52 protein-coding genes, 1 tRNA gene and 1 riboswitch (1 of these 54 cut by a window edge) are annotated in these 57,671 nt (G+C 38.5%); of the genes, 23 read left to right on the plus strand and 30 right to left on the minus strand.

Features of this window, described 5'->3' with window-relative positions:
* Nucleotides 1-3: 3 nt before the first annotated feature.
* From HUV91_RS09825 to HUV91_RS09840, 4 genes are all read right to left on the minus strand, one after another.
* Complete coding sequence (locus tag HUV91_RS09825; protein ID WP_174493273.1) at nucleotides 4-738, minus strand: CPBP family intramembrane glutamic endopeptidase; 735 nt, start codon at nucleotides 736-738, stop codon at nucleotides 4-6.
* 154 nt (nucleotides 739-892) lie between these two features.
* Nucleotides 893-2,134 carry a tryptophan synthase subunit beta gene (gene trpB, locus HUV91_RS09830; protein ID WP_130074214.1) on the minus strand — a complete coding sequence of 414 codons (1,242 nt, stop codon included), beginning with the start codon at nucleotides 2,132-2,134 and terminating at the stop codon, nucleotides 893-895.
* A complete protein-coding gene (locus tag HUV91_RS09835; RefSeq protein WP_174493274.1) occupies nucleotides 2,118-2,759 on the minus strand; it encodes a phosphoribosylanthranilate isomerase in 642 nt (213 codons plus the stop codon). The genes trpB and HUV91_RS09835 overlap by 17 nt, the downstream gene beginning before the upstream one ends.
* 84 nt (nucleotides 2,760-2,843) lie before the next feature.
* Nucleotides 2,844-3,299, minus strand: coding sequence for a GNAT family N-acetyltransferase (locus HUV91_RS09840; RefSeq protein WP_174493275.1), 456 nt, complete (start codon nucleotides 3,297-3,299; stop codon nucleotides 2,844-2,846).
* 54 nt (nucleotides 3,300-3,353) lie between these two features.
* Nucleotides 3,354-3,561: riboswitch (cobalamin riboswitch) on the plus strand.
* 35 nt (nucleotides 3,562-3,596) lie between these two features.
* On the opposite strand from HUV91_RS09840, the gene HUV91_RS09845 reads away from it, so the two are divergent.
* From HUV91_RS09845 to HUV91_RS09860, 4 genes are all read left to right on the plus strand, one after another.
* On the plus strand, nucleotides 3,597-5,441 hold the full coding sequence (locus tag HUV91_RS09845; RefSeq protein WP_174493276.1) for a TonB-dependent receptor plug domain-containing protein: 1,845 nt from the start codon (nucleotides 3,597-3,599) through the stop codon (nucleotides 5,439-5,441).
* Between the two features lie 99 nt (nucleotides 5,442-5,540).
* Nucleotides 5,541-6,119, plus strand: coding sequence for a cob(I)yrinic acid a,c-diamide adenosyltransferase (locus tag HUV91_RS09850; protein WP_174493277.1), 579 nt, complete (start codon nucleotides 5,541-5,543; stop codon nucleotides 6,117-6,119).
* A gap of 200 nt (nucleotides 6,120-6,319) precedes the next feature.
* On the plus strand, nucleotides 6,320-7,042 hold the full coding sequence (locus HUV91_RS09855) for a glycerophosphodiester phosphodiesterase (protein WP_174493278.1): 723 nt from the start codon (nucleotides 6,320-6,322) through the stop codon (nucleotides 7,040-7,042).
* 340 nt (nucleotides 7,043-7,382) lie between these two features.
* A complete protein-coding gene (locus HUV91_RS09860) occupies nucleotides 7,383-8,546 on the plus strand; it encodes an acyl-CoA desaturase (protein WP_130074208.1) in 1,164 nt (387 codons plus the stop codon).
* 93 nt (nucleotides 8,547-8,639) lie between these two features.
* Here the strand turns inward: HUV91_RS09860 and HUV91_RS09865 are convergent, their stop codons facing one another.
* A complete protein-coding gene (locus HUV91_RS09865) occupies nucleotides 8,640-9,017 on the minus strand; it encodes a hypothetical protein (protein WP_174493279.1) in 378 nt (125 codons plus the stop codon).
* A 78-nt stretch (nucleotides 9,018-9,095) separates the two neighbouring features.
* Here HUV91_RS09865 and HUV91_RS09870 point away from each other — a divergent pair, with 78 nt between their 5' ends.
* The 3 genes from HUV91_RS09870 (at nucleotide 9,096) to HUV91_RS09880 (ending at nucleotide 11,679) form a co-directional block, all read left to right on the plus strand.
* Nucleotides 9,096-10,538: a protein adenylyltransferase SelO gene (locus HUV91_RS09870; RefSeq protein ID WP_174493280.1), complete on the plus strand. Its 1,443-nt coding sequence runs from the start codon at nucleotides 9,096-9,098 to the stop codon at nucleotides 10,536-10,538.
* Nucleotides 10,539-10,670: 132 nt separating this feature from the next.
* Nucleotides 10,671-11,267, plus strand: coding sequence for a L,D-transpeptidase family protein (locus HUV91_RS09875; RefSeq protein ID WP_174493281.1), 597 nt, complete (start codon nucleotides 10,671-10,673; stop codon nucleotides 11,265-11,267).
* 31 nt (nucleotides 11,268-11,298) lie between these two features.
* A complete protein-coding gene (locus HUV91_RS09880; RefSeq protein WP_174493282.1) occupies nucleotides 11,299-11,679 on the plus strand; it encodes an MmcQ/YjbR family DNA-binding protein in 381 nt (126 codons plus the stop codon).
* Nucleotides 11,680-11,683: 4 nt separating this feature from the next.
* Here the strand turns inward: HUV91_RS09880 and HUV91_RS09885 are convergent, their stop codons facing one another.
* The 3 genes from HUV91_RS09885 to baeS all read right to left on the minus strand — a co-directional run bounded on the left by HUV91_RS09885 (nucleotide 11,684) and on the right by baeS (nucleotide 14,584).
* Nucleotides 11,684-11,989 (minus strand): hypothetical protein, encoded by a 306-nt coding sequence (locus HUV91_RS09885; RefSeq protein WP_174493283.1) that lies wholly within the window; start codon nucleotides 11,987-11,989, stop codon nucleotides 11,684-11,686.
* A 233-nt stretch (nucleotides 11,990-12,222) separates the two neighbouring features.
* Entirely contained in the window at nucleotides 12,223-12,909 is a 687-nt protein-coding gene (locus HUV91_RS09890) for a response regulator (protein WP_111861215.1), read from the minus strand.
* A gap of 28 nt (nucleotides 12,910-12,937) precedes the next feature.
* Nucleotides 12,938-14,584, minus strand: coding sequence for a sensor histidine kinase efflux regulator BaeS (gene baeS, locus HUV91_RS09895; protein ID WP_174493626.1), 1,647 nt, complete (start codon nucleotides 14,582-14,584; stop codon nucleotides 12,938-12,940).
* A gap of 136 nt (nucleotides 14,585-14,720) precedes the next feature.
* Here baeS and HUV91_RS09900 point away from each other — a divergent pair, with 136 nt between their 5' ends.
* The 3 genes from HUV91_RS09900 to HUV91_RS09910 all read left to right on the plus strand — a co-directional run bounded on the left by HUV91_RS09900 (nucleotide 14,721) and on the right by HUV91_RS09910 (nucleotide 19,554).
* Nucleotides 14,721-15,308 (plus strand): hypothetical protein, encoded by a 588-nt coding sequence (locus HUV91_RS09900; protein ID WP_174493284.1) that lies wholly within the window; start codon nucleotides 14,721-14,723, stop codon nucleotides 15,306-15,308.
* Nucleotides 15,309-15,795: 487 nt separating this feature from the next.
* The gene (locus HUV91_RS09905) at nucleotides 15,796-17,598 is read left to right on the plus strand and encodes an acyl-CoA dehydrogenase C-terminal domain-containing protein (RefSeq protein WP_174493285.1); all 1,803 of its coding nucleotides are present in this window, start codon (nucleotides 15,796-15,798) and stop codon (nucleotides 17,596-17,598) included.
* A gap of 174 nt (nucleotides 17,599-17,772) precedes the next feature.
* Nucleotides 17,773-19,554 carry an acyl-CoA dehydrogenase C-terminal domain-containing protein gene (locus tag HUV91_RS09910; RefSeq protein WP_174493286.1) on the plus strand — a complete coding sequence of 594 codons (1,782 nt, stop codon included), beginning with the start codon at nucleotides 17,773-17,775 and terminating at the stop codon, nucleotides 19,552-19,554.
* Nucleotides 19,555-19,667: 113 nt separating this feature from the next.
* On the opposite strand, the gene HUV91_RS09915 is transcribed toward HUV91_RS09910, so the two are convergent.
* The 3 genes from HUV91_RS09915 to HUV91_RS09925 are packed head-to-tail and all read right to left on the minus strand — an operon-like array spanning nucleotide 19,668 to nucleotide 21,180.
* Complete coding sequence (locus HUV91_RS09915; protein ID WP_174493287.1) at nucleotides 19,668-20,096, minus strand: hypothetical protein; 429 nt, start codon at nucleotides 20,094-20,096, stop codon at nucleotides 19,668-19,670.
* 19 nt (nucleotides 20,097-20,115) lie between these two features.
* A complete protein-coding gene (locus HUV91_RS09920; RefSeq protein ID WP_174493288.1) occupies nucleotides 20,116-20,760 on the minus strand; it encodes an FMN-binding negative transcriptional regulator in 645 nt (214 codons plus the stop codon).
* A gap of 6 nt (nucleotides 20,761-20,766) precedes the next feature.
* Nucleotides 20,767-21,180 carry an ADP-ribosylation/crystallin J1 gene (locus HUV91_RS09925; RefSeq protein ID WP_107008065.1) on the minus strand — a complete coding sequence of 138 codons (414 nt, stop codon included), beginning with the start codon at nucleotides 21,178-21,180 and terminating at the stop codon, nucleotides 20,767-20,769.
* Nucleotides 21,181-21,332: 152 nt separating this feature from the next.
* Here HUV91_RS09925 and HUV91_RS09930 point away from each other — a divergent pair, with 152 nt between their 5' ends.
* On the plus strand, nucleotides 21,333-21,827 hold the full coding sequence (locus HUV91_RS09930; protein ID WP_130074195.1) for a phosphate-starvation-inducible protein PsiE: 495 nt from the start codon (nucleotides 21,333-21,335) through the stop codon (nucleotides 21,825-21,827).
* Between the two features lie 61 nt (nucleotides 21,828-21,888).
* On the opposite strand, the gene HUV91_RS09935 is transcribed toward HUV91_RS09930, so the two are convergent.
* On the minus strand, nucleotides 21,889-22,395 hold the full coding sequence (locus HUV91_RS09935; RefSeq protein WP_174493289.1) for an RcnB family protein: 507 nt from the start codon (nucleotides 22,393-22,395) through the stop codon (nucleotides 21,889-21,891).
* Between the two features lie 173 nt (nucleotides 22,396-22,568).
* Here HUV91_RS09935 and HUV91_RS09940 point away from each other — a divergent pair, with 173 nt between their 5' ends.
* The gene (locus HUV91_RS09940) at nucleotides 22,569-23,021 is read left to right on the plus strand and encodes a hypothetical protein (protein ID WP_130074193.1); all 453 of its coding nucleotides are present in this window, start codon (nucleotides 22,569-22,571) and stop codon (nucleotides 23,019-23,021) included.
* 51 nt (nucleotides 23,022-23,072) lie between these two features.
* On the opposite strand, the gene HUV91_RS09945 is transcribed toward HUV91_RS09940, so the two are convergent.
* The 3 genes from HUV91_RS09945 to znuD all read right to left on the minus strand — a co-directional run bounded on the left by HUV91_RS09945 (nucleotide 23,073) and on the right by znuD (nucleotide 28,233).
* Nucleotides 23,073-24,455 (minus strand): tetratricopeptide repeat protein, encoded by a 1,383-nt coding sequence (locus HUV91_RS09945; protein ID WP_174493290.1) that lies wholly within the window; start codon nucleotides 24,453-24,455, stop codon nucleotides 23,073-23,075.
* 108 nt (nucleotides 24,456-24,563) lie between these two features.
* Nucleotides 24,564-26,027 (minus strand): phospholipase D family protein, encoded by a 1,464-nt coding sequence (locus HUV91_RS09950; RefSeq protein WP_174493291.1) that lies wholly within the window; start codon nucleotides 26,025-26,027, stop codon nucleotides 24,564-24,566.
* Between the two features lie 82 nt (nucleotides 26,028-26,109).
* Nucleotides 26,110-28,233, minus strand: coding sequence for a zinc piracy TonB-dependent receptor ZnuD (znuD, locus tag HUV91_RS09955; RefSeq protein ID WP_174493292.1), 2,124 nt, complete (start codon nucleotides 28,231-28,233; stop codon nucleotides 26,110-26,112).
* A gap of 131 nt (nucleotides 28,234-28,364) precedes the next feature.
* Here znuD and HUV91_RS09960 point away from each other — a divergent pair, with 131 nt between their 5' ends.
* The 5 genes from HUV91_RS09960 to HUV91_RS09980 all read left to right on the plus strand — a co-directional run bounded on the left by HUV91_RS09960 (nucleotide 28,365) and on the right by HUV91_RS09980 (nucleotide 33,764).
* Entirely contained in the window at nucleotides 28,365-29,138 is a 774-nt protein-coding gene (locus HUV91_RS09960; RefSeq protein WP_174493293.1) for a DUF4184 family protein, read from the plus strand.
* A 165-nt stretch (nucleotides 29,139-29,303) separates the two neighbouring features.
* Nucleotides 29,304-31,091, plus strand: a complete 1,788-nt coding sequence (aspS, locus tag HUV91_RS09965; protein WP_174493294.1) for an aspartate--tRNA ligase — start codon at nucleotides 29,304-29,306, stop codon at nucleotides 31,089-31,091.
* 323 nt (nucleotides 31,092-31,414) lie between these two features.
* Nucleotides 31,415-32,284: a lysophospholipid acyltransferase family protein gene (locus tag HUV91_RS09970; protein ID WP_174493295.1), complete on the plus strand. Its 870-nt coding sequence runs from the start codon at nucleotides 31,415-31,417 to the stop codon at nucleotides 32,282-32,284.
* 144 nt (nucleotides 32,285-32,428) lie between these two features.
* Nucleotides 32,429-32,647 (plus strand): hypothetical protein, encoded by a 219-nt coding sequence (locus HUV91_RS09975; protein WP_174493296.1) that lies wholly within the window; start codon nucleotides 32,429-32,431, stop codon nucleotides 32,645-32,647.
* Nucleotides 32,637-33,764, plus strand: coding sequence for a glycosyltransferase (locus HUV91_RS09980; RefSeq protein ID WP_174493297.1), 1,128 nt, complete (start codon nucleotides 32,637-32,639; stop codon nucleotides 33,762-33,764). The genes HUV91_RS09975 and HUV91_RS09980 overlap by 11 nt, the downstream gene beginning before the upstream one ends.
* A 14-nt stretch (nucleotides 33,765-33,778) precedes the next feature.
* On the opposite strand, the gene HUV91_RS09985 is transcribed toward HUV91_RS09980, so the two are convergent.
* The 8 genes from HUV91_RS09985 to HUV91_RS10020 all read right to left on the minus strand — a co-directional run bounded on the left by HUV91_RS09985 (nucleotide 33,779) and on the right by HUV91_RS10020 (nucleotide 43,881).
* Nucleotides 33,779-34,837 carry a glycosyltransferase family 4 protein gene (locus HUV91_RS09985; RefSeq protein ID WP_174493298.1) on the minus strand — a complete coding sequence of 353 codons (1,059 nt, stop codon included), beginning with the start codon at nucleotides 34,835-34,837 and terminating at the stop codon, nucleotides 33,779-33,781.
* Between the two features lie 53 nt (nucleotides 34,838-34,890).
* Nucleotides 34,891-35,937, minus strand: coding sequence for an ELM1/GtrOC1 family putative glycosyltransferase (locus HUV91_RS09990; RefSeq protein ID WP_174493299.1), 1,047 nt, complete (start codon nucleotides 35,935-35,937; stop codon nucleotides 34,891-34,893).
* A 15-nt stretch (nucleotides 35,938-35,952) separates the two neighbouring features.
* Nucleotides 35,953-36,942 carry a glycosyltransferase gene (locus HUV91_RS09995; RefSeq protein ID WP_174493300.1) on the minus strand — a complete coding sequence of 330 codons (990 nt, stop codon included), beginning with the start codon at nucleotides 36,940-36,942 and terminating at the stop codon, nucleotides 35,953-35,955.
* A gap of 2 nt (nucleotides 36,943-36,944) precedes the next feature.
* Complete coding sequence (locus HUV91_RS10000) at nucleotides 36,945-37,754, minus strand: polysaccharide deacetylase family protein (protein WP_174493627.1); 810 nt, start codon at nucleotides 37,752-37,754, stop codon at nucleotides 36,945-36,947.
* 12 nt (nucleotides 37,755-37,766) lie between these two features.
* A complete protein-coding gene (locus tag HUV91_RS10005) occupies nucleotides 37,767-38,657 on the minus strand; it encodes an ELM1/GtrOC1 family putative glycosyltransferase (RefSeq protein WP_174493301.1) in 891 nt (296 codons plus the stop codon).
* A gap of 80 nt (nucleotides 38,658-38,737) precedes the next feature.
* Entirely contained in the window at nucleotides 38,738-39,664 is a 927-nt protein-coding gene (locus HUV91_RS10010) for a branched-chain amino acid transaminase (protein WP_130074175.1), read from the minus strand.
* Between the two features lie 26 nt (nucleotides 39,665-39,690).
* Complete coding sequence (gene glnE / locus HUV91_RS10015) at nucleotides 39,691-42,441, minus strand: bifunctional [glutamate--ammonia ligase]-adenylyl-L-tyrosine phosphorylase/[glutamate--ammonia-ligase] adenylyltransferase (protein ID WP_174493302.1); 2,751 nt, start codon at nucleotides 42,439-42,441, stop codon at nucleotides 39,691-39,693.
* Between the two features lie 153 nt (nucleotides 42,442-42,594).
* Nucleotides 42,595-43,881, minus strand: coding sequence for a sensor histidine kinase (locus tag HUV91_RS10020; protein WP_130074173.1), 1,287 nt, complete (start codon nucleotides 43,879-43,881; stop codon nucleotides 42,595-42,597).
* 915 nt (nucleotides 43,882-44,796) lie between these two features.
* Here HUV91_RS10020 and HUV91_RS10025 point away from each other — a divergent pair.
* Nucleotides 44,797-47,031 (plus strand): NADP-dependent isocitrate dehydrogenase, encoded by a 2,235-nt coding sequence (locus tag HUV91_RS10025; protein WP_130074172.1) that lies wholly within the window; start codon nucleotides 44,797-44,799, stop codon nucleotides 47,029-47,031.
* Between the two features lie 77 nt (nucleotides 47,032-47,108).
* Here the strand turns inward: HUV91_RS10025 and queA are convergent, their stop codons facing one another.
* Nucleotides 47,109-48,146 carry a tRNA preQ1(34) S-adenosylmethionine ribosyltransferase-isomerase QueA gene (queA, locus tag HUV91_RS10030; RefSeq protein ID WP_174493303.1) on the minus strand — a complete coding sequence of 346 codons (1,038 nt, stop codon included), beginning with the start codon at nucleotides 48,144-48,146 and terminating at the stop codon, nucleotides 47,109-47,111.
* Between the two features lie 172 nt (nucleotides 48,147-48,318).
* Between queA and HUV91_RS10035 the strand changes: the two genes are divergently transcribed.
* The 5 genes from HUV91_RS10035 (at nucleotide 48,319) to secF (ending at nucleotide 53,267) form a co-directional block, all read left to right on the plus strand.
* Nucleotides 48,319-48,405, plus strand: a tRNA-Leu gene (locus HUV91_RS10035).
* Between the two features lie 329 nt (nucleotides 48,406-48,734).
* Nucleotides 48,735-49,868, plus strand: coding sequence for a tRNA guanosine(34) transglycosylase Tgt (gene tgt, locus HUV91_RS10040; RefSeq protein ID WP_130074127.1), 1,134 nt, complete (start codon nucleotides 48,735-48,737; stop codon nucleotides 49,866-49,868).
* 126 nt (nucleotides 49,869-49,994) lie between these two features.
* A complete protein-coding gene (gene yajC, locus HUV91_RS10045) occupies nucleotides 49,995-50,324 on the plus strand; it encodes a preprotein translocase subunit YajC (protein WP_111858849.1) in 330 nt (109 codons plus the stop codon).
* 53 nt (nucleotides 50,325-50,377) lie between these two features.
* Nucleotides 50,378-52,276 (plus strand): protein translocase subunit SecD, encoded by a 1,899-nt coding sequence (gene secD, locus HUV91_RS10050; RefSeq protein ID WP_174493304.1) that lies wholly within the window; start codon nucleotides 50,378-50,380, stop codon nucleotides 52,274-52,276.
* Between the two features lie 7 nt (nucleotides 52,277-52,283).
* On the plus strand, nucleotides 52,284-53,267 hold the full coding sequence (gene secF, locus HUV91_RS10055; protein WP_130074125.1) for a protein translocase subunit SecF: 984 nt from the start codon (nucleotides 52,284-52,286) through the stop codon (nucleotides 53,265-53,267).
* Between the two features lie 68 nt (nucleotides 53,268-53,335).
* Here secF and HUV91_RS10060 read toward each other — a convergent pair whose 3' ends face one another.
* The 6 genes in view from HUV91_RS10060 to HUV91_RS10085 are tightly spaced (at most 42 nt apart) and all read right to left on the minus strand, a layout consistent with a single transcriptional unit that may run on beyond the window.
* Nucleotides 53,336-54,001 (minus strand): 4'-phosphopantetheinyl transferase family protein, encoded by a 666-nt coding sequence (locus HUV91_RS10060; protein WP_174493305.1) that lies wholly within the window; start codon nucleotides 53,999-54,001, stop codon nucleotides 53,336-53,338.
* A gap of 12 nt (nucleotides 54,002-54,013) precedes the next feature.
* The gene (locus HUV91_RS10065; protein WP_174493306.1) at nucleotides 54,014-54,448 is read right to left on the minus strand and encodes an excinuclease; all 435 of its coding nucleotides are present in this window, start codon (nucleotides 54,446-54,448) and stop codon (nucleotides 54,014-54,016) included.
* Between the two features lie 10 nt (nucleotides 54,449-54,458).
* Nucleotides 54,459-55,688 carry a beta-ketoacyl-ACP synthase gene (locus HUV91_RS10070; RefSeq protein WP_174493307.1) on the minus strand — a complete coding sequence of 410 codons (1,230 nt, stop codon included), beginning with the start codon at nucleotides 55,686-55,688 and terminating at the stop codon, nucleotides 54,459-54,461.
* Nucleotides 55,688-56,413, minus strand: coding sequence for a 3-ketoacyl-ACP reductase FabG2 (locus HUV91_RS10075; protein ID WP_174493308.1), 726 nt, complete (start codon nucleotides 56,411-56,413; stop codon nucleotides 55,688-55,690). Before HUV91_RS10075 ends, HUV91_RS10070 begins: the two co-directional genes overlap by 1 nt.
* A gap of 42 nt (nucleotides 56,414-56,455) precedes the next feature.
* Nucleotides 56,456-56,878: a 3-hydroxylacyl-ACP dehydratase gene (locus HUV91_RS10080; RefSeq protein ID WP_130074120.1), complete on the minus strand. Its 423-nt coding sequence runs from the start codon at nucleotides 56,876-56,878 to the stop codon at nucleotides 56,456-56,458.
* Nucleotides 56,875-57,671, minus strand: the 3' portion of a protein-coding gene (locus tag HUV91_RS10085; RefSeq protein WP_174493309.1) for a beta-ketoacyl-[acyl-carrier-protein] synthase family protein. It continues 403 nt past the right edge of the window; the window shows 797 of its 1,200 coding nt (coding positions 404-1,200); its start codon lies off the right edge, out of view; the stop codon is at nucleotides 56,875-56,877. Before HUV91_RS10085 ends, HUV91_RS10080 begins: the two co-directional genes overlap by 4 nt.

Genomic DNA, 57,671 nt, shown 5'->3' on the forward strand with positions numbered 1-57,671 from the left:
CCTTTATACAGCACCAGCCACATGTAAAAATTTGAGTAAAATTAAAGCACCTAATGATAATACGGCATTATTGAAAAAATGAATCAATAACACATGCCAAATATTGCGCGTCCACAAATAAATAAGATTTAAAAACAAACCTGCTGTCATAAAACTGATGGTCGCAATCACATTGCCATCAAAGTTATGATAATGAATCAAACCGAATAAAATAGAGTTGAACAACACTAAAAGCACACGCCACAGCCACGGCGTGATAAAAAGCTTTTGCAATAAAGTATAGCGAAACACAATATCTTCGAGTAAAGCTGTAAATAAAGGTCCAAGGCTAATCATCAATAAACTAAAAAATGGAATAGTTTTAGGATCAATCAGCGCGGTCTGTTCAGTGTTTGTATCTGTAATTATCGGTAAAAATTGTCGAGTGATGGAGACCACCACTTGCAACAAAACAGCCCCAACAATAACCAACACACTCGAACGCCAAAACGCGCGTTTATATTTCTGCCAATGCGCATAGAGCATGTCTTTATATAAATAACATACGATGGCGAACAAAATGCCACGAAAAATTGAATCACCTAACGCAACATTGGCACTCATCCCCCAAAGACGCTCTAAAAAAGCCCCATTTAAGAAAATGAGTGGGATAATCAATAAAGCAAAACTATCGCGCCATTGCCATGTAATTTTTTCGGGAAATTCTTCTGCACGTATCAATTGAACAAAATTTGACATTTTAATTTTTAAACATAATGATCTATCGTCGCTATTATCCCGAATTGAACAAGCGTAGGTCTGTGCATCTTCTGTGAATTTTTAGACAAAAAAATCCCCCTTAAATTAGGAGGATTTTTGTTCAAAAGCTATGCAAAAGCATCTTGCTAGATATTTACATATCGACCATTTCTACACCATCAATGCGGGCAACCGTCATCAAGTCTTTATCACCACGACCAGAAACAGTTGCAATGATGATTTGATCTTTATCCATCGTCGGTGCAAGTTTGGTCACGTATGCCATCGCATGTGAGCTTTCTAGTGCAGGAATAATCCCTTCAATTTGAGTTAAATCACGGAAACCTTGCAGTGCTTCAGTGTCATTGATCGGAACATAATCAACACGGTGCATATCTTTTAAGAAACTATGCTCAGGACCTACACCTGGATAATCTAGACCCGCAGAGATTGAATGTGTTTCAATGATTTGACCTTGTTCATCTGACATCAGGTAAGTACGGTTACCATGTAATACCCCCACATGACCTGCATTGAGTGGTGCTGAATGTTTCCCTGTTTCAATGCCATAGCCTGCTGCTTCGACACCATAGATTTTTACATCTTGATCGTTTAAAAATGGATAAAATAAGCCCATCGCATTTGAACCACCACCAACACATGCCACTAAAGCATCAGGTAAACGACCTGCTTGTTCTAGAATTTGCTTACGTGCTTCACGACCAATGATCGATTGGAAATCACGCACCAATTGTGGATATGGATGTGGGCCTGCCACAGTACCAATCACATAATAAGTAGAATCAACATTGGTCACCCAATCACGCATCGCTTCATTTAATGCATCTTTTAATGTTTTAGAACCACTTTCTACAGGCACAACTTTTGCACCTAACAAACGCATACGGTACACATTCATGGCTTGACGTTTAACATCTTCTGCGCCCATGTAAACCACACATTCCATCCCTAAACGTGCTGCAATTGTCGCGGTTGCTACACCATGCTGACCTGCACCCGTTTCAGCGATAATACGTCTTTTGCCTGAAAGTTTAGCCAGTAAAGCTTGTCCAATGGTGTTATTCACTTTATGAGAACCTGTGTGATTAAGGTCTTCACGTTTTAAATAAATTTGTGCACCACCCAACTCTCTCGACCAACGTTCAGCATGATATAAAGGGCTTGGACGACCCACATAATAGGCCAAATCACGGTCAAATTCTGCCAAGAACTTTTCATCTGTTTTCATGCGGTTATAAAGATTTTCTAGATCTTCTAACGCCGCCATCAAAGTTTCTGATACAAAACGTCCACCATGGATCCCAAAATGCCCTTTTGCATCAGGAAATTGGGTATAGTCAATCACTTGATCTTGTTGATTACTGTGCTGATCCACGTTGGACTCCTTGCATAAACTGTTGAATAAGTTGTTGGTCTTTTATACCTTTTGCGGACTCTACACCGCCACTGACATCGACTGCATAAGCAGCTGTTGTCTTGATCGCATCTTCAATATTTTCAGGTTTTAAACCACCCGCCAAAATTAAAGGCAGATCAAGTTTTGGGAATTTCTCCCAATCAAAACTGTGTCCTGTTCCACCTTTCAGTTCAGGATGCCATGCATCAAGAAGCATAGCACTTGCACCTGCCTGTTGATATTGCTCAATCTCTGCAATCACATCTAAATCTGCTTTGACTTGGATGGCTTTATACCAACGACGTTGATTGTCTTGTGCAATTTTTTGGCACTGTGCAGCTGTTTCATCGCCATGAAATTGCAAAATATCCAATGGAACTTCTGCCAACACCTGTGCGATCTCCTCGCTGCTTGCATTGACAAATAAGCCAACAATACTGACATAAGCAGGAATATGTTGTGCTAGAACTTTCGCTTGTTGAATACTGACAGCACGTGGACTTGGTGCATAAAAGACCAAACCAATCGCATCCACACCTGCATTGACTGCAGCATGAATATCTTCTGTACGGGTGAGTCCACAAATTTTGGCACGTGTTCGCATCGTTCTAACTCTAATTCCATTTTATAAAATAGAGGTTGTTTCTATTTTAACACCGTCATTGTAATGCAATTTAAATAAAAGTGCTTAAGCATGTTTATGTAAATAAATAAATTCTAAATCATTGTGAATTCTTTGGCTTTTGAATATTTGATAACCTAGTTTCTTATACAATTTTAAATTATCAATACTCTTATGTCCTGTATATAATTCATAGCGTTTACAATTAGTTAGTTTTTCTATTGTCGATAATAGTCGGCTACCAATGCCCATCTTTTGAAATTTAGGATGAACAATTAATCTGCCTATGTATGTAGTTTCTTGATCAACATAAGCTCGAACTGAACCTATAATTTCTTGTTCAAGAATAGCAACTAATATGACATGGCTTGTAAATTCTGCTTCTAATTCTAAAAGAGTTTGAGTTAATGGAGGAATAGTCCAATCTTGATAGAGTTTTGCCTCACTTTGATAAGCAACTTTTTGTAATTCCAAAATATATTGGGCATCAATAATTTCTGCCTCACAAATTTCAATATTCATCACAGTTCCTAAAATTTATTTTTTACATTGTTTAAACAAACATCTAACTTTATACTTCGCACAAATATAACAAGCCTATAGCTTTGGCTTTGGGAAGTTGGTGCAAATCCAACACTGCCCCCGCAACGGTAATAAAGAATCTTATTTCATTTAAATGTTTAAATTTAAGCCACTGTACTTCAGTATGGGAAGGTAGAAATAAGAGGAATGTCAAACATTCTATATTTAAGTCCGGATACCAGCTTGTTGTGCCTTTCAACTCAATCATTCACGTGGGGTGAATGTATGGAGCATATCATGTCTACTTTTTTTAAACCTACTGCGCTTGTAGGTGCTGTCGCTGCTGCGATGGGGATTTCTACTACTGTTTTTGCGGCAACACCAACAACTCAAGACATTATTACCTTAGACCCTGTCGTCATTACAGCAACACGTGCTGAAGCAAAAGTGAATGAAGTCCCTGTACGTATTAGTGTCATTGACCAAAAAACGATTCAACAGTCTCCAATTGCAGATTTAGGTCAATTATTGCAACGTGAAGCGGCTCTAAATATTGTACAAAGCGGTGGTATTGGTCAACAAACATCTGCGTTCATTCGTGGTACAAACTCAACACATGTGTTGTTTTTAAAAGATGGTGCAAGTCTAAATACCGCATTAGATGGTGGTGCAAGTATTCCCTATATTGATTTAAGTGATGCAGGTCAAATTGAAGTCTTAAAAGGCCCTGCTTCTGTTCAATATGGTACAGATGCCATCGGTGGGGTGATTAATGTCCGTTCAGCAATTCCAACCAAACCCCAGTTTTTCGTCACAGGCGAAATGGCTGAAAATAAGACTTATAAAACTGTAGTTGGTGCAGACTTCGCTCAAGATGGTATCTATGCGCAAGTTCGCAGCCAACGTCTTGAGAGTGATGGAACAACCGTCACCAATAAAGATAAAAATCGTGCATCTTATGACCAAAAAGGCTACAGCGCTAAAGTGGGCTATGAACAAGAACAATATGGTGCTGCTGTCAGCTTAAGTGAGAATAAAGGGACCAATGTTTACTATGGTGGTGCTCAAGATTTCTTTAACCGTTTAATTAATGTCAATGGTCGCTTTAATTTCACGCCTGATTTAATTTTAAATGCACGTTATTCTAATTTTAAAGATGAGTTAACAGGGAAATCATACCTGAGTTATTTCAACACAGAACGTAACGAAGCTGATCTCAATTTACGTTGGAAATTTAGCGAACATCAAAATGTATTGATCGGTGCTTCATTAAATAATGCAGATATAGAAAGCTTATCAATCATTGGAAAATCTAAAAGTCTAGACTCAGTCGGCTATTATGTTCAGCATCAATATGATCATGCAGGTGTTCATACCCAAGCTGGGGTGCGTGTAGAAGACAATGATCAATTTGGAACACATACTGTGGGGCAACTTGCTGGGCGGATCCAAATTGCACCATTAACCAGTATTTATGCAAACATTGGCAGTGCATTTAAAGCACCTACAGGGAACCAACTGTATTACATTTACGAAGATACGCAATGGGGCAATACCTATGGCAACCCAGACTTGAAACCTGAAAAAAGTCTTTCTTATGAAATAGGACTTGATCAAAAGCTTGCTTATGGCTTATCAGCTTATACGTCTATTTATCAAACTAAAGTAAAAAACTTGATCGAATACACATATGGATATCCTGATTCAACCTATCAGAATGTCAGCAAAGCCAAAATGACAGGTGGTGAAGTCGGTTTGAAATGGAATCAAGATGATTTATTTTTAACCACTGAATATGCTTATGTGAAAACAGAAAATGAAGACACAGGTTACGAATTAATTCGTCGTCCTCGCCAATCTTTCACGGTAACAGCAGGTTTAGAAAATCAAACCTATGGAATCAGTACATCGGTGATTGCGAAGTCGACATCGAAAATTTCAAATTCAGCCAATTCAGCAACACTACCTGGGCATGCAACTGTAGATTTAAATGCCTATTGGAATATCAGTCCTTACGCTAAACTGTTCACAAATATTAAAAACATGGGTGATGTGAAATATAAAACTGCAAACTATTATGCAGATGAATATTACATTAACTCAGGACGCCAAGCGTCTGTTGGTGTGACATTTAAATACTAAGATGCTTTAAGCTTAGACAAAAACTTTTGAGGATAATGCCATGATGAAGGCATTATCCTTTTTAATGTCATTGAGTTTTAAAACTTTCAAGGAAAAATTATGGGACACCGTTTAAGTAAAATCTATACGCGTACAGGTGATGCAGGCACCACAGGTTTAGGTGATGGCTCTCGTGTTGCAAAAGATGACTTACGCATTGCAGCTTTGGGCGATGTCGATGAACTCAACTCCATTGTGGGTGTTTTACGTTCCCAAATTGCACTCAGCACAATTGAGAAAAAAGCAGATTGGGACAAATCTTTAAGCCTGATTCAACATTGGCTATTTGATTTAGGCGGTGAAGTATGTATTCCAAATTACAACTTACTACAACCGATTTGTGTGGAATTTCTTGAACAAGACATTGACCGTATGAACGAAGACCTGCCAATGTTAAAGGATTTTATTTTACCAGCAGGCACAATTGTATGTAGTTATGCCCATCAAGCACGTGCTGTATGTCGCCGCGCAGAACGCAGTTTGATGACCGTGCATACACGTGATCAAAATATTCAAGCAACCGCTTTACAATTACTGAATCGTTTATCGGACTGGTTCTTTGTCGCATCACGCACTTTACAACGAGCGGAAGGCGGTAGCGAAGTACTATGGCAAAAAAATATTAATGAGACGATTTGATCAAAAATTGATATAAATGAGATGGAATTATTTATAGCAATCCTCTCCCTAGCCCTCTCCTTTTAAAAGGAGAGGGAACCTCCATTATAAATTCAATATAAATGACAACCCGACATACAAGAAATTTAATCATCTCTATTGAATATTTTGGGCAGAACAACAATCATCTTTCTTGTTAGATTGACCAAACAGGGCTCATTATGAAAATTATCGGACATCGTGGCGCACGTGGCGAAGCACCAGAAAATACCTTGGGGGGATTTCAATACATCCATGACTTAGGTATTCGTGCGGTTGAGTTTGATGTACGCCAACTCAAAGACGACGAACTCATCATTATGCATGATGATAATTTTTTGAGGACTACAGGCGTTGAACAAGCACTATATCCCCTAAAAAGTACCGAGTTGGACACCTACAACCAAGCACATATTTGGATGGATTGGGCAAAACAAGTCACGCCTACACTGAAACAATCACTCCAGATCATGCAAGACTTTGAACATATTGAAGTGGAAGTGAAAGCAGTTGAAACAGAAGCACAAGCTGAAAAATTAACTTTAGAATTACAACGCCAATTACAAGGTTTCGAACACAACGCGGTGATCACCAGTTTTGATCTGAAAATTCATCACGCTTTAAAACAACAAGGTACCCAATTTAAACAAGGTTTACTCATTGAAAAGGACATCGGTGAACGTGCAATTGAACAAGCGCTTGATCTTAACTGTGTTCAAATCGGTTGGATGGATCAACTTGCTCATGATGACATCATTAAAAAAACGCAAGCGGCACAACTCAACATCAGTGTATGGACAGTCAATGACATTGAGCGTGCCAAACATTTACGTGAACTAGGCGTTCAAGGTTTAATTACCGATTTTCCTAAAATGATGCAAATAGCCCTACAGCAAAAGCAATAATGCCGCATTAAAATTGTGGATTTTTGTTTTTATTTTATTTAAACCCCACAAATGAAATGTAACTTTATATATAAAATCAAAAAATAAGCGAAGTTTCATGCACATTTCCCACACATAAATTAACTTAAATTTGCACAAACTTCGCTGTTTCTTTTTTCCGATTAATCCCATCAAAATGATGTTTTATTCTGTTACTGTTTCGTACAATACAGTTGTACAATAATGCTAGTGAATAGCTGTTATAGCATGTTAAAATTCACCCATTACAGCCCTATAAAAAGTCGTTGGCTGTATCATATTTTTACCTCATACTTTAAGGTTCTTAGGAGTGCTGTTGGAGATGAATGCTCCCCTACCCAAAGCCCCAATTAACTGGATCGGTGTATTTGCGTTAGTTTTTTTACCTATCGTCGCACTGATCGCCATTCCTTTATATGCTTGGCATCATGATTTCAGTACTGCGGCGTGGATCAGCTTATTCGTACTACTTGGTTTAAGTAGTTTAGGTATTACTGCCGGTTACCATCGTTTATGGGCACATCGTGCTTATGAAGCGACTGTGCCGCTTAAAATTATTTTAATGATCATGGGGACTTTTGCCGTTCAGAACAGTATTTTGTTTTGGGCTTCAGGTCACCGTACTCACCATCGTCATGTCGATGATGTTGACCAAGATCCATATTCGATTAATAACGGTTTTTGGTATGCACATATCGGTTGGATGTTACGTAACTATCCTGCCTCAGAAGCCAATTATAAAAATGCACCAGATTTACTGAATGACAAAATTGTCATGTTCCAAGACAAATATTACATCCCATTGGTCATCATCGTTCATGCTGCGATTTTATTGCCAATTGGTTGGGCTGTTGGTGATATTTGGGGCGTGTTGTTATTAGGCGGTCTATTGCGCTTAATCTTTAGCCACCATGTCACCTTCTTCATTAATTCATTGTGTCATATGTGGGGCAAACGTCCTTATACAGACGAAAATACAGCACGTGACAACTTTATTCTTGCCATTGCAACATGGGGTGAGGGTTATCATAACTATCATCATATTTTCCAGTACGACTACCGTAATGGTGTGAAATGGTGGCAATATGATCCAACAAAATGGCTCATCTGGACTTGCTCTAAAGTTGGCTTAGCAAAAAATTTACGCCGTATTCCAAGCTTTAATATTAAAAAAGCAGAATTGGCAATGAAGTTTAAATACGCTGAACAAGACTTGGCTGTATATGGACATGATGTGAATGCTGATATTTTGGCAATGAAACAAAAAGTGGCGCAAGAATATGAAGCATTTACCCATACGCTCAATGATTGGGCGAAGTTAAAAGAGCAAGAGATTCAAGCGAAAAAAGCCGCTGTTGCTGAAAAAATTCACCAAATGGATGGCAAACTTAAAGTTGATTTTCAGTTGGTTGAACAAAAACTGAGTTACCATCGTTCACGTTTAGAAACTTTAATGCGCGGCATTAAAAAGAACGTCGTTTCTTAATCTGAATTGACTGAAAAGCTCCAAAATGGGGCTTTTCTTTTGGCTTTTTAAAGCCCTTTCTTCGTTTGATAAAGATAACTGATACAATATTTTTTATCGTAGATTAAGTTGGTTTTGAATTGAAACATATTGAATATCAAAATTGTCATAATATATACCCACTTGATTTAAAGAAATATTTAAAGCATCAAATAAAACTTGAAATGATTGTTCTGGTCTTCTTAAACTTGTAGTATGAATTTGAGTAAATTTTAATGTGGGATGATCAGTTAAAACATGAAGAAAATAATAATCCCGATCTAATTTAAATAAAAAAGCTTTTGATTCCCCCAAACCATCTATAGAACTAGGAATATAACTAAACCCCTTTGCTAATAAAAGAGAATCTAAAGCAATATTAATACTTCCAATCTCGACAATACTATATTTAGCAAAAATAGGGAGTCTATCTTCTGACACTTGTTCAATCATGTTGTCATTCTTTTTAATTTGCACAGCTTATCCTATAACTTTGCTATAGTTTTCACAAAGCCATTGTGATGACCTGTTATGAAATTTAATCCTCGCTACCCATCCCTCAACCCAAAACTCTACCATGAGCAAATGCCCTCACCACTCAAAGGGGCAAAAGCAGGACATTTCAATGAAGCACTTGCGGATGATCTGCAATGGTCTGCGGATGAAAAAGCGCAGTGGGTTGAAATTTGTAGCGGACAAAAAACCTTTGCTGAATTTCACCCTTTGGCAATGGTCTATGCAGGACATCAATTTGGACAATGGGCAGGACAACTCGGTGATGGACGAGGTTTATTGATTGCCCAAGTTTTAAATAAAGAAGGTCAAACCATCGACTTGCATTTAAAAGGTGCAGGCTCAACACCCTACTCACGTATGGGCGACGGTCGTGCAGTACTGCGTTCAGTAATTCGTGAATATTTAGCAGGTCATGCGCTGAATTCTCTAGGCGTACCTTCAAGTAATTCCGTCGGATTCACAACTTCTGAACAAGGCGTACAACGTGAAAAGTTAGAGCTTGGCGCAATGATGCTTCGTACATCTGACTGTCATATTCGTTTGGGACATTTTGAATGGATCAATCAATATCAACCTGAATTACTCAAAGAATTTACCGAAAAATGCATCGAATGGCATTATCCTGAATGTCTTGATGCTGAACAACCGATTCTGGCCTTTGCCACCAAAGTCATTCAAAATACAGCCGTCATGATTGCAAAATGGCAATTGGTGGGTTTTGCCCACGGTGTGATGAATACCGATAATTTAAACATTACAGGTTCAACTTTAGACTTTGGACCTTATGGTTTTATGGAGCGTTTCCGCCCGAATTGGATCAACAATCACAGTGATTACAATGGTCGTTATACCTACCAAAACCAACCGAGTATTGCGCATTGGAATTTATGGAATTGGCTCAACAATTTAATTCCTTTGGCAACACCTGAAAACAAAGAGCAATTTAAACAAGACCTTGCCGCTTGTTTGGAACATTTTGAGCCAACATTCTTAGAACATTATACCCATGGTTTATGTCAGAAAATGGGGCTACCAAGCTTCCATAAAGATAGTTTTGACTGTGCCATGGCATTTTTAAGAATTCTACAAACAGAGCAACTCGACTATACCGACAGTTTTATTCGGTTACAGAACAAACACTATGAAGCCATTAACGATGACTGCTTAGACCGTCGTCAGTTTGAAAGTTTCTTAGCACAATATGAAAGTATTCGAACAAACCAAGACACGGAGCAACTCGATGCAGAAATGCTTAAAGCCAATCCTGTGTATATTTTACGAAATCACATGGCACAAAAAGCGATCGAATTGGCGGAACGTAATGATTTTTCAGAAGTAAATCGTCTGTTTAAATTACTCAGTCAACCATTCAGCAAACAAAGTAATCTGGAAAAAGCTGAAGACTTAGCACCTTTACCTAATGATGTGCCTGAAGTCATGGTGAGTTGTTCCTCATAAATCAATGTTAAATTACCAATGGGTAGCTTGTCCTACCCATTGTCATTCAAGAGAAAATTTAAACAATATCACCACGATATAAGTAACTCATTTTTTATAAAATATTGGTTAAATAAACAAGTTATTTTAACAATGAATAAAAACATTATTTTCTTGATCACCTTGATTATTCTTGCAATTGCAGGGGCTTTTGCTTATCAAAAATATAATCAATATTTACCGACCGCATCACAAGAGATACAGGTTGAAAATTTTTCTACCGCACAAATTCAACAGATTCGCCAAAATACCCCCATAACCGAAGTTAAAGTGTATAAAGCTAAACGCCTAATTAAACTCATGCATCGTGATCAAATCATTCAAAGCTATCCCATGCGTTTGGGCTTTAATCCCATTGGACATAAAGTTCAAGAAGGCGATGGTAAAACCCCTGAAGGACAATATATTTTAGATTGGCGTAATCCGAAAAGTGCATTTTATAAGTCGTTACATGTATCGTATCCCAATGTACAAGACCAAGCCAAAGCCAAAAAACTTGGTGTTTCTGCGGGTGGTGATATTATGATTCATGGTTCTGCAACCACTACACAAGTCAATAAACTCCCCAAACTCATGACCTATTTGCCACAAAAAGATTGGACATGGGGCTGTGTTGCTGTTCGCAATGTCGACATGGATGAAATCTGGAAATTGGTGGATGATGGAACCATAATCACGATTTATCCATAAATAATCTGTGCTTGATATAGGAAATAAAAACATGCATGAAGATGAGATTCAGACATTGGCGATACAGATCGCAGCACAGCTTCCCTTGGCTGAACTCAGCTATCCTTTTGGTGAAGATGTTCGTGTTTTTAAAGTCATGAATAAAATTTTTATGATGAGTTTTAAACATGCAACTCAGAAAATTATTAATCTCAAATGTACGCCTGAACAATCTGAAATTTTACGGGATTTATATCCCTCTATTCATACAGGCTATCACATGAATAAACAACACTGGATTTCAATCTATGCCGGTGAAAAAATTGATGCGCAGTTGATCGAAGATTTAGTCAAGACATCGTATCAATTGGTGACAGAGCAACTGACTAAAAAGCAAAAACAAGTACTCGTGATACATTCAACCATTCAATAATTTTTTAATTTACAAGGTGTCGAATGAAAGAAATCACAGTACGAATTAAAAAAACAAAAATATGAAAAAAGCCTTCAATAAACCACTGATCAAGCAGAACTTCTTGTGCTACATCCGACTTCCAGCTTCGTCTTGCTTGTGAATATGGTGCAATAAAATAAGTCAAAATAAACAAAATAATCATAACAACAAGCAAAATATAATGCTGCAAACCTGTACTCAAAAATGCGATTAGACAACCAAAAGCAGAAAGAAAAAACAGCACTGCAAAAAATCGACGAAGATGGTAATAATCAGAGGTGTTAGACATGTCATTTTTCGATAGATGTTATTCGATTGTGTTACGTTCACAAAAGATCAAGATCAAAACGAGTTCAAAGAGTGAAGTATCATTTTTATAAAATACATGATTCAACGTCGTTTTCATCATATAAATATTGAAATTGATTGTCTGTTTTTTAATTGCTGTTATCAACACTTATACCCAATATCTGTGGATAAACCTGTGTTTATCCACAAATAATGTTTCAGATTGTAACTTTTTTAATCTTCTGGATATTCAAAACGGTAGCCTACACCATAAACCGCTTGTACCCATTCATGACGATTACCTGTTTCCGCTGCCTCTGAAATTTTACGACGTAAGTTCTTGATATGGCTGTCAATAACACGATCAGCAACATCAAAACTGTCTGGATTAATATGGTCTAAAAGCTGTGCACGTGAATACACTTGTCCCACATGCTCTAAGAATAACTCCAATAAGCGGAACTCAGTTGGTGTTAAATTCAACGATTTTTGTTGATACCAAATGCGTTGTTGTGCTTTATCCATGCGGAATAAATTATTTTCCTCAGGCTCTGCTTTACGTTCTAAACGGCGTAAGACAGCTTGCACACGTGCCACCAATTCTTTAGGGCTAAACGGTTTACAGACATAATCATCCGCGCCCATATTTAAGCCCAAAACACGGTCAATTTCTTCTGTACGTGCAGTGACCATAATAATAGGTAAATCAGACTGTTCACGCACTTTACGGCAAATGGTTAAACCATCCATACGCGGCACCATCAAGTCTAAAATCATTAAACTCGGTTTACGTTGCAAGAAGCTATCGTAAGCTTCTTGTCCATCATGAAACATACTGACTTCTAAGCCTGCTGCTTCTAGATAATCTCGCACCAATTGCGCAAGTTCCACTTCATCTTCGACAAGCATAATATGCTTCATGTTGTATTTTCCTCTTTTAACACTTTGTTTATTTTGGGAAAGTTAATTTACAACGCAAACCACCCAATGGAGAATGCTCAAAACTCAACTTACCACCTAAGGCTTGGGCAATTTTACCTGATAATGCCAAACCTAGACCTGTACCACCTGTACTACGTGTCCGAGAATCATCCACTCGATAAAAACGCTCACCAAGTTTTGCCAATTGCTCATCACTTAAACCCAATGGACTATCATCAACATAGATCGTCCAACTTTGTGTATCTTGTACGGTATGAATCTGTACTTCACCACCTGCTTCAGTATAGCGAATACTATTCCCCAACAAGTTCACCATAATTTGTTTAAAACGATCTATATCTAATTGTAATTTTGTACCTTCACCACTAACTTGAATTGATAAATTGGCTTGTTCAAATTTCGGTCTAAAGTTTTCAACTTCTTGCAAAACCACATCCCACGGATCTACGTCAGCAAAATAGCATGTCAGTTGCTGTGCTTCAGCTTGCGCTAAATCTGCCAAATCTTGGGTCAATTTCTTCAAACTGGTAACTTGACGCAACATCGAATCAAAATGTTCAGGTGTTGGTTTTCTAATCCCATCTTGCATGGCTTCGATTTGCGCCTGTAAGACCGCTAAAGGTGTTTTCAGTTCATGTGATGTATCTGCGACCCATTGACGACGTGAATGTTCATGCTGATCCAAGATAACTGCCAACTGATTAATTTCTTTAGACAAATCACCCAACTCATCATTTCGCTTAACGACAACTTGATGTTGATAATTCCCTTGGGTTAACTCACGTGTTGCATGTAACAAACGTTGAATCGGCTTTTTAAAATAAGTTGCTAATAATAATGCTGCAACTAAACTTGCAATCACAGATAAAATATAAATGAGCAGTAAAAAGCGTTTTTGATTACTAAAAAAATTAATACTTAAAGCATCATCCTGATCTAAAACAGGTTTTAAGCCCAAATAACCCACGACTTGATCTTTGACAATAATCGGACGAAATGAGACTTGATCTTCTGATGGCTCACCAATAATGAATTGATGTTTCGCATCATATAAAGATAAACGAGAACTCAAACCTAAACGGTCAGGCATTGAAATAAAACGTTTTTTACCTTCTTGCTTCAAAGAAGATACCGCTGTTTGACTCTTATTATTTTTTTCAACTGGTTTAAAAAAGTTTTGATTAGCACTTAAGGGAAATTTTAAACCTTCAAAAGGTTGATATTCGGAAGGTAAATTTTCTTGCAGCATTTGCAATTCAGCAGGATCAAGTTTTCTTTGATTCATGCCCGAATCTTGGCTGATCTGACTGACTAAAGTATGCTCTTTAAAATAACGCTGTTGCAAGGCAATATCATACTGACGTCGCAACCACCAGTGTGATAATTTATCATAATCATCAGGTGCAGCTTCCCCTTCAATTTGTAAAATTTGTGCCTGAACAGCATTGCCCCAGTCATGGTATAAACCATATACGCTCGCTAAATTTTCAATCAAATGATCAAGTTTTTGCATCTCTACATCTGCAACATATTTCGCGAAATTTTTCTGCATTGTCCAATGCAACACACCCAAACTGACGGTCGTAATCACTAAGGTCGTAAGTAAAACCGTCAAAAATAAGCGTAATGCGATGGGGACTCGGCGTATGTTCAAATTAACTCTCACACATATTCTTCTTTATTATTCATTGTAACCAACCATGTGAAAAAATGCCCTCCATTGTTTCTACATCATTATTATTTAATCTTTAAGCATTGAAAATATTCATCAGATGATTGGAGTAGACACAATGCAAGCCCACACTAAAATCGTACTTGTTGCTGCTAGTATTCTGAGTATGGGGGCATTAACTGCCTGTCAATCGACGTCTAGTTCAAAGCCTGAATATGCTGGGCATATGATGGGACATCATCATGACCGTCAGATGAGTCCTGAACAACGTGCCCACTTCAAACAAATGCGTGCTGAACGTCAAGCTTTTCATGAACAGGTTCAAAAAGCCTGTGATGGTAAAACAATAGGTCAAACGACCCAACTAAAAGCAGGTGACAAAACTGTAGATGGCACATGTAATATGGTGTTTAAAGCAGATCGTAAAGCATTACGTGAGATGCGAAGCGAATTTCGTCAAGACCAAGGCCGTATGATGCGCGATCATCATCGTGGTCAACATCATATGCAACAAATGACCGAAGAACAACGTGCACAATTGCAACAGCAACGTGAACAAAAGCGTACTGAACGTCAAGCTTTTCATGAACAAGTTCAAAAAGCTTGTGCAGGACAAAATAATGGCCAACCTATTCAAGTCAAATTAGGCGAAAAAACTATTACTGGAACATGTGTAGTTAAGTTCCAAGCACAAAAATCTGTGTAACCGATGCAATCTATTCCCCCGATAACAGATATAAAAGCATCATAAAATTTCAAAAACTGTGAGATTAAATCGCCTTTGGGGGCGATTTTTTTAAACTAAAATAGAAAAATGACTGACCTTCAATGAAAGCGTAGTGATCAGCCAAAAATGCCACACTTTTTATGTTTTTTGAGATAAAAGTAAAGCAATTATGTACTGACTAATTTTTTTGAATTCGTCATTCTGACAAACGCATGTTTGGAAATATCTTTTTACGATTTTGACTATTTGTGAACATAATTTCTTTATAAAACTGTTTACACTCAAGGGACTTACAAGATTGATACTATTTTTCTTTGACTTTACAGTCACAGAGAAATCACACAGAAATACTTGTACGTTATTATAAGTTGTTGCACGATGTACATAACAACTATGTGTCGATGAAGACATGCATCGTATTTATTAGGATTATAAATCTGGTTTAACCAGTATTGAGGAAACCGATATGCCACAATACAAAGCACCCTTACGTGATATGCAATTCGTTTTACATGAATTATTAAATGTCGAAGAACACTACGCTAAACTCCCTGCATTTTCTGACACCGTAAGCCGTGAGTTGGTTGACCAATATTTAGAAGCTGCGGCTGACTTTTGTGAAAATGAACTTTCTCCACTTAATCAAGTGGGCGACCGTGAAGGCTGTACATGGAATGACGGTGTAGTAACTACACCAACTGGCTTCAAAGAAGCATATCAAAAATATATTGAACTTGGTTTCCCATCGCTTTCTGTACCAGAAGCACATGGCGGTCAAGGTTTACCTGGTTCATTAGGTACCGTTATTTCTGAAATGGTAGGTTCTGCAAACTGGGCATGGGGTATGTATCCTGGTTTGTCTCATGGTGCAGTACGTACCATTGAACATCACGGTTCTGCTGAACAAAAAGATACCTATTTACCAAAACTTGTGTCAGGTGAATGGACGGGTACCATGTGTTTAACAGAATCTCATGCAGGTTCTGACTTGGGGATTATCCGTTCTAAAGCTGAACCACAAGCAGATGGTAGCTATGCAATCTCTGGTGAGAAAATCTTTATCTCAGCAGGCGAACATGACATGGCTGAGAACATCATCCATATCGTATTGGCACGTTTACCAGGTGCACCGAAAGGCACCAAAGGTATTTCTCTATTCATCGTACCAAAATTCAATGTCAATGCAGATGGCTCTCTAGGTGAGCGTAATGCGGTACGTTGTGGTTCGATTGAACACAAAATGGGGATCCATGGTAATGCTACGTGCGTCATCAACTTTGATAACGCAAAAGGTTTCTTGATCGGCCCTGAAAATCGCGGTCTAAACTGCATGTTTACTTTCATGAACACTGCACGTATTGGTACGGCTGTTCAAGGTTTAACCGCTTCTGAGTCTTCTTTCCAAGGCGCGCTTGCTTATGCGAAAGAACGTTTAGCGATGCGTTCACTTTCTGGCCCTAAAGCACCTGAAAAAGAAGCAGATCCAATCATCGTGCACCCTGCTGTACGTAACATGTTAATGACGCAGAAAGCTTTTGCTGAAGGTGGTCGTGCGCTTGTTTACTTCTTGTCTCAATATGCCGACATTGTCGAACAAGGTGCGACAGAAGAAGATCGTAAATTTGCTGACAATATTTTGTCTTTATTAACACCAATTGCGAAAGCATTCTTAACTGAAACTGGTTCAGAATCTGCAAAACACGGTGTTCAAGTCTTTGGTGGTCATGGCTTTATTTCTGAACATGGTATGGAGCAAATCGTACGTGATACACGTATCTCTTGCTTATACGAAGGTACAACTGAAATTCAAGCACTTGACTTGCTCGGTCGTAAAGTTTTAGGGACTCAAGGTGCAATGTTGAAAGACTTCACTAAGATCATCCATAAATTTATCGAAGCAAACAAAGACAATGCTGAATTAAAAGAATTCTTAGAACCACTTGCTGCGCTGAATAAAGAGTGGGGTGATCTAACCATGCAAATCGGTATGAAAGCAATGCAAAATCCAGACGAAGTGGGTGCTGCAGCAGTTGATTACTTATACTTCTCTGGTTATGTAACACTTGCATTCTTATGGGCTCGTATGGCACTTGTTGCACAAGAAACTTTAGCAGCAGGTACAACCGATGTAGATTTCTACAATGCCAAAGTAACCACTGCACGCTTCTACTTCAAGAAAATCTTGCCACGTGTACGCTCACACGTAGACGTAATTGCAGGCGGTCTAGAGCCTTTAATGACTTTAGATGCTGAACACTTTGCATTTTAATTGATTAAAAAACTGTACCCATGCGTGCAGAAATCGAGAAAGGACAGTCATAGCTTTGATTGTCCTTTTTCTTTATAAATACACATCATCAATCTTTGGTTGAATAACACCATTGAACGCTTTGTTTTAGACTAAGATTGACACGGATTCAAACAAAAAACAGGTGAATGAACTATGCCAATTTATAATGCGCCTCTTGCAGATATGCGTTTTATTCTTAATGATGTTTTTAATGCAGAGCAATTCTGGCAAGCGAACGAAAACCTTGCTCATTTAGATGCAGCAACCGCTGAAGCTATTTTGGAAGAAATGGCTAAATTTGCACAAAATGTTACCCTTCCTTTAAACCGTACAGGTGACGAAGAAGGTGCACACTATGAAAATGGCAAAGTCACTACACCTTCAGGTTTTAAAGAAGCATTCAAACAATATGCTGAAGGTGGTTGGATCGGCTTAGGTGCTGACGAAGAATGGGGCGGTCAAGGCATGCCAAAAATGCTGACTGTACTTGCAGATGAAATGTTATTTGCAACCAACCCATCATTCATGCTCTACCCGCTTCTTTCAGTCGGTGCAGGTATGGCGTTAAACAGCTATGCATCTCAAGAACAAAAAGAGACTTACCTGCCTAAAATTTACTCTGGTGAATGGTCAGGTACCATGTGTTTGACTGAGCCACATGCAGGTACAGACTTAGGCATTATCAAAACCAAAGCTGAACCGAATGCAGATGGTACTTATAACATCACAGGTACAAAAATCTTTATTACAGGTGGTGATCATGATCTTGCTGAAAACATCATTCACCTTGTTTTGGCAAAAACACCTGATGCACCTGCGGGTTCACGTGGTATTTCTCTATTCATCGTTCCGAAATTCATTGTCAATGCTGACGGTTCTCTAGGCGAGCGCAATACTGCAGGCCCGGGTTCCATTGAACACAAAATGGGGATCAAAGCATCTGCAACTTGCGTGATGAACTTTGACGCTGCTAAAGGCTACCTCGTAGGTAAAGAAAACGAAGGTTTAGCGGCAATGTTCGTGATGATGAACTACGAACGTTTATCGATGGGCATCCAAGGTCTAGGTGCTTCTGAATACGCTTATCAAAATGCTGCGCAATATGCGACAGATCGTTTGCAAGGTCGTAGTGCTCAAGGCGTTCAATCTCCAAACAAACCTGCGGACAGCATCCTTGTTCATGGTGATGTACGTCGTATGTTGTTGAATGCGCGTGCAAACAACGAAGCCTCTCGTGCTTTTGCAGTGTATGTCGGTCAACAGCTTGACATCACTAAATTCTCTACAGATGCTGAAGCTGTAGCAGCTGCAAATAACCGTGTTGCCCTGCTTACACCTATCGCAAAAGCCTATTTAACAGATACTGCATTTGATGCTGCAATTGATGCACAAATGGTCTTTGGTGGTCATGGCTTTATCCGTGAATGGGGCATGGAACAATGCGTTCGTGACTTGCGTATTGCACAAATTTACGAAGGAACCAACGGCGTTCAATCACAAGATTTAATTGGTCGTAAAACCATTAAATGCAATGGTGCATTTATTGCAGAATATATTGCGGAAATCCGTGATTTTGCCAATGATCTAGATTCGGACTTAAACTTCATTAAAGATGCAACTTTAGACGTTGCAACTGAAATTGAAGTGGTGACTCAGCGTATTCTTGAACGTGCTAAGGAACATGCTGATTTTTCTAATGCTGTAGCGGTTGATTACTTACATGCAGTTGGTTTACTCAGCTTTACTTATATGTTTGCACGTATTGCTAAAGCTGCGAAAGCGAAAGAAGGTCAATTCTACCAAGACAAATTGGCATTGACACATTACTTCATTCAACGCGTGCTGCCTGACCTAAGCTCACGTATTGCTAAAATCAAATCTGGCGCAGAAGTGATTATGGGCTTTAGCGAAGATTACTTTACTAATCAGGCTTAAGCTCTAAATTTTAAAAAGTTTTAAACTTTGACAATGCCCTCAACTTGTAAAAGTTGGGGGTGTTTTATTTTGAATACTGAATGAAAAATATTTTTAACATAATACTCAATTTACTAGCCCATTAAACGCATTTCTTCCTGACTCCACCAACGTTGTGCATAAATTTCAGGATTTGTTGTTAAAATTTCATTCAAAATATTTGATAAAATCGTAAGTTGTTCTGATATATCTATCTTTTTAAAGAACCATTTTTTAATAATTGGCTTATATGGATGAATAAAGACTAAAAAGCCATTTTCATATTCTAAATAATGGTTACAACCAATCGAAATATCACTAAACTGTTCATCTGAAAGCGAAATCAAATACCCCCAGTCCTCAATATTAAACCCCGAAACCTTAATTCCATGTTTTTCTAGCTCGGCTGTTAAATATTGTGCTAATAGAATCCCGCCAACTTGCTTATCCCATTCTTCCTTTTCTTGGGGTGTTTGTGGGAAACGATCTGATCTAAACTCAATATGTGTTTTATAAAATGTCATAAATGATTCCTTTTATAATTTATTGCCTAAAAGGTAACGACTTAAGACAATACTTCCTCACCGACTCCGCCATTTGAGTATTCTTATTTTCCAACGCCTGCGCCACATTTCCAGCATCTACAGCACTGCGATTTTGACTGACTTTAAACTTACCGATGATTGAATCTATTTTGATTTCAATCGCCACAATTTTCTCTAATTGCTCTGCTATAAAATCATTCGGGGCATCACCCATTTTCCATGGCACAGGCTGAGTCGCTTCATGCGTTCGAGTAAGTCGAGCCAACACGCCACGCAAATATTTATCATCTTCAACTTTACGAATCTTGCCTTTCACATGCACCACCCGATAATTCCAGGTCGGTACAACTCGATGATGCTCCTGTTTACCTTCATACCAATTCGGTGAAATATAAGCCTGATCGGCATGAAATATCACATAAGCAGATTGGTCATTGTCCAACAAATGAAATAATGGATTGGCTTTCGCAATATGCCCTCGCAGGACTCCATTTGCATCTACTGAACGATCCAACTCAAAAGGAATATGATTGGCTTCAATTTCACCTTCATGAACGACCATTAAACTCCCTAATGGATTGTTTTCGACTAAGTCAAAAAGTTCTTTTAAATCTTCTTGTTTAAAGTGTGTTGGTAAGTACATTGATAATTAATACTCTTTTGAACCATCTGGGCTCGTTTTAAATATCTCAGGTAATTCAGCATTTTCAGTAAAAGCCTCACCTTTAAAAATATTAACCACTTCAATTTTACCCATGATTTGCTGATTAAACTCATCCAAACGTTCCGCAGGTATCCACATTTCCTGACAAAAATCATCACCTACAGTATGTACTTCAAATTGAGCCAAATACTCATCTGCCAACTCAAAACGTGTGACATAACCGATGTAACCACTCGCTTGATCTTTGGTATTCCAATCTAATGCAATCTTTTCAGCATACTTTTGATTGAGTACAGGATAAAAAATGGGTTGCCAATACAAACGTGGTGGAAATGCTCGAAAATTTGTACTTTCAATTAAACGATATTCAAATAATCCAACGGGGCGATATAAATACATATTTGTCCTTATTTTTATCAAAATTGATCTTTGTATTGATCTTAATTGACAGATTAATATTTTCAAAATTTTATTGGCTTCACAACTCCCTTTCATGTGCATGAAATTTGCATGGTTTTAAATAACTTAAAACTTAGGCAATGGAGGACGATATGAATAAAGACCCGCGTATAGAGAAAATTGAGAAAATCCTCGACAAATTTGGCAATCTTGCTGTTGAAGCCTTTCATTATTTAGCACTTTTTATTATTGGCTGTATGATTGCATGGTCGGCGGTACATACCATTGTAGAAATTTTAACTGTTAAAAAATATGCCAGTATTGATGATATTTTATTGTTATTCATTTATCTAGAACTCGGTGCAATGGTTGGAATTTACTTTAAAACCAACCATATGCCTGTACGCTTTTTGATTTATATAGCCATTACGGCACTGACTCGGCTATTAATTTCAGACATTCAACATGATCATAAAGCGGATATAGATCAAATTATTATTACAGGTTCAATTTTAATTTTAGCGATTTCCATTTTAATTGTGCGTTTTGCTTCATGGAAATTTCCTTCCGTGATTCGGGAAAAACAGCACGATCATCCTGTACCACATGGCAAAACCCCACGCCCAGAAGACGATGAACTGGCTTAAAAAACCACTTCCCCCTCTCCTCAAGGAAAGGGAATTATGTTGGAGGTCGATATTTATTGCTCTAGCGATCATTAGGGATTTGAATATAACGCCCATTTTCATAGATCCAATGCATACCGACCTGAGGATCAGGCAAACCATAACGGCGCCAGTCACTAATCAGCATATATTGTGAACTTTCTATTCGCCCACCGTCACCATTGACATAACCATAACTGCTGCCCGAAGACTGTGTCTGGGTTGGAAATTGCTGTTGATAAATAATGGTCACGCCATTCTGTTGTGGGTAAACAGGATAAGGTCGACTTGGATAGTTTTGATGTGGATAATGCGGATAATTTGGATAAGAATTTCCCCATTGCCCATAATTTTGTGATGGTCGAATGGGAATCTGCTTGCTTTGGGTTAAACCGTTTTGATCTGTATATTGATAAGTTTGCGTTGGAATTTGATGCTGCCGACGTTCAACACTCCGATACCCCGCCCAATCTCGTGCATCTGCATAGAGTGTGGTTGAAAATGCACTGCACATCAGTGTCACTACACTCAAGTTGAATAAGTTTTTCACCTCAACCTCCACCATAAAACCGTTTAGTTGTTATTTTAATGCCAAATCTGAGATAAATAATGAATATTTTATACACAATATGAAATGGCATTTTAGTATTAACTTGATTTCATTTAAGTCATTTAAAATACAATCTGCTAAGATATTCTTTTTTGTCGGATGGATGCTGTACTGTGGCTGAACTGAGTTTTGACCGTTTACATCAATTTTTTTGTAAAGTACCAAGTGTGCAAAAAGCGTTTATTGACAGTTATGGTACGGATGGAAAATCGGCATGGTGGTTTAAATTTCAGATTAATATCGAACACCCTTTGGCTTGGCAAACGGTACAAGAATTGGGACATGTGCTGAATTATATTTCAAAAAATGAACGTCTTCCGACTCAATTTTTACCTGTTTCACCACCACCGTATATGAATGGTGAAGCAAAACAATTTTTAGCTTGGGTCATTCAATGTAATCACGCAGACTTTCCACCAGATGTCGTCTGTGACTGGTTAGAAGCGCGTTTACCACAACCCGTTGAAGATGAAAGTCAGTGGAAAATCAAAACTGATTTGCATGAACTAGATAAAATCTCAGATAAAGATTTAGATAAAATGGTGCCACCAAATCCACAACCATAACAAAGGCTACAAATAAAAAAGCCAAAGTTTAACTTTGGCTTTTTTATTCAATTATTCTTCTCCAAGTCCCCACGCTTCTCTCATCGCTTGGCTATTATTTTCTATACGATCTATACGTTGTTGTACTTCAGCCGCAATTTTTTCATCTTTTTCTACGCCAATACCTTCAGCATAGGCTTGATATGCCATTGGTAAAATATCATCATCTTTACCTCCATGTTGAAATGCAATACTTGCCCATTTATAACTTTCAGGCTCATCTAAGACACGAGCTAAATTTTGCATCGCATCCACAGAACCTAACTGTGCCGCACGTAAATATAACTGTTTGGCTTTGTCTTTATCTTGTGGTTTGTCACTTTGATCTGTATACCAAACAGCTAGATAATTCATTGCATCTGCATCATTTAACTGTATGGCTTTTTCTAAATACTGAATTCCAAGCTGATTATTTGGCTTTTGTTTGTCATCTTCAGGGTACAAATAGGCATAACCTAATTCAGTCAAAGCAATCGGATTATTTAATTTTGCCGCTTTTTCATACCATGGTTTTTTCTCTTTAAAATCATAATCATCTTTTACAAGCTGTATATATGCATCGCTATATCCTTGTTGACCTTGCTGAATATAAAAGTCTTTAATTTCCTTCTCAATTTTTGTTGGAAATTCGGCAAATTCCTCTGATAAATTCCAACCAATTTTATCTAAAATAGCCACTTTCTGTTTTAACGTAGGTTGCGCTATCAATTGATAATTTTGAATTTCCTGACGTACATTGGCATCATAAATCTGACTAAATTGTGCAGATGATGGTGCTTTCATTTTCTTTAAGTCATCATCATCACAACTTTTTAAGCGGTAACCTGCATCCCATATATCCCCTAAACGATAGCCTCTATACAACCACTGACATTGTTCAGCGCTAAAACCTCTATAATTTGCAGGCTCATCCAAAGCATCTGCCATTGCAATAAATGCTTTGGGATCTTTATTTTTAATACCGCGCGCAATCACAGGTTTTAGCGCGTTCATTTCTTTTTTCATTTGTGCAGGAATAGAGAATGCCTGAGCAACTCGCTCCTCTGTCATTAATTGGCTAATGGCTTCCCAATGACCTAATTTCGCTGACTTAAGGACTAAATCTCTGTTAATTTTATAATTTGCAGGTAAATATCGAAAATCATAAGTCGACAGATAATACTGACTTAATAAATACATCGCCTCTGCATCACCCTCATCAGAGGCTTTTTTCAGCAATGCAATGGCTTTTTGATGATCAATACCGACATTTTCACTGCCTGTTCGCAACTCTTTGGCTTGAGTGACTAAAGGATTTTCAGCAAAGGCAAAAGGCGAAATAAATATCCCTATGGCAAGAATCGATGTTAAAAAAAATGATGTTTTAAATTTTTTTAAAGTTTTATGGTTTTGCATGATTTTTTGCATATTTAGGCTCAAGTTTTTAATTAAAATATTTTGAGCAGCAATTATGCACTGAATCATTCACCATTCAGTACATAATTTACAAATTTATAAATCAAATCAAAATGTTGAAAGTCCACTCCATTCCATAAATCGATACACGCCATATTTGAATGTCGATTCATCCGCAAACTTTGAATAGTTCACACTCATCTTTCGACCATTTAAGTTCGACCAAGCCGTATTAAAATACTGAGTTGCATCAACAAACACTTGCTGTTGCGGATTGCCCACAACACGTAAATCTGTTTCCAAATTATAGTTTTTCAGATTACGTGCGGTAAAATTGGCAGAACCTAGGATCAACTCTGCAGACTGCGCATTACGTTTGATGATCATCTTGCTATGACATTGCTCGCCTTGTGTATTGCACCAACGCACATCTACACCTGCATCATGCAATTCAGAAGCCACTTGACGGTTTGGAATGCCATTTTTCTGACGACCGAATGCGTCTTTATTTGGATCAAGCAAAATACGCAATTTCACACCACGTTGCTTTGCAGCAATCAATCCTTTGACAATTTTACGCTCTGACAGATAGAACATTGCCAAATCAATTTGATCATTGGCTTTTGCACTGTCTAATAAATTTAAAACTGCATCATAAATTGCGTGTTCAGTCAGCACTTGCACTTGTGGATTGGCTGGACTTTCAGGTAATTTCCCCACGATCACAAAAGGTGTATCTCCACCTGACATCTGTGCCACAGGTTGTTCAGACTTCAACACATCAGTTGCGACAGCACCATTCACCAACAATGCCACATTCGAATGACGAGAACTCCCATCATGCGGATTTGCCGAAGTGACAATCGTTTTCCAACCTTCGTTCGTATCAACCACAATGGTTTTACGGTGATTGGCTTTGAAATTAAATAAATTTAAATAACTACGAAGGGTGATCGGCTCTTTACCAAATGGATTGTTTAACCAACCTTTTTCAGCATTATTGCCGATATCTTGGCAGCATAAATACCAAAAACCAGACCATGTCGGATTTGAAGCCCGTAGTGGGGTAAGATTGGTTTCAATCACTTCAATGCCACCTTGACGCAATTTACGATATTGTTCAGGGGCAATTCCACCATAAACAGAGTTAATGGGGTCAGTAATAAATTTAATTTCCAGTGTAGGATTGACCACTTTTTGATTAATCAATGCTTCGGTTAATTGATGGGTTAATGCTCTTTGCTGAACTTTAGACTCACCCACCTCACTGTTAAATAGAAACATATCCACCACGATGGTGGTTTTTGCTTGTTTAATCAAAGCTAAAATTTGATCAAAAATATGATGATCTAGCTGCTGTTTACCTTGTGCATCAATATAGGTTTCATCTGCAATAAATTTCACATCAGCATACCGTAAAGGTCCAGTAAAATTCAGTCCTTGTGGTAAAGGTTTCACTGTATGATAAATCGCAGAAGATAAATAACCCAATGCCAATGCAGCAAAGATTAAACTCAAATAACGACGTTTTGACCAATTCAACTTACTGTGAATTTTATGAAAGATACGCATATTAAAAAACCTAGTCTACTGCTGTCAGACTAGGTCGAATCTCTTTTATTTTCAATAACGATTTGGTGAATGAATTTAAATTTTAGAATTTATAATCCACACCGATGACAAAGTTTCGTCCCATTTGTGGAATGGTTGACAAGAATGAACTATGTTCATAGACCGTTTCATCGAGTAAATTATTGGCATTTAAATAAACTTTGGCAACTTGTTTATTGGCAAACGGATGCTGATAAGCCACACCGACATTCACCATATTGTAGCCTTTGGTTTCTCGCTCATAAGAAGCAAATTTATCTTGATTAAACACATGTGAATATTCAGCAGAACCTGACCAGTTGTCATCAAAATTTGCATTTACACGTGTACCTAAACGACCTGCGGGCACACGAGGCGCATTTTCATTGTCAATTTTGCCACGTACATAGTCACCAAAAATCGTTGTTTTATGCATATCATTCCACTGATAAGTCACTTCTGCTTCAGTGCCATAAAACTTGGCTGCATCTTGGCTATATTCAATCAGACGGAAATTTTCGTACTGATCCAAAGTTTTGGCATAAATGTAATTATCGAACCAATTATGATATAGATGAACATGATAACTGAGCCGATCTCCATCATAATGCAGCCCAACTTCAACATTATTTGACTTTTCTTTGTCTAAATTTTCATTGCCTAATTCATAAGTATTGGTCGCAAAATGTCCACCCTTTGAATATAACTCTTGCGCAGAAGGCAAACGTTGCTGATGCGATGCCGATAAAGACAATGTGTAATCTGGCTTAAATTCCCAATTTGCTGCACCTGAAACAGAAAAGGCATTGCCATCAAAGTCTTTTTGCATTGAATCAATATCAATTTTTTGATGATCAAAACGAGTCCCTAACTCTAAATGCACATCACCTAACTGACGATGCTCTAAACCAAATAGACTATATTTTTGAGTTTTATTCGGTGCAAAAATCGCTTCTTCACCTGAAATATCGAGTTTTTGCTGGCTTGCTTGTAGCCCCCATACACCTTCCCACTGCGCTAAAGGATTGTGTACCAATTCAATACGCCCTTCATAACCTTTACTTTTGAAAGTGGTCATTGCTTGATCACCTTCAATTTCATCATGTTGATAATCTGTATAACTGGCTTGAGCACGTAATTTTTTAAAGCCTGCAAATGGATTGTTTAATTCTGAGCGGAAATCATAACGTTCCGTTTTTAAATCGATCCATGGTCCTGCACCTGAGTGATCATGATCATGTCCTTCGTGATCATGTGCCGATTCATCTTCATGTTCATGGTCATCATGTCCGCCACAATGTAAATGATCGCCATGTGGATGACATGATTCATACTCATGACTATGTCCGGGTAAACCATATTGATCTTGGCGGTTGCTATAAGACACGCCTGCAAAACCTCGCTCACCAATCCAAGATAAACCAACATTGACATTGTCTGATTCAGAGAATGTATTGCCCACACGACGCTCTTTCGTGCTGTGTGTATGATCGCCATGATCTTCGATTACGCTATAATTGGGTGCAATATAATCATTGGCTTCACGCTTTAAACCTTCGACGCGCAACGCAACATTTGAGCCTAAGCCAACTGTCATCCCCGCATGTGCTAATTTTTCATCATTACCTGAGTTATAGCGTAGGCCGACATCTCCTGCATAACCGTCTTTTGGCATTTTTGTCGCAATTTTAGAGTCAACAACATTGACTAAACCACCGACCGAGCCCGCACCATACAATAAAGTCGAAGGCCCTCGAATCACTTCAATTTTTTCAGCCAATTGCGGATCGACAGTGACCGTATGGTCGGGTGACAAACTGGATACATCCATGCTTTCAGTGGCGTTTTGTGTGACTTTTACGCGTGCACCTTCTTGACCACGAATCACAGGTCGGCTTGAACCTGCACCAAAACTATTAGAATACACACCTAATTGTTGTTTCAGTGCTTCACCTAAAGTAGAGCCGCCTTGCTGTAAAGTGTCCCGAGAAACGGTTTGATCGGCAACACCAAAATCTTGCTTTGACTGTTGTAAAGGATGTGCGGTTAAAGTCAATGTATCTAATTGTTGAATGCCGTCCTCATTGGCAATCGTTTTTTGCTGTGCTGTAGCTTGTTCTTCAGCCCAACTGCTTGTAGAAAAAACAGTTAAAATAGAGAGTGTCAAAATATGTTTTGAAAAAGACATGTGATTGCGCTCGAAGCATCATACTTTAAAATTATTGTTATATTATAACATTTCAATATAATTGCAATAAAAAACATTCTGCTTATCAGAAATCGTTAGAATAATAGAGTTTTATATTTTATTTTTTTGATATGCCTTTTACCATTTCTCATGCTGTTTTAGCGCCACCGATTTCTAAACTGACAGGACATCGTTTGCCGATTGCTGCATTGGCGATTGGCTGTATGACACCTGATTTATATCGTTTATTTACCGATGCAAATTATGATCAATCACACCAATGGTCAGGCTTGATCTTTCCTAATCTATTAATGGGCTTATTTTTCTGTGGACTTTGGTATGGGTTGTACCGCCCAATGTTATTTGCCTTTTCAGGGCTTAACAAAGCGTTAAATCTAAAAAATTTAAATGATTACTCAGGTTTTATACTCAGTATTATTGTGGCAGTTTTGGTTGGTGTGACCACGCATATTATTTGGGATGGTTTTACTCATGTTGATTTTCGAACGGTTGCGTTTAAGGACGTGTTAAGTCGCCAAATTTCTATTTTTCAGCATAGTTACCCTTTACATCGAGTTTTACAAATTGGCATGTCAGCATTGGCATTACCCATTCTATTTTGGATGATTTATCGCCACCACCAGCATTTTAGGCATACACAACCGATCCATAAAAATATTAAAATTTATGTCATTGCACTCTTTTTTCTCTCTATATTTTCAGGTTTTTTAAGTTACTTCAATTTTTCTGAAAGTCTCACTGCAAGTACATTTTCCGATGATTTATATCAGTATATCGGCAGATCAATTAATTATTTCTTTAGAGCATTTTTAGTCGTTTTTAGTTTAGGCAGTTTGATTTTTATCATTTTGCAGAAAACCTGTGCAATATTTTCCAAATCTTAAAATCTTTCATTATTTTAATTGAGCAATCCGCGTGAATTTTTATAGTTTTTCGCCCAAGTCCTTGTGACAACATGCTCAAAGAGGCATAATCTCAGTTTACATTTTTAGGCGGTGCGCTGTTTACGTACCCGCTTCCTTAACCCATATAGTTGGATTTCTAACGCTATGATGCGAACTCATTACTGCGGCTCATTGACTGAAGCCCAAATCGACCAAACCGTGACATTATGCGGTTGGGTTCACCGTCGCCGTGACCACGGTGGTGTAATCTTCCTTGACATGCGTGACCGTGACGGTCTTGTTCAAGTGGTGATTGACCCTGATACACCTGAAGCGTTTGCAACTGCAGACAAAGCACGTTCAGAATTTGTATTAAAAATCGTAGGTCGTGTACGTCGTCGCTATGAAGGCACAGAAAATGCCAATATGGTGAGTGGTCAAATCGAAGTTTTAGGTAAAGAAATTGAAGTTCTTGCTTCATCTGAAACGCCTCCATTCCCATTGAATGATGAAAACGCAAATATTTCTGAAGAAATTCGTTTGAAATATCGTTTCTTAGACATTCGTCGTCCAGAAATGATTGACCGTTTACGTTTCCGTTCTAAAGTGACTAACTTAATCCGTAATTACTTAGACGAACACGGTTTCCTTGACGTTGAAACACCGATCTTGACACGTGCTACACCTGAAGGCGCGCGTGACTATTTAGTGCCAAGTCGTGTTTCAAATGGTAGCTTCTATGCACTTCCGCAATCACCACAATTATTCAAACAATTGTTGATGGTGGGTGGTGTTGACCGTTACTACCAAATCGCAAAATGTTTCCGTGACGAAGACTTACGTGCGGACCGTCAACCTGAATTCACTCAAATCGACATCGAAACATCGTTCCTTAACGATGACGATATTATGGATTTGATGGAAGGCATGACTGTTAAGATGTTCGATGAGCTTCTTGGCGTGAAATTCGACAAATTCCAACGTATGACGTATGCAGATGCAATGCGTGACTATGCATCTGACAAACCTGACTTGCGTATTCCTTTGAAATTGGTTGACGTTGCAGACATGATGCAAGACGTTGAGTTCAAAGTATTCGCAGGTCCTGCTAAAGATCCTAAAGGTCGTATCGTTGCACTTCGTGTACCAGGTGCAGGCTCACTTCCACGTAGCCAAATCGACGAATATACTAAATTCGTGGGGATCTACGGTGCGAAAGGTTTGGCTTATATCAAAGTCAACGAACTTGAAAAAGGTATCGAAGGTCTTCAATCTCCAATCGTTAAATTCATCGAGCCAATCGTGCTTGATTTGTTGAAACGCGTTGGCGCTGAAAATGGCGACATCGTCTTCTTCGGTGCGGATAAAGCCAAAGTTGTAAATGATGCAATGGGTGCGTTACGTATCAAGATCGGTCATGACATGAATATGGCAACTTGTGAGTGGGCGCCACTTTGGGTTGTTGACTTCCCAATGTTCGAAGAAACTGATGACGGTAAATGGACTTCTGTTCACCACCCATTCACACTACCAAAATCAAGTGTTGAAGAAGTGAAGAACAACCCTGGTCAAGCATTATCTGTTGCTTACGACATGGTCTTGAACGGTACTGAAATCGGTGGTGGTTCACTTCGTATTTATACTTTAGAAATGCAAAAAGCGATCTTTGAAGCGCTTGGTATTTCTGAAGAAGAAGCAGAGGAGAAATTCAGCTTCTTGTTAAATGCATTGAAATTCGGTGCGCCTCCTCACGGTGGTTTGGCATTCGGTCTTGACCGTCTTGTCATGTTGATGACAGGTTCATCTTCAATCCGTGACGTAATCGCATTCCCGAAAACCAAGACTGCTGAATGTCCATTGACTCAAGCACCAGCACCTGTTGAAGCAAATCAATTGCGTGACCTTGGCATTCGTTTACGTGAAAAACCAAAAGCTGAAAATAAAGAAGCTTAATTCTTTATTTGAGTAATAAAACCCTGCCTTTGTGCAGGGTTTTTGATTTTTTACGATGAATATTTCCCCATATATTGACTAAAATGATGTTTTGATTGTTTTTGATAACTCATCTGACTTTAAAAGTGTATATGATGAGGTACGCCAAAATAAATATTTTGAAAGTTGGAAATTTCATTCATTTCCATCCTCATTTTGTTCATAAGATTGTTCAAATACCTTGTATTTTAGCCCTGCAATGTTTCTGACGTATTCCTAATCTTTATAACATTTTATTTTCTTCCATTTATTTTTTCTCATCATTCAATCTGTCAGATCTTTTTATGTATTATATTCTTAAGTTTATAGCACGCTTTCCATTGGGTGTCTTACAACGCTTTGCTATATGCATTGCAATCATCATGCAATTTTTTAACTATTCAATCAAAAGAAATACCCATATAAATCTAAAAGTTGCATATCCCACTTTAAGTGATGCAGACCATCATTTAATGCTCAATGAAAGCATCAAAAGCCAATATATGACCTATCTAGAGTCAATTAAATGTTGGGGAATGCCTGCTGCTTATAGTTTAAGCTTGCTTAAAAATATCTATGGTGAAGAGCATTTTGTAAATGCATTAGCAAATAAAAAGGGCGTTATTCTGATCGTTCCACATTTTGGTTGTTGGGAGCTTTTAAATGCATGGATCAATGTATACGCCCAACCTCTCATCATGTACAAACCGAATAAAGTTGCAGGGATTAACCGATACTTATTAGAAGCACGTCAAAAATCAAATGCAAAACTTGTCCCAACAGATGAAAGTGGGATTCGAGCAATTTTCAAACATTTAAAAATGGGTGGATTAACGGTGATTTTACCTGACCATGTACCTAAACAGTCCGGTGGAATTTACTCTCTTTTTTATGGGCAAAATACGCTTTCAAGTACCTTGGTTTCTAAACTTGCACAGAAAACACAATGTAATGTGATCGGTTTAAGCTGCATTCGCAATACAGACCATCGTAGCTTTGACGTGCATTGCACTCGCCTATCTCATGAAATTTTATCAAAAAACTTACAGCATTCTGTGGATTGCCTCAACCAAGAAATGCAAAGAATCATTGACGGTGCACCTGAACAATATATTTGGTCATATAAACGTTTTAGAAAAAATGCTGATCAAATCAATATATATAAAAAATCTTGACCTTATCATCCGCTCTATTTTTTACAGACTTAGATTTAAGGAATATTATAAAGTCTAACTCAAAAATTAGTTGTGCTTATTCAATTGAGATTAGGCCTTAAAAATGGCATACTAATGGTGCTCTTTGGAACGGTAATTTCTCTCATGGCTATGCGTCCCGATGTTCGTCGTCATACGATCATTCTTATTGCGTTTTCACTTATTCAATGGGGCTTTGTCTTATATATACTCAATCACCAATTGTTTGATTTAGACAAATATCAACGTATTTTATTATTTTGCTTGAGTTGTTTTGGTGGTGCATTTGTCATTATGGGGGCACTTATCTATTTAGTTGTGAAAGGCAATGCTGATGATGGATAATAAATTGAATCATCATTCAAAAAAAATTTTATTTATTATTGATGATTTAGGCCGTGGTGGAGCTGAAAAAATTACTGCTGATTTAGCATCCTGTTTAGCTGATCAAGCACATCAGGTCTCGGTTGCAGTATTAAGCAATGATAAAACAGTGCAAATTCTAAATAAGAAAATTCATTTTATTGATTTGAATATCCGCTCTGAATTTGCCTTTGGCAAATTATGGAAAAACAAAAAACTGAATGATTGTGAAAAACGAACCATCGACTCCCTGATTAACTCCACATCTTTCGATTTGATCATTTTAGGTCATCATAATGGTTATTATATCTACGATGAATTATCTCAAAAAGATAAAGTATGGCATTGGATCCATGCTGAACTCATTGAGTTTAGAAATACCCAAAACCCGCTAAAATTATTAAAAGAATACCTTCGACAAATTCGTAACCGAAAAAAATTTAAAAAATTATTTAACGGGAAAAAATGCATTACTGTCAATTCTGACCTGGCTCGGCGCTATCAAAAACTATGTCCAGACAGTCAGCTTACCAACATTGCCAATGGTACTAAAATTATTGCTGCTCCAAATCCGTCTCAGGCTTATAACAAAAAATGGGACTGCATTTTTGTTGGTCGCCTGGTTGCGATTAAACAGGTTGATCATGCGATCAAGGCATTTTTACAAAGTGGTTTAACAGGGAAAATGGCGATTATCGGTGAAGGTCCTGAACGTAACCGCCTGGAACAATGGGTACGATCACTGAATACTCAGGACAAAGTTGAATTTCTTGGATGGATTGAGCAACCTAAAACCTATATGCAACAAAGTCAATGCGTCATTATGTCTTCATTTTATGAGGGGAGTCCTGTCACCTTGCTAGAAGCGATTTCATTGAATATCCCTGTCGTCAGTTATGCGTCCTCTACGGGAATTACAGACTTGTTTACAGAAGAATATAAAGCACTATGCCTGGCTGAAAAACAAAATATTAAAGAATTGGCACAGAAACTGTATACCCTTGTAAACCACCCGATACAATACAACACTGCAATGCAAAGAAATATTAGTATTGATCGAATGGCAGAACAATTTTTACAACTGACTGAGCAGCATTAAAGTCATCAAAAACATCATGATTTGAAACGCTCTACAACAGCGGTGACAAATTGATTATGCGCTTTCGCAATTTGCTCAAAACAATAGACGTCCAATGCTTCTTTCTTGGCTTGTTGCGCCAACTGTAGCGCTTCTTCTGGATGAGCGATGAGATATTCAATCCCATTTGCAAGATCCTGTGCATCACCAAGTTTGGCCACCCAGGCATTTTCACGATGTTTACATACTTGCATAGGACCAATATGATCGCTACTTAAAACGACTTTTCCCCATCCAAAAGCATCAAGAATGCCAAGAGGTTGGATATCATTTAATGATGGTATAGCCATCATATCCGCACGATGATAAATCTCGACTTTTTGCTGAGCATCCACCCAGCCAGGGAACTGAACTAAATGCTCAATGCCAAAATCTTGTACCATTTTTTCATATTCTGCTTTGTTCTCACCATCTCCTGCAAGAATTGCATTTACCTGAATATTTTTTTGATTGAGTAGATGAATCGCTTCAATTAAAATATGAACACCCTTGTTTGGAATCATCCTGGTCAACATTGCGATTGTCGGCGGAGTCCGTAGTGGCTGTGGTAGAGCGGGTTCATTAGGTAAGTGTATTAAATTGGAAATGACAGCATGCATTTTTTTGGCATTTTGTGCCTCTGTCATTCTTTGCTGAACTAAATGCTGAATATGCGGTGTAATGTGTATAAATGCATCAGCCCTCACAGTACGCTTGACATTATGGCTATGATTAACTGCAATCACTGGAATTTTTTTGGCCATCCCCATCATTGCATTCTTAAACAACCAGACTGCTTTTCCACTATGTGCGATGACAGCATCAGGTTGCTGTTCCAATAAAAACTTACGAATCTTCATTGCGGCATTGACACTATAAAAGCCTGTATTTGCAATGACATGAATGGAGCGGTTTCCACTGCTCAAATGCTTATTTTCTTCACCACGTAATAAAACAACCTCATGTCCACCCAGTTCCAATGTATCTGCTATATTTAACATGGCTTGCCAACGGCCACCTGTCGCATCACCATAAACTGTGTTAATAATTTTCATGCCACAAAGAATCCTTGAATTAATTAAACCTATTACTTTTAAAGCTTGGTCAATTATAAATTATTTGATTCAAATTGAGCCTTAATTAGTTCTTCTAATTTTATCGCATGATATTCATATTTAAAATCATTTAAAATTTGAATATCAAAATGTTCTGGGGAATAAAACTTTATCCAGCCACGATTTTTTTTATCAGCATAATATTTTTCAAATTCTGAGTTTAAGCGTGTGCTAGCGAAATGTGCAATTAATACTGGTTTTTGCAACATTAAACTTTCACTCACCATCGAAGTCGAATCTGGTGAACAAATAATAATATTTGCTGCATACATTAAATCCTTTACTGGTGTCTTATCTCCTTCACCCACCAGTATCAAATGCACATTTTTATATTGTTTTAAAACATTTTTCAAAGCTTGTTCAAATAATTTTGGTGTTCTTCTAGATGTTGAAATAAAAAACTCATCTGCACTAAAATTTTGTGCAAGGTTTTCCAACATGATAATCCAGTCTTCAACGGAACCAATTGAAACATCATGTGAATCAGCACCAATCAAAACACTCCACACACCTGTGCCAGATTTTAAATTAAGTTTTTGACGTGCACCTTGTTCATCTTTATCTAAATTAAAACTCAACAATTTATTGGGTGCAATAGGATAGTAAATAAATGGTGACCGCCCTGCTTTATTTTCATCAATGGTAAATACTGCATCAAATGCACTAGCTGGCATTCCTCTCAATGACGTTGCAATAATATTTTTGGCGGGAACATCAACGCTGCTTAAATATACTTTTAACAATGCATTTGCTAGCAAAGTATCACCACCTGCAGAAACGATATATTCGATACTGTCTATATCCATATCTTCAAATTCATCAAGATCAAAGATTTGCCCCAACATCCACGATTTTGAAAAAAATTTAAATCCCCACATCAAAATTTTCTTTTTAAACTTAGAAATCGTCTTTATTTTTATATATTCAACTAAATATTTTTGATCTCGATTTAATATTGTACAAATACCTTGAGTCTGCGTTTCATGACCAGGACGACCATCTGTTATGGCGAGAATCATTGGCTTTTGTAAATCTTGCATGAATTTATCCAAACTTTATTTATGTGAATGTTGTACTTTCATATAGACATCAATAGTATGAGCAATCATTTTATCAAAGCTAAGTTGCTGTTTTGCTAAATCAAAAGAAATGCCGAATTTTTGACCAACATCAAGTTCGTTTATATAATGCTTTATCAATTGCTGTAAAGCATCAGGTTGGTTAATTTCACATAAAAACTCACGTGGAATAAACTCTGACATCATTCCAACATCAGTTCCAATCACTGGACGCTGTAACAGTAAAGCCTCACTCAAGGTATAAGGCCCACCTTCACGATGCGATGAAATGATTAATGCTTCTGATTGGTTAATTTGTTGATGAATATGATCAGAGTATCCATACAATTTGACGCGATCTTGTAAATCCAATTGCTCGATTAAATACTGTAATTTTTCTTGCTCTTCACCATCACCGATAATCAATAATTCATGTGAAATATCTTTCCAAGCACGGATCAAAACATCAAAACCTTTCACTTCATTTAAGCGACCAATCGCAAGAAATTTGTGGTTTCGCTGCAATGCAGTAACAGGTTCAGTCACAACAGCTCCGTTATAAACGACACTGACTTTATTTGGCTGATTAATTTCATTTGCTAAACGTTGACTCACTGCAATAATTTGATCAAAAGCTAGATAAGCTTTGATATTACTTTTCAAACCGTGCATGGTGACAACACTTGGAAAATCAAAACTAGAAATCATATGCTGTAAAAATTTTGCAGTTTTTGAAGCATGTGCATGTAATACATCTGGTTGTGTTTGAAGTATTTTTTGTTTTAATTTAATCTTAGTAAATGGATTATGACGGCTGCCACTCATATCCATTTCAATAAAATTAACCTTTGGACTCATTAAAGGTAAAAAACGTGAATGTGCAATTAAACTTACATCATGAAACTGAGCTAAACCGTTACTCAATTCAATGACATGCTTTTCAAGCCCACCATCTTCGTTACTTGCCATGACCATTGTTATACGCATGATCAGCCCTCACGCTTGCCAAGTTTAAGACGGAGTTTGACAACAAACATTGAATCCTTACCGCTGATTTTAATCCGTTGTAGTTGCATAAAGTCAGGGCTTAGACCATCAATGCCTTCTTTGGTGGTAACTGCATTGTGATAACCTGCCTGTTTTGCCAAATCGACATCACGTTGTGAATAGATTCCAAAGGGATAAGCAAAACTTGTCACTGCTTGCTGAGTCAGTTGCTCCAGTTGTATTTTAGAGTCCTGTAACTCATGCAGACACTGCTCATCCGTCAGTTTATCCAGATTGGCATGAGTCAGGGTATGTGAACCAATTTCAACCACAGCACCTTGTGCCAAAAAGCGGACTTGTTCATCATTGAGTTTAGGCTCACGTGCCAATTCACCACTATTATGATGGGCTTTTTTATAGGTGGACCAATCACGATCATGACGATCAACCACCACATAAATCGTGGCTTTGGCTTGATATTTTTCTAAAATAGGATAAGCATTTTCCAGATTATCCAAATAGCCATCATCAAAAGTAATGGCAACCGTTTTTTCAGGGTGTTTGCCCCAATTCTGCTGTAATTCCTGCATGGTCACAAAGTGAAAACCTTGTGCTTTCATCCATGCGATTTGCTTTTCAAACTCAGCAGGTTTGACTCGTAATTTATTGAACTTCGCACCCTCTATATGCTCGCGCACCATGTGATACATCAGAACACGCGGACGTTTCCAATCTACAGCAGGTTTCCACCATGCATATTTCATGCTAAATGCAATCATTAAAACCAACAGTAAAATGAGAATATAAATCACGGTCATGACCAGTTATTTTGCTAAAAGATATGTTGCCACACGATCTGCTTCTTTAAAAGTCTGTGCTTGTGGTAAATCAGCAATGTTTTCAGCAGTGGAAATCAAATGTGCTGTCAAAATCTGATCGATAGATTGCGTGATTCGATCTTGCTTGCTGCGATCAATTAAAATCGTCCCAACTTTACATCCTGCCGTCAATGCCTCAAAAATCATTGAAACACTGTCCTCTGTCACCCAAACAGCTTCTGCCAATTGCATTTGCTCAAAAATCCAGCCTTGTGGTGTTTGCTCTACAGGAAAAATTTGCAATTTTTCTGCATATTTTTTTTGCTTTAATTGACTCAAAAAGTCTGAGGGTGTGCGTCTTGATGTGGTTAAAATGATATCGCCGTGCGAATTTTGCTGAACAATATTTTCAATTGCAGTTAAAACTTTTTGATCATTCCATGTATGGCGTTTCGATGAACCACCCAGTGCAATCAAAATGCGACCTGAAATGTGCCGTTGCTCATCCACAATGGGATTCAGCGCGCCTCTGCTCACAATCACATTGCCCTGTTCTGTCACAGCATCATGTTCAGGAATCACAGCATAATCAAACATTGAACATGGAAAATTTGGCTTCATCAAAATGACCGTTTTTGCCTGTTTATAGATTTTCCCCAACAACAAAACCCTGAATTGAGTGTGGCTTCCCACTCCAAAAATATAATCTGGTGTTTGTTGAAGCTGAGGAATTTTATGCTGCATCATTCCCATGATTAAAGGAAAAATGGCAAGTTCCGCAATTGAGATTTCTTCAAAAGTGACAGCTTGCTGAGATTGTCTTTGCATCGCTTTAAACAAGCCGATTGCCTGTGAACGATGTCCTGCTTTTCCATCACTAACGTAGACAATATGCATGAAAACCCTTATTTAACAGCTCTAAAAAATCATAAAAAAAGGCGAAACCAAGTTCCGCCTTTTTATCTTAACCGATCAACTTATTTTACGTAAGTCAACCAGTGTGCATATTTAGGATCTTTACCCTGAACTGCATCAAAGAATGCTTTTTGAATTTTCTCAGTGATCGGACCACGCGCACCAGAGCCGATTTCACGGTCATCATACTCACGGATTGGCGTTACTTCAGCAGCAGTACCTGTGAAGAATGCTTCATCACCAATGTAGAATTCATCACGCGTAATACGACGTTCAAATACTTCAATACCAAGGTCTTTCGCAATAGTAATGATGGTTTGACGAGTAATCCCATCCAATGCACCACCTGCAATATCAGGTGTATGCAATGCGCCATCTTTGACTAAGAATACATTTTCGCCTGAACCTTGACATACATAACCCTGTGGGTCCATCAACATTGCTTCGTCATAACCAGCTTGAGCAACTTCTTGATGGGCAAGAATAGAAAGCGTGTAATTGCCCGCAGCTTTTGCCTTACACATCGTCACGTTCGGGTGATGATGCGTAAATGATGAAGTTTTAACACGAATGCCTTTCGCCATTGCGTCATCACCAAGGTAAGCCCCCCAACTCCACGCTGCTACAGTTGCATGAATCGTGTTGTCTGTTGCAGCAATCCCGAGTTTTTCCGAACCAATGAAAATGATTGGACGTAAATAGCAAGAAGCTAATTTATTTTCACGTACAACATCAATTTGAGCTTGTTCTAAAGTTGCTTGATCAAATGGAACTTTCATTTGATAAATTTTTGCAGAATTTAACAAACGTTTTGTATGGTCTTGGAGACGGAAAATCGCGGTACCATTTGGTGTTTCATAAGCTCGGACGCCTTCAAACACACCCATACTATAATGTAAAGTATGGGTTAAAACGTGAACTTTCGCTTCACGCCAATCAACCATTTGTCCATCTTGCCAAATAAAACCATCACGATCAGCCAAATTCATGGCACACACTCCAAATTTTTACACTATTATTCACTTTCCAAAGCGAAAGTCGCTGTTGGATCAATTAATCTTTGCCATAACTTACAAACGACCTCTCGGGTATCGTGCCAATCAGCTGCGCTAACTTGCATATTATGATTTGCAAGTGCTAAGCGATGGCTCTCGGCGCGTTCACTAAGATAAGCTTGAATCAGTGCGGATACATCGTCGCTGGATAAGCAACCTGCCTTTGCGGCATCCTCAAGAATTCTAACATTGTCGGAATAATGGGCGAGATCAGGATTCGTCCCACTCCAGGCTAATACAACATACTGTGCCATAAATTCAATGTCAACGATACCACCTGCATCCTGTTTTAAATGAAAAATTCCATCTTTCTTCTGTTCTTTTGAAGAACCTAGATGATCTTTCATCTTTTGCCGCATTTTTAATACTTCTTGTCGAACTGTTTCTTCTTCTCTCGGCAAGGTCAGAATTCGACAACGTAGTTGCTCAAACTTGCTTCTTAAGATTGCTTCTCCTGCGATAGAACGTGCTCGTACAATGGCTTGATGCTCCCATAACCATGCATTCTTTAATTGATATTGTTCAAATGCTTTTAGACTGGTCACTAAAAGCCCTGCTTCACCTGATGGACGTAAGCGCGTATCCACCTCATAGACTCGACCATCGAGTGTTTGCGTGGTCATTAAAGACATAAATTTCTGTGCAACGCGCATAGCAAATTCAAAACCACTAATGATTTTCATGCCATCGGTATCGGCTTGCTCATCCATATAATGAATAAATACTAAATCTAAGTCCGAACCATAGCCCAATTCTATTCCACCCAATTTACCATAGCCTGCAACAACAAAAGCCATGTGATCAAGTGAACAGCGCTGTCCTTCTGCATCTAATGGATAACCATGCCGTTTCGCCACAGTTTGATAAGCCAAATTTAAAGTCGCAATGACAGATACTTCAGCAATATCAGTGAGTGCATCTGAGACTTTCATGAGGGGGCTTTCAGCCAGTACATCACTTGCCGCAACCGTCAGAACATTCGATTTTTTGAATAAACGCAATACACGCATTTGATCTTCAACTTGATCAATCTCAATGCGTAATAACTGTTGGCGTAAAGAATCTTCCAAATCTTTGCGTTTTGGCAATTCAAAATCCATCGACAAAAATTCATCTAATAACACTGGATAATGAGTCAGCTCTTCACAGATCCAAGGGCTTACCGTTGCCATTTTAACTAAACGCTGCAATGCCCCTTTGCTTTCAATGAGCATGACTAAATAGACAGTACGGCGCATCACCGACTCGACCAAAGGCATCAAACGCATGAGCGCCACTTGCGGTTTATCTGATTGTAAAATCGCTTCAATCAAATGCGGCCAGAACTCTTTTAAGCGCTGTACTGCTTTGGCAGGAAGTTTTTTAATGGCATGTCCGTACCAAAATTCATGAATTAAATTTTTTGCATTTTCATCTAAGACATTTTCTAATTGTTGCTCAAGTTGACTAAAACTTTCCGCAGGTGAATCGTAGCCTTTTTCTTTAATTAGATGTTCAAATTGGTAAATCACTCTACTACGCTTTTCATTTAATACATCAAGAAACTGTTGCCAATCCTTAAAACTCAAAGTATCAACAATACGCTGTCTAAGTTCTGGCTCAGTTGGCAAAGATTGGGTTTGTTGATCATTCAATGCTTGAATAGCATGCTCAACACGACGTAGAAAAAGATAAGCATCCTCAAGATCTAGAACTGATTGTAAGTCTAGTAGTCCAACTTCACCCAAGTGTTTTAGGCTAACTAGGCATTGCCGATCTTGTAATTCTAATTTTGAACCGCCATAAATCAGTTGAAATACTTGAACAATGAATTCAACCTCTCGAATCCCTCCAGCACCTAGCTTAATATCATCAGCAATATTACGACGTGCAACTTCGCGCTCAATCATGGCTTTCATTTCACGCATCGCTTCAAAAGCCGTGTAATCCACGTACTTACGGAAAACAAAAGGTCGTGTCATTTCTAACAGCTCATCCCCCTCTTTTCCACCTGATACGATACGCGCTTTAATCCATGCATAACGCTCCCATTCACGTCCATGCTGACTGAGATATTTTTCTAATGCCACATGACTAATGGCAAGTGCGGAACCATCACCCCAAGGACGTAAACGCATATCAACACGAAATACAAAACCATCTGCGGTGATATGCTCAAGCAAATAAATCAGCTTTTGTCCCCAATGAATACAAAACTGTTGTACATCAACACACTTACGACCGTTGGTTTCACCCTGTTCATCAAAAGCAAAAATCAGGTCGATATCACTCGATAAATTCAGCTCTTGCGCACCCAATTTCCCCATTGCAATGACAATCAGATCTTGCACTTTGCCATTATAACCAATCGGTTCTCCATACTTTGCAATCAATGGAATTCTGGCAAAATCTTTAGCCGCATTAATACTTGCATCTGCAAAATCGGAAAGTTCACGTGTTAAAGTAACCACATTTGTAAGCTGATTAGCATCTTGCCAAATCCAACGAAACATTAAACGTGCACGTAAAATACGAATGGCTTTCATCCATTGCAATTCATCTGAAATTCCAACTAAGGTTTCATGCACATATTGTTGAATTTTTTCGGTTGAAAGCGAATACTGAAACTGATCAATAGCATAATCTTGTTCTAAAAAAGCCTGATGTAAACTTAATACTTGTTCTGCGTATTGACTGGCACGTAACGTTTTTTGCAATTGCTCAGCATTCATTTGGAAAGAGCCTATACTTTTTAATTCACCTTATCTTTATAACAGGTTATCACTGCCACGGGCAGATTTCAGAGGCAAATTTCCGGCATTTTAGTCAAAATATTAGACATTACGAACGCTTTGCGCTCTACTTAAACGCTGTTGATGAATGTTTTATACATTGTTTTTCTGACACGTTTTTTTATCGATTGATGCTGTCACTAAAGCTTGATGACTGTGCTTCGCTGTAGGCAATATCAAAGTAAAGACTGTCCCCTCTCCCATTTTAGAGCTCACTGAAATCACACCATGATTTAAATCAACAAAACGTTTACATAGAACCAAACCTAAACCTGTTCCTCGCTCACCAGATGTTCCTTTAAAGCTGGCATTGATTTCAGGCTCAAAAATGTTCTGCATTTGTTGTTCTGTCATTCCAATCCCTGTATCACGGATTGAAATTTCAATGCCTTCTAGACTTTCTTTTGCACTAAGAATGACTTTGCCTGAACCATCAACATGAGTAAATTTCAATGCATTCGAAACTAAGTTTTGAATAATCGAAGTCACCATATTGATATCAGCATATACTTTAAGATGCTCCGGCACCTCATCCACTAACTGAATATTTTTTTTGATAGCCAACATATTCAGCACATCATAAACAATCTTTGTAGATTGTTTTAAATTGAAGTTAATCGGGTGATAAACAAAGCGCCCACCTTCCGCCATTGCCCAATTCAGTAAATTCTCCAATAACGTATAAGTTGACATGGCAGTATCGTATAAGTATTCAGCAATATTCTGAATACTTTCACGATCTAATGTATCTTGCTCTTTCGCTAAAACCTCAGAAAAACCAATCAAGCCATGAAATGGTGCTCGTAAATCATGTGCAATGATTTGGAAAAATTTAGTTTTACTAAAATTGAGTGCACACTCTTGTTCATAAAGTTCTAAATAATTTTCCGACTCTGTTCTTTTTTCTAAAATCGTCACCAAACCAGAACTTAATTCATCTAACAAACTCATTTGTTCGACAGTAATATCTTCCTCAGCATCATCAAAAAAAATGACCTGACCAAATGATTCGCCTGTTTCACTATATTTAAAATTTAATCCCACTACACGTTGATGAGGTATATTTAAACCACGTAAATGTTGTGAAAATTCTTGATAATTATGATGTTTGGCAGTAATCATTAAATCTTGTTCAAAATAAGGCAGTAAACTTTTATTTTTTTCGATAACGAGCATTCGAAAATCGTACAATGACTCGGTATACCAGGCATAAGGTTCGTCATGAAACGAAAAAATTGCTTTTTTTAAATTCAATATGCCACGTGCAACCCGCATATAACGCTCAATTTTATTATCCGAGCTATTTACACCCAATAATAAAGATAATTTACAAGCGCTTAGCTTATCAGCCTCACTCATTTCTAAGAGTTTTAATGTCATGGCTGCCTCATGAGGACGAGTAAAAAGAATGTATGACTCAGCTTATTTACAAGATGTCACATTTTATAATATAACAACAATATGTCTAGAATAATACAACCTTCTATCGATAATAATCCCAAACTCTATTTTATTTAAAAACACTACAAAATCAACTACATAAAACTATGGCATATAAATTAAAATATAGTCCTATACTTCATTTAGATGTGTTAAATTATATTTACCTACATTTGATGATTTTTTAAATCAGATTTATAAACCGAAAAATAGATATATATCCTTCATATAAATTATATTTTAATTTAAATACCATCAATCAAAAATAGATAAAATTAAATAATGTTAAAATTTTACTGATTTTCATTGATATATTTAGTTTCTATCTTATACAAATAATACAATGACCGTTTTCTATTCTAGCTCTATTTTGTTCGATGCTCATACGTCATTACTGTACACCTAATTAAGCATATTTAAACAAATTCTGTTATCATGTCACTAAGTTATAGATTTGCAAATATTGACAGGTTGTGTATTGTTTCGCCAGAACACACACGGTGTTCAATGTGTGAGTGTTTGTCGCGATATAAAAATAAGAAATACTGCGCTGTTACAATTCACTCTCATTCTACACCAAACTTATCCTACACAAGTTGTTCTGTGTTTTGTCGCATAGATCAAGAAACTGAAGGTATTTTCAGATTTACAACCCATGTGACAGATCTCGTCATGAAGCAGTCATACAAGCTCTAGTATCATTTTTTAGCGAAATGTCGTTATCACTAGATCTTACATTGACTGAAAGGAAATGAACATTGATACTTTCAATGTTTTTATTTAAGCAAATCGGTTCGTAGGGACTGAACCACAAGTTTAGTCCTCAAAAACATAATCCAAAGCAAGGGGCTATATATGGCTGGTGGAAAGTCAACTATCATTTACACATTGACCGACGAGGCGCCACTGTTAGCGACCTATTCTCTGCTACCGATCATTGAGACCTTTACTAAGCCCGCTGGCGTAGAGATCGTTAAAACCGACATCTCTGTTGCTGCACGTGTGCTTGCAGAATTTACAGACTATCTAAAAGATGAGCAAAAGGTTAACAATAACCTTGCTGAATTAGGTCGTCTTACTCAAGATCCTGATACCAATATCATTAAATTGCCAAATATCAGTGCATCTGTTGCTCAATTAACAGCATGTATTAAAGAGCTTCAATCGAAAGGTTTTGCGATTCCTGATTATCCAGAAAATCCAACAACTGATGAAGAGAAAGAAATTAAAGCACGTTATGGCAAATGCTTAGGTTCTGCTGTAAACCCAGTTTTACGTGAAGGTAACTCTGACCGCCGTGCACCTACTGCCGTAAAAAATTATGCAAAAAAACATCCACACTCTATGAGTGAATGGAAACAGTGGTCACAAACCCACGTTTCACATATGGATGAAGGTGACTTCTATCACGGTGAAAAGTCAATGACTTTAGACCGTGCACGTAATGTGAAAATGGAATTGATCACCAAGTCAGGTGAAACTATCGTTCTTAAGCCAAAAGTTGCGCTTCAAGACGGTGAAATCATCGACTCTATGTTCATGAGCAAAAAAGCACTTTGCGACTTCTATGAAAAAGAATTAGATGATTGTAAAGAAGCGGGCATTTTGTTCTCTTTACACGTGAAAGCAACCATGATGAAAGTTTCACACCCGATCGTATTCGGTCACTGTGTGAAAATTTATTATAAAGAAGCTTTTGAAAAACATGCCAAATTATTCGCGGAACTCGGCATTAACGTAAATAACGGTATGGCAGGTCTTTATGAAAAGATCGAAACCCTACCGACTTCTTTACGTGAAGAAATCATCGAAGATTTACATGCTTGTCAAGAACACCGCCCTGCTTTAGCAATGGTAGATTCTGCAAAAGGCATCACCAACTTCCATTCACCAAATGACGTGATTGTAGATGCTTCTATGCCTGCAATGATTCGTGGTGGCGGTAAAATGTGGGGTGCTGACGGTAAACAGTATGACTGTAAAGCCGTAATGCCTGAGTCTACATTTGCCCGTATTTACCAAGAAATGATCAACTTCTGTAAATGGAATGGTAATTTTGATCCACGTACGATGGGTACTGTGCCTAACGTTGGTTTGATGGCACAAAAAGCTGAAGAATACGGTTCACACGACAAAACGTTTGAAATTACTGAAGCGGGTGTAGCGAACATTACTGATCTTGAAACAGGTGAAGTATTAATGTCGCAAAACGTTGAAGAAGGCGATATCTGGCGTATGTGTCAGGTGAAAGACGCACCGATCCGTGACTGGGTAAAACTTGCAGTAACGCGTGCGCGTAACTCTGGCATGCCTGCAATCTTCTGGCTTGACCCGTACCGTCCACATGAAAATGAATTGATCAAGAAAGTTCAAACTTACTTGAAAGATCATGACACTGCTGGCTTAGACATTCAAATCATGTCTCAAGTACGTGCAATGCGTTATACACTTGAACGTGTAGCGCGCGGTCTAGATACAATTTCTGTAACAGGTAACATTTTACGTGACTATCTCACAGACTTGTTCCCAATCATGGAATTAGGTACTTCTGCGAAAATGTTGTCTATCGTTCCGTTAATGGCGGGCGGTGGTATGTACGAAACTGGTGCAGGCGGTTCTGCGCCTAAACACGTACAACAACTTGTTGAAGAAAACCACTTACGTTGGGATTCTTTAGGTGAGTTCTTAGCACTTGCTGTTTCTTTAGAAGAAATGGGCATTAAAGAAGATAACGCGAAAGCAAAACTTCTTGCGAAGACTTTAGACCAAGCAACAGGTAAACTGCTCGACAACGATAAATCTCCATCACGCCGTACAGGTGAGTTGGATAACCGTGGTAGCCATTTCTATCTTGCTAAATTCTGGGCTGAAGCTTTGGCTGCACAAGATGAAGATGCTGAGCTTAAAGCGAAGTTTGCACCACTTGCTAAAACACTTGCTGACAACGAAGAAAAAATCGTTGCTGAACTTGCTGCAGTGCAAGGTAAAGCTGCTGATATCGGTGGTTACTATGCAGTAGATACAGCAAAAGTTGATGCAGTAATGCGTCCAAGTGCAACTTTAAATGCTGCTCTTGAAGCAGTACAATAAGTGATCTAGCACAAATTTATTTGTGTGATAAAAAACCGATGCCAAGGCATCGGTTTTTTTATTTATAAATGCAAAACTTATACAGATGATTTTTCAATCAACATCGCATCACCATAACTAAAGAAACGATATTTGCTTGCCACTGCATGTTGATATGCATTCAAAATATTTTCTTTACTTGATAATGCCGAAACCAACATCAGTAAGGTTGATTCAGGTAAATGGAAGTTCGTAATTAAACGATCTACGACACAGAACTGATAACCTGGATAAATAAAAATCTGTGTATCCCCTGTCCAAGCACCAATTTTCCCACCACAAGCTTGTGCAGCACTTTCGACTGCACGTGTTGCCGTTGTACCAATGGCAATCACTTTATTACCACGAGCTTGCGTATCTTGAATCATTTTTGCAGCAGATTCTGATACTTCACACCATTCACTATGCATAATGTGATTTTCAATATCTGTGGTACGTACTGGCAAGAAAGTGCCTGCACCAACGTGTAAAGTGACAAAAGTTTTATTCACACCTTTTTGGGCTAATTTGGCTAGAAGGTCTTCATCGAAATGCAAACTTGCTGTTGGCGCTGCAACAGATGCTAACTTAGTCGGGTCATTAAAAACTGTTTGATAGCGTTCAGTGTCAATCGCTTCAGCTTCACGATTAAAATATGGTGGAATCGGTAGCTGACCATAAACCTCTAAAACTTGTAAAATAGGTTGTGAAAACTCCACGACAAATAAATTTTCATGTCGACCAGTGACAGTCACTTTGACTCCATCTTCACCAATAAATAATTCAGCGCCTGCTTTGGGAGAATTACTGGCTTTGATATGACAATGGGCAATGGTTTGGTCAAAAATACGTTCAACGAGAACCTCGACTGCACCACCTGTTGCACGCTTACCTTTAAGGCGAGCTTTCATCACTTTGGTATCATTTAACACCATTAAGTCACCTTCTTCGAACAAATCTAAAATATCGGTGAAATGATGGTCTTGGTATGACCCATCTGCATTGAGATGCAGTAACCGTGATGCACTACGTGTGTCTAAAGGATAGCGAGCAATAAGCTCATCGGGGAGGTCAAAGTTAAAATCAGAAAGTTGCATAAAACGAAAATTTAGGAAATAAAACTCGACGTAGTATAGTCTTTTTTATACTTTATCGCAGAAATTGCTGCTTTTTAATCCAAAAAAATCACATCTGAATTAAAAATAAACAAATGTGAAATATCTTGATTGACAATGATCTGAAAAACGCTATTATAGCCACACAACCTCTCCCGAGGTGGTGAAATTGGTAGACGCGGTGGACTCAAAATCCACTGTCAGCGATGACGTGTCGGTTCGAGTCCGACCCTCGGGACCATATATATGAAAAGCCTCTAAGCGCATTAAGACTTAGGGGCTTTTTTATTATCTAAATCAATAGAATAATGCATAATTTTAATTTTTTCCTAAAATGTTCTTCCCTCTCAAAGTCATCATCACAAAGGGAAATAAGTACCCAAATCGATACCCAGTGCTAATTTAGATCCAGTAAAAACTGCTGTGTTAAAGCGTTCAAACAAAGCTTTCATTTTCAATTCATATTTAGTCTTTATCATGACTAGCAATTCACCATAAAAACATGGGAAAATAGTCAACTTTTGCAGCAATCAATCAGCGAACTGTTTTTTCGCCAGATTTAGGTCATTTATGAAGTTTGAAAAATTAGGTCAGTCGGGACGTGCCCGTCGTGGTCGTTTAACCTTAGAACATGGCGTTGTAGAAACGCCTGTGTTCATGCCAGTCGGCACTTATGGCACGGTCAAAGGCATGTTGCCGCGTGATATTGAAGATATTCAAGCTCAAATTATTTTGGGTAATACTTTTCATCTTTACTTGCGTCCTGGTTTAGATGTCATTCGTGAACACGGTGGTTTGCATGAGTTTATGAAGTGGGGAAAACCAATTCTCACTGACTCAGGTGGTTTCCAAGTCTTCAGCTTAGGCGCAATGCGTAAAATCAAAGAGGAAGGTGTTACTTTCCGCTCACCTATTGATGGCTCAAAAGTCTTTTTATCACCTGAAATTTCAATGGATATTCAGCATACATTGAACTCAGATATCGTGATGATTTTTGACGAATGTACGCCTTATCCTGCAACGCATGAAGAAGCACAAAAATCATTACAGCTTTCATTACGTTGGGCGAAACGTTGTAAAACTCAGCACCATGATGTATTAAAAAATAAAAATGCATTATTTGGCATTATTCAAGGTGGCATGTACGAAGACCTGCGTGAAGAATCACTCAATGGTCTAAAAGAAATTGATTTTGATGGTTTTGCCATTGGCGGTTTATCTGTAGGTGAACCTAAAGAAGAAATGATTAAAGTTTTGGATTATTTGCCTGCAAAAATGCCAGAAGATAAGCCACGTTACTTGATGGGTGTTGGGAAACCTGAGGACATTGTTGAAGCGATTCGTCGTGGTGTAGACATGTTTGACTGTGTCATGCCAACCCGTAATGCGCGTAATGGGCATTATTTCGTGACTGATGGTTTGGTGCGTATTCGCAATGCTAAATATCGTCATGATCAAAGTCCGCTTGATCCACATTGTGATTGTTATACTTGTACAAATTTTACCCGCGCCTATTTATTCCATTTAGAAAAATGTGGCGAAATGTTGGGTTCAATGCTCGGTACGATTCACAACTTACGTTATTACCAACGTTTTACTCAAGATATTCGTGATGCTTTAGACAATGGTACCTTTGATGAATTTGTTGCTGATTTCTATCAACGCCGTGGCTTAGAAGTTCCACCTTGTCCAGTCGATGAATAATCCTAAGGATGGCGTATTTTTCATTCATCAAGATTTGCGCTGAGCTACAAGACCATGTAAATTGCAGAACAAGTCAATTTAAATGTCATGTTTTTGACACCCATTATTTAACTTTAGGAAACTAAAATGAGTTTATTTATTTCTGCTGCTCATGCAGCCGATGCACCTGCACAAGGTCCAAGCATGATGGCTAACTTATTGATGATTGCTGTTTTTGTTGCAATCTTCTATTTCCTTATTTGGCGTCCTCAAGCAAAACGTGCTAAAGAACACCGTGCACTGATTGAAAGCTTAGGCGTTGGCAGTGAAGTGGTTTTTGCAGGTGGCTTAATGGGTCGTGTGACAAAAATTGACGGTGACTTTGCAGTAATTGAACTCAACCGTGGTAATGAAGTAAAAATACAACGTGCAAGTGTTATTTCAGTACTCCCTGAAGGCACATTAAATAACCTTTAATCAAAAAGTAGTCGTGCTTCTTGCACGACTTTTTAATTTTAAGAAGAAAGCGAATGCGTTACCCTGCATGGAAATATTTACTGATCCTCGTTGTTCTCGTGGTCAGTACATTATATGCCCTGCCAAGTTTGTATCCTGATGAACCTGCTGTTCAGATCTCTGGTGCCAAAGCTGGTACGCAGATTGATCAGTCTGTCATACAAAAAGCAGAGCAAATATTAAAGAGTGACAATATTGCCACTCATGACAATACCTTTACCAACAATGCAGCATTGTTGCGTGTAAGTTCATCTGATGCTCAGCTCAAAGCCCAAGAAGCTTTGCGTAAAGGTTTAGGTGAAGAGTATGTTGTTGCGCTCAACCTTGCGCCAACCACGCCAGAGTGGCTACAGAAAATTGGTGCAAAACCAATGAAACTGGGTCTCGACTTACGTGGTGGTGTTCATTTCCTACTTGAAGTAGATATGGACAAAGCAATTGCACAACGCATGGAAACTTCGGCAACTGATCTACGTCGTGATTTGCGTGAACAAAAAATCAAATTCAACAGCTTAACGTTGAATAACAACACGATTACCTTGTTATTTGCAAATAACGATGATCGTGCTGCTGCAATGGATTTTTTACGTCGTGATGGTAATAAATATAACCAACAAGCACTTGCAACTGAGACAGGTTCTACTCTGAAACTCACTTATAATGATACGACTAAACAAGAAATCCAATCTTATGCTTTAGATCAAAACTTAACGACTTTACGTAACCGTATTAATGAGTTAGGTGTGGCTGAAGCTTTGGTACAAAGTCAAGGTAGCAACCGTATCGTGGTTGAATTACCAGGTGTTCAAGATACTGCTGAAGCAAAACGTGTATTGGGTCGTACAGCGAACTTAGAATTCCGCTTAGTGTCGGATTTGAATGATCAATATGTCATTCCAAATGGTCAGTCTAATGGTCAACCAATTCCACCGGGTACCGAGTTATTTGCTTACGAGTCATTAGACAGTGGCAAACAGCTATTGTTAAACCGTAACCGTATCTTAACAGGTGAACGTGTTCAAAATGCATCAAGTGGATTTAGTCAAGATACTGGCGGTGCTGAAGTCAACATTACGTTAGACAATGCTGGCGGTAAGCTCATGGCAGATGCAACGCGTAATGCTGTTGGGAAACGCATGGCAGTATTGTTTATTGAAAATAAACAAAAAATTGAATTCATTACAGACCCAACAACAGGTGTACAAACTGAAGTACGTACACCATATACAGAATCTGTGGTCATCAATGCAGCAACGATTCAAGCTGTGCTAGGTGCTCAGTTCCGTATCACTGGCTTAGACTCGCCACAAGAAGCGGCTGAACTTGCGTTGATGTTACGTGCAGGTGCACTTGCTGCGCCAATGTATTTCGTTGAAGAACGTGTCGTGGGTCCAAGTCTTGGTCAAGAAAATATTGATAAAGGTGTACTTTCTACCCAAGTCGGCTTCATCCTTGTTGCAATTTGGATGGTGGTATTCTTCCGTGTGTTTGGTGTGATTGCTGACTTAGCGTTAATGATTAACCTTGCCATGCTACTGACCATCATGTCATGGATTGGTGCTTCTCTTACTTTACCGGGTATTGCAGGTATCGTCATCACCATTGGTATGGCTGTTGATGCCAACGTACTGATCTGTGAGCGAATACGGGAAGAAATGCGATGGGGTGCCTCCCCTAAACAGGCCATTGTGGCGGGTTATGATCGTGCTTATAACACCATCTTCGACTCGAACTTAACCACCTTTTTGGTTGCATTTATCTTATTTGCGATTGGCACAGGCCCGATTAAAGGCTTCGCTGTTACTTTGATGATCGGTATTGTTTGCTCAATGTTTACTGCGATTACAGTGACTCGCGCTATCGTACAGATCATTTATGGTAAAAAACGCAACTTGAAAAAGTTGAGCATATAGGAGATCGATGATGACTGATGTGACTCAACCTCAAGAGCAAAAAGCCAAAAAGTATGGTCGCCCTGATGATGAAAAAATCATCAACTTTATGAAGATTGCGAAACCAGCGGCAATCCTTTCGATCATCCTCACGATTGGTAGTATTTTCTTTATTGTCACCAAGGGTCTAAATTTAGGTTTAGACTTTACTGGCGGGGTTTCTGCTGAACTCAACTATCAACATGAAGCAAAACCTGCTGACGTGATTAGTACTTTAGATAAAGCAGGCTTTAAAGATGCGGTAGTGCAAACCTTAGGGTCAAACAAAGATTTAATTGTACGTATGCCAGTACAAGATATTAATGTTGAAGACTTAAATAACGCACTGACTAAGGCTGTACAACTGCCTGGTAACGCAGCAAATGTCCATAAAGTGGACTCTGTCGGCGGTCAAGTCGGTAATGAGCTTTATATCCGCTCTGCGGGTGCTGTTGCGCTTGCAATGCTGCTCATGCTTGTCTATGTCACTATTCGCTTTGAGTTTAAACTCGCACTGGGTGCAGTGTTATCTTTGCTCCATGACGTTATTGTAACTGTGGGTATTTTTGCCATGATGCAATGGCCATTTGACTTAACAGTTCTCGCTGCGATTCTTGCCTTAATCGGCTTCTCACTCAACGATAATATTGTAGTTTCAGACCGTATCCGTGAAAATTTCCGTAAGATTCGCGGTGCAAGTCCACTTGAAGTCGTGAACTCAGCATTGACTGAAACACTACGTCGTACTATTCACACCTCGATGACACTTTTGCTTGTGGTTATGGCCATGATGTTCTTAGGTGGTGATGGTTTACATTGGTTTTCTGTTGCCATGTTCATTGGGGTATTTGTCGGTACTTATTCTTCAATCTATATTGGTACAGCCTTCGCTTTATGGCGTGGTCTCAACCGTCAAGACTTCATTGTTCAGGTTAAACCTGAGTTTGAAGATGAAGAACAAATTCCACATTAAGGCACTATTTTAAAAATAGCCCATCTTCGGATGGGCTTTTTTATTTCTGCATTTTAAACAAGCAAATATTAATGTTGAATCATCTTAATTTGAGGAAAGGCGAAGCCCTTGCATGAGTGTTCTGAACGCCATGCAATGGTGAGCATACAATTTGGCAAACGATAATTTTGATAGGCAAATACCCCAATCAGAGGATGAGTACATATTCCCCCATGATCAAAAGGGTGTACTTGGGTATTCAAAGTATTCAAACTCAAACGAATACCTAAACCTGAGGCTTTTAACACCGCCTCTTTGGTTGTCCATACCTTAAACCAATATTCTGAGTCAAATTCTACATCTTGCCATGTTTGATATTCTTGAGGATGAAAAGCATGCTTTGCCAATGCTTCAAAACGCACCTTTCGATCTAGATCTTCAACATCAACACCAATGTCTGCCATATTTTGAGACATAATCAAAGCATAGTGCTGCTGGCTATGAGAATGGTTAAATGCAATTTTTTCAAGATGTGCTAAATAAGGCTTACCAAATTCGTTGCGCAGAATATCTGCTTCTGAAATATGGTGCTGTAAAAATACAGACAGGTAATGATTACGCTGCTGATAAATTATGTTTTTTTTATATTGATGATATTCAGGTAAATTTTTAAAATCTGATTTGACTAAATGAATAAATTGAGCCAATGGTTGAACATGGACTTGAATCGTTCTGTTTTTCACTGGCTCAATCATACTCACTTCACATTAAAATTTAGCAATGTCACCTTTCAAAGCAACACCAGCAACGGCTGTACCTTTTGCACAATCATATGTTGTTGTACTACGTGTTTCATTGGATTTATAAAAACTCACGAGATTAGTGACTGCATTTGCACCACGAGATTTTGCCGTATTTTGAAATTGAATCAAGGCTGAACGTAATACATGGTCACAAGCACTCTCTGCTGACTTACCAAAACCATTGGTCTTTTTATTGCTGACCAAACCTTTTTGAAGTACCTGCCCACCCGACTTGGTACCTGCTAAATAAAATTTTACAGAACCGTCTAAGACACCATCAGCAACAGCGCGGTCAACAGCTTCTTGGAAATTAAATTGATGCATTGAATCCGCTGCTTGTACAGAAGCAATGCCACTCACACCTAATGCTAAAGCGATTAAGATATTTTTAATAGACATGTCGTTACCCTTATTTATGATCTATTTTTTTGAAAATAATGGACGTATTAATACCTCCAAAAGCGAAATTATTACTCATCAATATTTCGGCATTTATTGTTCGAGCTTTCCCCACAATATAATCTAAATCGCCACAAAGTGGATCAATATTTTCTAAATTTAATGTCGGAATAAATTGCTGTCTTTGCATCATTTCTAGGCTCAGCCATGCTTCAATTGCACCACAAGCCCCCAATGTATGCCCAAAATAACTTTTCAGTGAACTGATCGGTTTACGCCCTAGCACCCGTGCGGTTGCCTGTGTTTCAGCAATATCCCCCTGATCTGTTGACGTGCCATGAGCGTTAACATAATCAATCTGATCAGCATTAATGTTGGCGTCCTTCAATGCCAATTGCATACAACGTCCCATCATCTCTGAGTCAGGACGGGTCACATGCTGACCATCGGTATTGCTACCATAACCGATAATTTCCGCATACATTGTAGCACCACGTGCTTTGGCATGTTCATATTCTTCTAAGATTAAACACCCCGCACCCTCACCGACCACTAAACCATCTCGGTTTTGGTCAAAGGGACGTGGTGATTTTTCAGCTTGATCATTCATTCCACTCGTTGCAAGTAGGACATCAAAAACGGCACAGCCTGCCGCACTCAGTTCTTCTGCACCACCTGCAAGCATCACAGTTTGCTTACCATACTTAATGGCTTCATAGGCTTGACCGATTGCCATTGAACCTGAAGTACAGGCACTTGAGGTTGGCAATGTCAGTCCTTTTAAACCAAAATAAACGGTCATATTCACAGCACTGGTATGTGACATCATTCGGATATACGTGGTTGCATTCATTTTGTTCATGTTATTTTCAATCAACATTGAACCAAACTCAGCGACTGCATCGACACTGCCCGCAGATGAACCAAATGCCACACCTGTTTCACCGTTTTGTAAAATTGGATCATTCAGCAAATTAGCATCGATCAAAGCTTTTTCTGCACAGATCACAGACATTAAAGCCACACGCCCCATTCCACGTGTCACCTTACGGTTAAAGTGCTTTGGCGTTTCAAAAGACTCCACAGGCCCTGCAATCTTACAGCGTAAATCGGTAAATATTTCCCATTCAGGCATGTAGCGAATACCACTTTTTGCCGCAGCAAACTGTTCAAAAATAGAGTCTGCTGTCTCACCTAATGAGGTAATACCTGCCATTCCTGTCACCACGACACGCTTCATTAGATCAAGCCTCCGTTGACTGAAATGACTTGTCGGGTGATATAACTGGCATCATCACTGCACAGAAATTTCACCACTTTTGCCACTTCATCGACTTGCCCCATGCGCTGCATTGGAATCATTTTCAAGGCATGTTCCTGTACATCTTCACTGACCATTTCTGTTTCAATCAGACCAGGTGCAACGCAGTTAACCGTAATTTTACGTTTTGCCAATTCCAATGCTAAGGCTTTGGTGGCACCAATCAGTCCTGCTTTGGCAGCACTATAGTTCACCTGTCCACGGTTGCCCATCACGCCCGACACCGAAGACATCGTGACAATACGCCCGCCTTTTTTCAGACGAATCATCGGCATCACCAAGGGTTTTAAAACATTGTAAAAACCGTCCAATGAGGTGGAAATCACCTCATCCCAATCATGGTCAGTCAATGCTGGAAATGCCGCGTCATGGGTTAAACCTGCATTCAGCACCACACCATAAAATGCACCATGTTCAGCCATGTCTTTTTCTAATATTTGCTGTACTTGCACTCGTTCAGTCACATCAAATAACAGCGCATGACTTTGTCGTCCCATGGCTTGAATTTCAGTAACCACTTGCTCTGCTTCCACTTTTCGAGAACGTGCATGTACTGTGACATCAAAACCCGCTTGCGCCAATTGTAATGCAATCGCTTTTCCAATACCTCGGCTTGACCCCGTTACTAAAATTCTTCTTGTCACACGCTTATCCTAATATTTTCTCATCTTTTCAACTGACGAATGTTATTCAGGTTCATACACACTTAACATGGCATTGATTGTATGTTCTTGATACTGAATTTCACAGGCAAATTGTCCCAATCCTTCATGCAGATACTGACGCTCAGCACGAATGGTCACAACTTCACCCATGGCAAAATATGCAACAGGTAAATGCAACTTTCTTGTGCCCAAAAGAAAACCTATTTTGGGCCTTTGCCCCACTTTTTGACTTTGCGCTCCAGCATATAAACTCACCGTTTGTGCCATCAACTCAATGCTTGACCACGTTGGTAATCCTGCTGCTTCACAAAACATTAATGCAGGTTGAATAGTGAGTGTCGCCTCTGCAAAGTTTTCGCCAACCTCAACCAAATCATCCACGAAAACCATTGGCTTTTCATGAGGTATAAAATCAACAGCAGCTAATTTTTTTGAAGCATTCATGGCAATGTGGTTCCAAAAATTAAACTAATGTTGCTACCGCCAAAAGCAAATGAGTTCGACATGACATAGCTGATTTTTTGTGTCAATTGTGCATCTTCAACAAAATTGTGCATATCCAATTCAGCATCGAATCGTGTATTTTGATGTAAAGGCAACCATGTTTGATCCTGTAGAACCTGTGTGCAAATCATGGCTTCGATTGCCCCTGCTGCCCCAAGGCAATGCCCTGTTTTATGTTTGGTACTACTTAAAGGCACTGCATAATCCTGAAATACTTGCTGAACGGCTTTAATTTCCATTGCATCATTTTGCAGCGTTGCTGTGCCATGCAAATTTAAATAACCAATATCTTGTGCTTTTAGCTGTGCTAAATCCAAAGCAGCTTGCATGGCTTTGGCTGCGCCTTGCCCTTCAGGATGTGGTGCTGAAATATGCCACGCATCCATCGACTCACCTGCAGATATCAACATGGTTGGAGCTGTTTGCTTTGATAGTAAAAATAAAGCAGCTGCTTCACCAATATTGATGCCATCACGTTGTTGCCCACACGGCTGACAAATCCCTTGAGATAAACTTTCAAGGCTATTAAAACCATTTAAGGTGAGCTTACATAAAGTATCAACACCACCGACCAGCACAGCATCTGCAAGCCCAGCATTGATCAAGCGTTGTCCCGCAGCCAATGCTTTAGCACTCGAAGAACATGCTGTTGAAATGGTATATGCGAGACCTTCCCAAGCCAAATATTGCTGTAAAGCTTTGGCTAAACTGTCCATTTCCTGTTTTTTTTGCA

This window comes from Acinetobacter sp. Marseille-Q1623 (assembly GCF_902809895.1).
Lineage (GTDB): Bacteria > Pseudomonadota > Gammaproteobacteria > Pseudomonadales > Moraxellaceae > Acinetobacter > Acinetobacter piscicola_A.

Excerpts from the sequence above, each read along its gene's own strand:
- HUV91_RS09825 (WP_174493273.1), bottom strand. The coding sequence starts at position 738 with ATGTCAAATTTTGTTCAATTGATACGTGCAGAAGAATTTCCCGAAAAA.
- HUV91_RS09865 (WP_174493279.1), bottom strand. The coding sequence starts at position 9,017 with ATGATTGAACAAGTGTCAGAAGATAGACTCCCTATTTTTGCTAAATAT.
- HUV91_RS09930 (WP_130074195.1), top strand. The coding sequence starts at position 21,333 with ATGAATAAAGACCCGCGTATAGAGAAAATTGAGAAAATCCTCGACAAA.
- HUV91_RS09910 (WP_174493286.1), top strand. The coding sequence starts at position 17,773 with ATGCCAATTTATAATGCGCCTCTTGCAGATATGCGTTTTATTCTTAAT.
- HUV91_RS09925 (WP_107008065.1), bottom strand. The coding sequence starts at position 21,180 with ATGTATTTATATCGCCCCGTTGGATTATTTGAATATCGTTTAATTGAA.
- HUV91_RS09885 (WP_174493283.1), bottom strand. The coding sequence starts at position 11,989 with ATGTCTAACACCTCTGATTATTACCATCTTCGTCGATTTTTTGCAGTG.
- secF (WP_130074125.1), top strand. The coding sequence starts at position 52,284 with ATGATGACTGATGTGACTCAACCTCAAGAGCAAAAAGCCAAAAAGTAT.
- znuD (WP_174493292.1), bottom strand. The coding sequence starts at position 28,233 with ATGTCTTTTTCAAAACATATTTTGACACTCTCTATTTTAACTGTTTTT.
- HUV91_RS10020 (WP_130074173.1), bottom strand. The coding sequence starts at position 43,881 with ATGACATTAAAACTCTTAGAAATGAGTGAGGCTGATAAGCTAAGCGCT.
- HUV91_RS09855 (WP_174493278.1), top strand. The coding sequence starts at position 6,320 with ATGAAAATTATCGGACATCGTGGCGCACGTGGCGAAGCACCAGAAAAT.
- queA (WP_174493303.1), bottom strand. The coding sequence starts at position 48,146 with ATGCAACTTTCTGATTTTAACTTTGACCTCCCCGATGAGCTTATTGCT.
- tgt (WP_130074127.1), top strand. The coding sequence starts at position 48,735 with ATGAAGTTTGAAAAATTAGGTCAGTCGGGACGTGCCCGTCGTGGTCGT.
- HUV91_RS09875 (WP_174493281.1), top strand. The coding sequence starts at position 10,671 with ATGAATAAAAACATTATTTTCTTGATCACCTTGATTATTCTTGCAATT.
- HUV91_RS09990 (WP_174493299.1), bottom strand. The coding sequence starts at position 35,937 with ATGCAAGATTTACAAAAGCCAATGATTCTCGCCATAACAGATGGTCGT.
- HUV91_RS10060 (WP_174493305.1), bottom strand. The coding sequence starts at position 54,001 with ATGATTGAGCCAGTGAAAAACAGAACGATTCAAGTCCATGTTCAACCA.
- HUV91_RS09975 (WP_174493296.1), top strand. The coding sequence starts at position 32,429 with ATGGCTATGCGTCCCGATGTTCGTCGTCATACGATCATTCTTATTGCG.
- HUV91_RS09870 (WP_174493280.1), top strand. The coding sequence starts at position 9,096 with ATGAAATTTAATCCTCGCTACCCATCCCTCAACCCAAAACTCTACCAT.
- aspS (WP_174493294.1), top strand. The coding sequence starts at position 29,304 with ATGATGCGAACTCATTACTGCGGCTCATTGACTGAAGCCCAAATCGAC.
- HUV91_RS09995 (WP_174493300.1), bottom strand. The coding sequence starts at position 36,942 with ATGCGTATAACAATGGTCATGGCAAGTAACGAAGATGGTGGGCTTGAA.
- secD (WP_174493304.1), top strand. The coding sequence starts at position 50,378 with ATGCGTTACCCTGCATGGAAATATTTACTGATCCTCGTTGTTCTCGTG.
- HUV91_RS10065 (WP_174493306.1), bottom strand. The coding sequence starts at position 54,448 with ATGTCTATTAAAAATATCTTAATCGCTTTAGCATTAGGTGTGAGTGGC.
- yajC (WP_111858849.1), top strand. The coding sequence starts at position 49,995 with ATGAGTTTATTTATTTCTGCTGCTCATGCAGCCGATGCACCTGCACAA.
- HUV91_RS10025 (WP_130074172.1), top strand. The coding sequence starts at position 44,797 with ATGGCTGGTGGAAAGTCAACTATCATTTACACATTGACCGACGAGGCG.
- HUV91_RS09880 (WP_174493282.1), top strand. The coding sequence starts at position 11,299 with ATGCATGAAGATGAGATTCAGACATTGGCGATACAGATCGCAGCACAG.
- HUV91_RS09905 (WP_174493285.1), top strand. The coding sequence starts at position 15,796 with ATGCCACAATACAAAGCACCCTTACGTGATATGCAATTCGTTTTACAT.
- HUV91_RS09860 (WP_130074208.1), top strand. The coding sequence starts at position 7,383 with ATGAATGCTCCCCTACCCAAAGCCCCAATTAACTGGATCGGTGTATTT.
- HUV91_RS09960 (WP_174493293.1), top strand. The coding sequence starts at position 28,365 with ATGCCTTTTACCATTTCTCATGCTGTTTTAGCGCCACCGATTTCTAAA.
- HUV91_RS09920 (WP_174493288.1), bottom strand. The coding sequence starts at position 20,760 with ATGTACTTACCAACACACTTTAAACAAGAAGATTTAAAAGAACTTTTT.
- HUV91_RS09845 (WP_174493276.1), top strand. The coding sequence starts at position 3,597 with ATGTCTACTTTTTTTAAACCTACTGCGCTTGTAGGTGCTGTCGCTGCT.
- glnE (WP_174493302.1), bottom strand. The coding sequence starts at position 42,441 with ATGAATGCTGAGCAATTGCAAAAAACGTTACGTGCCAGTCAATACGCA.
- HUV91_RS09985 (WP_174493298.1), bottom strand. The coding sequence starts at position 34,837 with ATGAAAATTATTAACACAGTTTATGGTGATGCGACAGGTGGCCGTTGG.
- HUV91_RS10005 (WP_174493301.1), bottom strand. The coding sequence starts at position 38,657 with ATGCATATTGTCTACGTTAGTGATGGAAAAGCAGGACATCGTTCACAG.
- HUV91_RS09945 (WP_174493290.1), bottom strand. The coding sequence starts at position 24,455 with ATGCAAAACCATAAAACTTTAAAAAAATTTAAAACATCATTTTTTTTA.
- HUV91_RS09900 (WP_174493284.1), top strand. The coding sequence starts at position 14,721 with ATGCAAGCCCACACTAAAATCGTACTTGTTGCTGCTAGTATTCTGAGT.
- HUV91_RS09980 (WP_174493297.1), top strand. The coding sequence starts at position 32,637 with ATGATGGATAATAAATTGAATCATCATTCAAAAAAAATTTTATTTATT.
- HUV91_RS09840 (WP_174493275.1), bottom strand. The coding sequence starts at position 3,299 with ATGAATATTGAAATTTGTGAGGCAGAAATTATTGATGCCCAATATATT.
- HUV91_RS10070 (WP_174493307.1), bottom strand. The coding sequence starts at position 55,688 with ATGAAGCGTGTCGTGGTGACAGGAATGGCAGGTATTACCTCATTAGGT.
- HUV91_RS09835 (WP_174493274.1), bottom strand. The coding sequence starts at position 2,759 with ATGCGAACACGTGCCAAAATTTGTGGACTCACCCGTACAGAAGATATT.
- HUV91_RS09915 (WP_174493287.1), bottom strand. The coding sequence starts at position 20,096 with ATGACATTTTATAAAACACATATTGAGTTTAGATCAGATCGTTTCCCA.
- HUV91_RS09890 (WP_111861215.1), bottom strand. The coding sequence starts at position 12,909 with ATGAAGCATATTATGCTTGTCGAAGATGAAGTGGAACTTGCGCAATTG.
- HUV91_RS09850 (WP_174493277.1), top strand. The coding sequence starts at position 5,541 with ATGGGACACCGTTTAAGTAAAATCTATACGCGTACAGGTGATGCAGGC.
- HUV91_RS09970 (WP_174493295.1), top strand. The coding sequence starts at position 31,415 with ATGTATTATATTCTTAAGTTTATAGCACGCTTTCCATTGGGTGTCTTA.
- HUV91_RS09950 (WP_174493291.1), bottom strand. The coding sequence starts at position 26,027 with ATGCGTATCTTTCATAAAATTCACAGTAAGTTGAATTGGTCAAAACGT.
- HUV91_RS10010 (WP_130074175.1), bottom strand. The coding sequence starts at position 39,664 with ATGAATTTGGCTGATCGTGATGGTTTTATTTGGCAAGATGGACAAATG.
- HUV91_RS10080 (WP_130074120.1), bottom strand. The coding sequence starts at position 56,878 with ATGAATGCTTCAAAAAAATTAGCTGCTGTTGATTTTATACCTCATGAA.